This is a genomic window from Variovorax sp. P1_G12, from assembly GCF_056405555.1.
In genome coordinates, this window is sequence record NZ_JBFUBW010000001.1 from 1 (window position 1) to 53824 (window position 53824).

Consider the following 53824-nt stretch of genomic DNA (forward strand, 5'->3'; position numbering starts at 1 on the left):
GTAGGCCCCGGGCCGGCCGACGTCACCGGCCGCTTCGCGGCTGCCCTGCGCTGCTCACGGTACGCGGGGTCTCGCTCAAACTCGCTCCGCTGCGCTCCACTCAAACAGTCGCGAGCCCTGATCCGCGCACCGCTGCGCTGCTCGGCGGTGCCTCAACGGCCGGCCCGAGGCCTACCGCCCACCGCCGTGGACAGGTTGGGGTTGCACTGAACGTTGGAGACGTAGCTGGCCGTTGACCCCCCCGAAGCCCGGCATGCGGTGCGGGACGGGAGATCCCCTCTGCGCCGCTGAGGAGCGCAGCTTCAGGCGGCCAAGGGCCGCGCGTGTTTGAGCGCAGCGAGTTTGCGCGGACCCCGCCTGAAGCGAGCACCGCAAGGCAGCCCGAAGGGCCGGCGCAGTGGGGTCGTTCGGCCCGTACCGCGTGCCGGGCGGCCCCAACAGACGGACCTACCCGCACAGCAAATGTTAGTCTTGCCGCCCCATGAACCTGAGGACCAAGATCGTCGCCCTCGCGGTGGCGCCGTTGCTGGTCGCGCTGATGCTGGTGGCCTTCGCGGTGCGCCACCAGGAGCGCGACCTGGCGCAGCGCGAGCGGGCGCTGATCGAGAAGACCTACATGACGCAGCGCCGCAGCGAACTGCGCAGCTACGTCGACCTGGCCGTGAGCACCGTGCGGCCGCTGTACGACGCCGGCCTTGACGACGAGGCCACCCGCGCAGAGGCCCTGCGCCGCCTGGCCGCGCTCGACTACGGCAACGACGGCTATTTCTTCGTCTACGACCTGCAGGGCCGCTCGCTGATGCATTCGCGCCAGCCCGAGCTGGTCGGCCAGTCGCTGTGGGAGCTTCACGATTCCCAGGGCCGCCCCACCATCCAGGAGCTGATCGCGCAGGCGCGCGAAGGCGGCGGCTATGTCGAGTACCAGTGGCGCAAACCCTCCAGCGCCCAGCTGGCGCCCAAGCTCGGCTATGTGACCGCGTTGCCGCGCTGGAACTGGATGGTCGGCACCGGCCTCTACCTCGACGACATCGACGTCGCGATGCAGACGCTCGACCGGCAGATGAACACCAACGTCACGACCACCATGCTCTGGATCGCCGGCATCGCCGCGTTGTGCCTGGCCGTGGTCAGCGCCGCCGGGCTGCTGCTGAACCTCAGCGAGCACCGCATCGCCGAGGCCCGGTTGCGGCTCCTGGCGCGCCAGGTCGTGCAATCGCAGGAGGACGAACGCGCCCACCTGGCGCGCGAGCTCCACGACGGCACCAGCCAGACATTGGTGTCGGCCAAATTGATGATCGAATCCGCGGTCGATGCGCTCGAACGCGCGCGCCAGCAGGTGCCGCCGACGCTGGGCAAGGCCTTGCAGCGGCTCAATGAATCCCTGGTGGAAGTGCGGCGTATCTCGCACCGGCTGCGGCCGGCCTTGCTCGACACGCTGGGCCTGCCGGCTGCGCTCGAACGGCTGGGCGCCGAGTTCGGCGAGGAGGGCGGCGTCGCCGCCTCGGTCACGGTGCAGGGACGACCACGCGAATTGCCGCAGGAAGTGAAGACCGCGCTGTTCCGCGTCGCGCAGGAGGCGCTGACCAATGTGCGCAAGCACGCGCGGGCGCAGCAGGTGGGCATCGTGCTGGCCTTCGAGGGCAAGGCCGTGCAGCTCGAGGTCAGCGACGACGGCACAGGTTTCGACGAGGCCGCGCTCGAGCTCGATCCTCAGCGCGGCATCGGCCTGCGCAACATGCGCGAGCGCGTGGCCGCCATCGGCGGCTCGCTGGGCGTGCGCTCCGACCGTGACGGCACCTCGATCCTGGCCGAGGTGCCGGTGATCGCGGGGGAGGGCGCATGACGGCCTGCGCGGTGATCCGCCTGTTCCTGGTCGATGACCATCCGCTGGTGCGCGACGGCCTGCGGGCCCGGCTCGGTCCGCTGCCGGGACTCGAGATCGTCGGCGAGGCCGGCGGCGCCGCCGAAGCGCTGGCAGGCATCGCCGACGCCCGGCCGGACCTGGTGCTGGCCGACGTCGGCCTGAAGGGCATGAGCGGCATCGAGCTGGCATCGCTCTTGCACGATCGCCAGCCCGACGTGCGGGTGCTGATGCTCAGCATGTACGACAACCCCGAGTACGTGCAACAGGCGCTGCAGGCGGGTGCCCGGGGCTACGTGCTCAAGGACGCGCCGGCGGCGGAGATCGTCGCCGCGATCGAGGCGGTCGCGGCCGGCGGCACGTTCCTCAGTTCGGCGGTGTCGCAGCGGCTCTTCGCCAACCAGCAGCCGCGGCCGCTGCTGACGCCGCGCGAGAGCGAGATCCTGTCGGCGCTCGGCCGCGGCGACTCGAGCAAGCAGATCGCGCGCGACCTCGGCCTCAGCGTGCGCACGGTCGAGGCGCATCGGCAGAGCATCAAGCGGCGGCTCGGGCTCGAAGGCCAGTCGGCCCTGATCAAGTACGCCGTGGAACACGCCCGGGAATTCAAGAGCAGCTGATCGGTCGCCTAGGGTTATCCCTTAGGTGGTGCCACGCACCCGATTCGCGCGGTGCAACCGATGCAGGCGCGGCCCAGGCTCGCGAAACTCCCGGGGGTTCATTTTCCGGAGACATTCCCAATGCACAGCATCCGCCGCCACCTGGTGTGGCTCGTCGTGGCCGTGGTCGGCGCCTTCGCGCTCGGCACCGTGGCCTTGTCCCGCGGCGAAGCCATCAATGCGCTCTGGATCGTGGTCGCCGCGATCTGCACCTACCTGATCGCCTACCGCTACTACAGCCTGTTCATCGCCACCCGTGTGCTCGGCCTGGACGGCAGTCGAAAAACGCCGGCGCACCGCCACAACGACGGCCTGGACTACGTGCCGACCGACAAGAACGTGCTGTTCGGCCACCACTTCGCGGCCATCGCCGGCGCCGGTCCGCTGGTCGGCCCGGTGCTCGCGGCGCAGATGGGCTACCTGCCGGGGCTCTTGTGGATCCTGGCCGGCGTGGTGTTCGCGGGCGCGGTGCAGGACTTCATCGTGCTGTTCATCTCGACCCGCCGCGACGGCCGTTCGCTGGGCGACCTGATCAAGCAGGAGATGGGCACCGTGCCCGGCATGATCGCGCTGTTCGGCACCTTCATGATCATGATCATCATCCTCGCGGTGCTGGCGCTGATCGTGGTCAAGGCGCTCGCCGAATCGCCGTGGGGCACCTTCACCGTGGCGGCAACGATTCCGGTCGCGGTCTTCATGGGCCTCTACCTGCGCTACATCCGGCCGGGCCGCATCGGCGAGGTCTCGGTGATCGGTTTCGTGCTGCTGATGGCGGCGATCTTCGGCGGCCAGGCCGTGAGCATGAGCCCGACCTGGGGCCCGATGTTCACCTTCGACGGCAAGGCCCTGACCTGGATGCTGATCGGCTACGGCTTCGTCGCCGCCAGCCTGCCGGTGTGGCTGCTGCTGGCGCCGCGCGACTATCTGTCGACCTTCCTCAAGATCGGCACCATCATCGCGCTGGCGATCGGCATCGTGTTCGTCGCGCCGACCCTGCAGATGCCGGCCGTGACTCAGTTCGCGCAGGGCAACGGCCCGGTCTGGTCGGGCAACCTGTTCCCGTTCCTGTTCATCACCATCGCCTGCGGCGCGGTGTCGGGCTTCCATGCGCTGATCTCCTCGGGCACGACGCCGAAGATGCTCGACAACGAGCTGCACGCGCGCTTCATCGGCTACGGCGGCATGCTGGCCGAATCCTTCGTCGCCGTGATGGCGCTGGTGGCGGCCGCCTGCATCGACCCGGGCGTCTACTTCGCGATGAACAGCCCGGCCGCGCTGGTCGGCAGCACGCCCGAAGCAGTGGCGCAGACCATTTCGGGTTGGGGCTTCGCCGTCACGCCCGAGATGCTCGTGCAGACCGCCAAGGACGTCGGCGAGAGCACCATCCTCGGCCGCGCCGGCGGCGCCCCGACCCTGGCGGTCGGCATGGCGCACATCCTGCACCAGGTGATCGGCGGCCAGGCGATGATGGCCTTCTGGTACCACTTCGCGATCCTGTTCGAGGCGCTCTTCATCCTGACCGCAGTGGACGCAGGCACCCGCGCCGGCCGCTTCATGCTGCAGGACCTGATGGGCAGTTTCGTGCCGGCGCTCAAGCGCACCGACTCGCTGCCGGCCAACCTGATCGCGACCTTCCTGTGCGTCGCGGCCTGGGGCTACTTCCTGTACCAGGGCGTGGTCGATCCGCTCGGCGGCATCAACACGCTGTGGCCGCTGTTCGGCATCTCCAACCAGATGCTGGCCGCGGTGGCGCTGATGCTCGGCACCGTGGTGCTGTTCCGCATGAAGCGCGAGCGCTATGCCTGGGTGGCGGCGGCACCGGCCGCCTGGCTGCTGATCTGCACGCTGACCGCGGGCTGGCAGAAGATCTTCTCGGCCGACCCGAAGGTGGGCTTCCTGGCCCATGCCTCGAAGTACGCCGACGGCCTGGCGCAGGGCGTGCTGATCGCTCCCGCGAAGACGCCCGAGGCGATGGCCCGGATCGTCTTCAACGACCGGCTCGACGCCGGGCTGTGCGCGCTCTTCATCTTCGTGGTGCTGAGCGTGCTGGTGTACAGCGTGCGCAGTGCGCTGGCCGCGCGCCGGGCCAACCACCCGACCACCCGCGAGACGCCGTTCGAACCGATGGTGCCGTCGGCCGCCGCATGAGGGCCGCCGGCGCCAGCCTGGCCGAGACCGGGCGCTACCTGACGCGCTCGCTGGCGCAGTCGCTGCGCCTGATGGTGGGCCTGCCGGACTACGACACCTACCTGAGCCACATGGAGCGCACGCATCCGGACCAGGCCCCGATGAGCTACGAGGCCTTCTTCCGCGAGCGGCTGGAGGCGCGGTACGGCGGCGGCAAGGGACGGTGCTGCTGATGAACACCGCGCGGCTTCGCGCGGCTCAGGGTTCCCGGCCGGTCTTCAGCGGATAGCCGGCTTCGCGCCAGGCCTTCATGCCGCCATCGAGCGCGACCGTGTGCAGGAAGCCCATCTGGCGCAGGGTCGATGCGGCGAGCGTCGAGATGTAGCCCAGCTCGCAACAGCTCAGGATGCGCCGCGTCGGGTCCGGCAGGTCCTGGTTGACGCGCAGTTCGAGCTGTCCGCGCGGCAGCAGCCGGGCGCCCGGGATGTGGCCGCCCTCATAGGCATCGCGTTCGCGCACGTCGAGCACGATGAGGTCGTCTTCGGCGGCCTCCACGCGCCCCTTGAGTTCGGCCAGCGACATGAAGGGCACGGCCGCCGTGGCCTCGGCCAGCAGCCGCGCCACCGTCTTGCCGCCGCTCATGTTGGTGCGCAATGCTTCGGTGATGTGCGTGGGCATCGTGAGATTGAGGCTGCGCATCATCTCGACGAAGTCGCCGCGCTCGCGCTTCTGCAGCCGCGGGTTGGAGGCGAGCTCCTCCGCGATCGTCGAATGGCTGCGGCCCTTGTAGTCGTGCGCCGGGCACACCTTGAGCGCCGGGTCCAGCCGCAGCACGCGGTTGAACAGGCTGTCGTAGAGCGCTTCCGGGTCGCCGCTCGGGAGGTCGGTGCGGCCGGTCGCACCGATGAGCAGCGTGTCGCCGGTGAAGAGGCGATCGCCCACCAGCAGGCACATCGAGTCCGCCGTGTGCCCCGGCGTGTGAAGTACCTGCAGCCGCAGCTTGCCGAGCACGACCATTTCGCCGTCGCCGAGCCGCATGTCCACGAAAGGCGCCGGGCTCGCCCGGTGCATGACGACCGGCACGCCCAGTTGGCGCGCGAGTTCACGGGTGGCCGAGAAGTGGTCGGCGTGCGTGTGGGTATCGATCAGGTAGCGGATGCGCACGCCGTCACGGGCGGCGAGGGCGATGTAGTGATCGATCTGGCTCAGCTCGGGATCGATCAGCGCGGCGGCGCAGGTTTCGTCGCAGCCGACCAGGTAGGACTGGCAGCCGCCGGTCGCAATCTGCGCGAAGACCATGGGGCGTGTCCTGCGACGGTTGGTTCGGCGGCTTGCGGTGCGCTCGGATCAGCCCGGCTGCTTGACGACGCGCAGATAGGGCTTCGGCGACTTCCAGCCGTCGGGAAACAGCTTCTTGGCGTCATCGTCCGACACCGAGCCGGCGATGATCACGTCCTCGCCGTTCTTCCAGTTGACCGGCGTGGCGACCTTGTGCGCGGCCGTCAGCTGCATCGAATCGAGCACGCGCAGGATCTCGTCGAAGTTGCGGCCCGTGGTCATCGGGTAGGTCAGCATCAGCTTGATGCGCTTGTCGGGGCCGATCACGAACACCGAGCGCACCGTGGCGTTGGTCGCCGCCGTCCGGCCGTCGGAGGTGCCCGGCTCGTCGGCCGGGAGCATGTTGTAGAGCTTGGCCACGGCGAGGTCGGTGTCGCCGATCATCGGGTACGTGGGCAGGTAGCCCTGGGTCTCCTCAATGTCCTTGGCCCAGCGGTCGTGGGCGTCGACCGGATCGACACTCAAGCCGATCAGCTTGGTGTTGCGCTTGGTGAACTCGGGCTCGATCTTCGCCATGTAGCCGAGTTCGGTGGTGCACACCGGCGTGAAGTCCTTGGGATGCGAAAACAGGATCGCCCAGCTGTCGCCGATCCAGTCGTGGAACTTGATCGGCCCCTTGGTGGTGTTGGCCGTGAAGTCGGGTGAAAGATCGTTGATACGCAGTGACATGTCCGCTCCTTGAGAGAGGTCATCGACAGAAGCCTGCGGCCGGCGAAGATGCGACCAACGTTCTGCTGCCGCGGGACCAACGGAAAGTACACCACGTTCGGGCGCAGGAGACAAGCGCGCCGGCCCCAAGAGCGGCGGGCGCCGCCAGCAGGAACGGCTGCCGCCTGCGTGTGCTTCGTGCCGGCCCTAGATATCCTCCAGCAGCGCGTAGGGCAGGGGCTCCACCGTGAGCGCCGGCCCATCGGCAGACCGCGCATGCAGCCCGCCGGCGTCGACCGCGGCGATCTGGATCGAGATCAGCGCGGCCCATCCGCCGCCCGGTGCCGGGGCGGCCTGGGCCACGGTGCCGACCGGCTGCGCCGCATCGTTGGCCGCGAAGACTTCGTCACCGGCCGCCACCTCGTCGCTGGCCTGCACGATGTAGGTGCGCCGCTTCAAGGTGCCGCGGAACTGGCTGCGCGCCACGATTTCCTGGCCCGGATAGCAGCCCTTCTTGAAATTCACGCCACCCACCGATTCGTAGTTGAGCATCTGCGGCACGAAGGCTTCGACCACCGGCGTGCTCAGCGTCACGATGCCGCTGCGCACCTCGCTCCAGGACCAGAGCGCCGGGTCCAGCGCGGCGCCCTGGGGCGCGGCACTGCCGGCCGGTGCGATCCACAGCGCGCGCGGAACGCCGTCGGACGGGTAGAGAGTCACCGCGTGGGCGGCGCCGACCGCGCTGGAGCGCCCCGGCGGCGCGCCGGCATCGACGCCGTTGGCGATCAGCGCGGTTCCGGCCATGCCGTAGAGGACGAATTCATCGCTGACGTCGCTGAGCTTGGCCTTGGCGCGCAGCACGTACATCGACAGCCGCTTCAAGGTCGCGGCGAGGATGTCGCGGCTGCACACCAGCAGGACCAGATCGGGCTCGGGCCGGATGCCGACGAAGCTGGCGATCATCCGGCCCTTGGCGGTGCACAGCGCCGCCAGGCGGGCCTCGAAAGCGTCGAGCAAGGCGAAATCCTGGGTCAACTGGCCATGCAGGAAATTCGCGGCATCGGGGCCAGCGGCTCGAATCACACCGAGGTGGGAGAGGGCGGTCACGCCATTCAGAACGACAGAGGTCATCGCTGAATTATCATGGCCTGCTTCGTTCCGTTTGGCCCGCAGGGCTACCTCGTTTCTCTGTTCGCCTCCTTTCCCGGAATCCGTGCGCCGCTTCTTTCTCACTCTTTTTCTGCTGGCCTCCCTCGTTGCCCTGGCCGCGGGCGCAGCAGGCCTCTGGTGGGTCAACCAGCCGCTCAAGCTGCCCGCGCCCAGCGTGGATCTGTCGGTCGAGCCGGGCACCACGCCGCGCGGCATCGCGCAGGCAGTCGCCGACGCGGGCGTCGACGTGCCGCCCCAACTGCTCTACCTGTGGTTCCGCTTTTCGGGCCAGGACCGGCAGATGCGCGCCGGCAGCTACGAACTGGAGCGGGGTGTCACGCCGCGACTGCTGCTCAACATCCTGGTGCGCGGCGAGGAGGCGACACGCAGCCTGGCGCTGGTCGAGGGCTGGAACTTCCGCCAGGTGCGCGCGGCCTTGGCCAAGGCCGAACAGCTCAAGCCCGAGACCGTCGGCCGCAGCGATGAGGAATTGATGGCTGCACTGGGCCGGCCGGGCCAGCACCCGGAGGGCCGCTTCTTCCCCGACACCTACACCTACTCGAAGGGCTCGACCGACATCGCCCTGCTGCAGCGCGCCATGCGCGCCATGGACAGGAAACTCGAGGCCGCCTGGGCCGCCCGGGCCTCCGACTTGCCGCTCAAGACGCCCGACGAGGCGCTGATCCTGGCCAGCATTGTCGAAAAGGAGACAGGCAAGGCCCAGGACCGCGCCGAGATCGCGGCCGTCTTCGTCAACCGGCTGCGCGTCGGAATGCCGTTGCAGACCGATCCCACCGTCATTTACGGCCTGGGCACGCGTTACGACGGCAACCTTCGCAAGAAGGACCTGCAGGCCGACACGCCCTGGAACACCTACACGCGCAACGGCCTGCCGCCGACGCCGATCGCGATGCCGGGCAAGGCCGCGCTGCTGGCGGCCGTGCAACCGGCGCAGAGCCAGTCGCTCTATTTCGTTTCCCGAGGCGATGGCACGAGCCAGTTCAGCCGTTCGCTCGATGAGCACAACCGGGCCGTGAACCGCTACCAGCGCGGCGGCGATCCCAACCAGCGGAGTGGGCAATGAAGGGGCTTTTCCTGACCCTCGAAGGCATCGACGGGGCCGGCAAGTCGAGCCACCTCGACGCGCTCGAGGCGCTGTTCAAGGCGCAGGGCCGCCAGGTGACGCGCACGCGCGAACCCGGGGGCACGCCGCTCGCCGAAACCCTGCGCGAACTGATCCTTGTGCAGCCGATGGACGCGTTGACCGAGTCGCTGCTGGTGTTCGCGGCGCGGCGCGACCATATCGTTCGCGTGATCGAGCCGGCGCTGGCGCGCGGCGACGTCGTGCTGTGCGACCGCTTCACCGACGCCACCTTCGCCTACCAGGGCGCGGGCCGCGGCTTCGATGCGGCCGTGCTGTCGGCGCTCGAGCACTGGGTGCAGGGCACGCCGGGTGAGGCTTCCAGCCCGCTGCTGCAACCCGACGTCACGCTGTGGTTCGACCTCCCGCCCGAGACCGCGGCCGAGCGCCTGGCCGGCGCCCGACTGCCGGACAAGTTCGAGTCGCAGCCGGTCGAGTTCTTCCGCCGCGTCGCCGCCGGCTATGCCGAGCGCGCAGCCGGTGCGCCCCGCTTCGTGCGTATCGATGCCGGCCAGTCGCGCGACCAGGTCTGGCAGCAGGTCGAAGCGGCGCTGGCGGGGCGCGCCCGATGACGGTGGATACGCTCCAGCCCTGGCTGCGCCAGCCGCTGGCCGAACTGCTGCGCCAGCGCGGCCATGCCTGGCTGCTGCAGGGCCCCTCGGGGCTCGGGCAGTACGAACTGGGCCTGTCGCTGGCGGCGACCTGGCTCTGCGAGCAGCCCGACGAGGCCAAGACGCACGGCGCCTGCGGCCATTGCCCGAGCTGCCACGCGATCCAGGTCCGCACCCACGCCGACCTGCTGGTGCTGATGCCCGAGGTCGCGATGCAGGCCCTGGGCTGGCCGCTGGACGAGAAGTCGCAGGCCGACATCGACGACAAGAAGCGCAAGCCCAGCCGCGAGATCCGCGTCGAGGCGATGCGCGACGCCATCGGCTTCGCCCAGCGCACCAGTGCGCGCGGACTCGGCAAGGCGGTGCTGGTCTATCCGGCCGAGCGCATGAACCTGATCACGGCCAATGCGCTGCTGAAGACGCTGGAGGAGCCGGTCGGCGACGTGCGCTTCGTGCTGGCCAGCGAGGCCGCGTGGCAGTTGCTGCCCACCATCCGCAGCCGCTGTCTCGGCTTCACGCTGCCTTGGCCCGAGGGTGACGCGGCCCTGGAGTGGCTGGTCGGGCAGGGCGTTCCCGCGGGCGATGCGCCCGGCCTGCTGCGCGCGGCCGGCGGCCGGCCCAGCGACGCGCTGCGCCTGGCCGGCCAGGGCCAGTCGCCCAAGGCCTGGGCCCTGCTGCCCAAGGCGATGTCGCGCGGCGATGTCGGCGCACTGGCCGACCATGCCCCGGCCCAGGCCATCGGCGCGCTGCAGAAACTCTGCCACGATCTGATGGCCACGGACTGCGGTGCCGAACCGCGCTTCTTCGAGCCCGCCGACCTGCCCGCGGCACCGCCCCGGGCCGCGCTGGCGCGCTGGTCCCGCTCGCTCGCGAATGCGGCAAAAACCGCAGAACATCCGTTCAATGCGGGCCTGATGCTGGAAGCGCTTGTGAGCGAGGCGAGAACCACCCTAAACTCGGCACGCCGCCGCCCATGAACACACCTGCCGCTCCTTCCCCCTCCGCCCCCGTCCGGCCCAGCGTCATCCAGTTGGCGATCAAGGAAAAGGGCGCGCTGTATGCGGCGTACATCCCGCTGTTCGCCGAAGGCGGGATCTTCATTCCGACCTCGCGCGAGTACCGGCTGGGCGACGACGTCTATGTGCTGCTGACGCTGCCCGAAGATCCGCAGCGCTATCCGGTGGCCGGCAAGGTCGCGTGGATCACGCCGGCGCGTGCCGCGGGCAACCGCGCACCGGGCGTCGGCATCCGTTTTCCCTCCGACGAGAAGTCGCGCCAGCTCAAGGCGCGCATCGAAGAGGCGCTGGGCGCCACCCTGGCCTCCGACCGCCCGACCCAGACCATCTGAGTCCGGCCCCCATGACGCGAAGCCGCGGTCGCTGCGGCGGCCGCGCCATTCCGGGGCTGCCGACGCCCAAGCCGATCCTGCGATGTTCACCGATTCCCACTGCCACCTGACCTTTCCCGAGTTCGCGGACCAGATGCCGCAGATCCGCGCCGCGATGGCGGCCGCGCAGGTCGACCGGGCGCTGTGCATCTGCACCACGCTGGAGGAATTCCCCGAGGTCCAGGCCCTGGCCGAGCGCCACGACAACTTCTGGGCCAGCGTCGGCGTGCATCCGGACAACGAGGACATCGCCGAGCCTACGGTCGAGGACCTGGTGCGGCGCGCCGCGCTGCCCAAGGTGATCGCCATCGGCGAGACCGGGCTCGACTACTACCAGATGGAAGAGCGCAAGGGCGGCCGCAGCATTGCCGACCTCGAATGGCAGCGTGACCGCTTCCGGGTCCACATCCGGGCCGCGCAACAAACGCGCAAGCCGCTGGTGATCCACACCCGCGAAGCCTCGGCCGACACACTGGCGATCCTGAAGGAGGAGGGCGAGGAGGGCGGGAGCCGGGCGGCCGGCGGCGTGTTCCATTGCTTCACCGAGACTGCCGAGGTGGCGCGCGCCGCGCTCGACCTCGGCTTCTACATTTCGTTCTCGGGCATCCTGACCTTCAAGAAGGCGCAGGATCTGCGCGACGTCGCCGCCTTCGTGCCGCTCGACCGGATGCTGATCGAGACCGACAGCCCGTACCTGGCCCCGGTGCCGTACCGCGGGAAGACCAACAATCCGTCTTACGTGCCCTTCGTGGCGCAGCAGATCGCACAGTTGCGCCAGCTGCCCGTCGAGGTGATCGCGAAGGCCACGAGCGACAATTTCGAGACCCTGTTCAGCGGGGCCAAGACATGAGAAATCACTTTAAAAAACTTCTATATCTTGCTGTTTTTGCAGCATCTTTTTCGGCACAGGCAACAGATTCCGACGACTTCTTTCGGGCCGCCCGGGCGGACAACGTCAGCGGCATCAAGAGCCTGCTGACCAAGGGGTTCGATCCCAACACGCGCGATGACAAGGGGCAGACGGCGCTGCTGATCGCGATACGGGAACCCTCGCCGAAGGTGATCGATGTGCTGATCGATTTCCCCAAGACCAACATCGAGGCCCGCAATGCCAAGGACGAGAGCCCGCTGATGCTGGCCGCGATCAAGGGCCAGCAGGAACTCGTGACCAAGCTGATCGCGCGCGACGCCGACATCAACAAGCCTGGCTGGACGCCGCTGCATTACGCGTCCACGAGCGGCCAGGTCGCGATCATGAAGCAGTTGCTGGACAAGGACGCCTTCATCAACGCGCAGTCGCCCAACGGCACCACGCCATTGATGATGGCCGCGATGTACGGATCCGCTGCAGCGGTCCAGTTGCTGCTCGACGAAGGCGCCGACGTCTCGATGAAGAACGAGCAAGGCATGACGGCCGCCGATTTCGCCGAGCGCGGCAAGCGGCCCGACGCGGTCCAGCTGCTGGGCGCAGCTGCGAAGCCGAAGCGGCCGGCTGACGGGAAGTGGTGAGCCGGCGGGTCCGGATGATGTCCCCGGCATCGCGCGGCTGACGCCCAGGTTCACATTCAACGCGTCACGGCTTGCAACCAGCGGCCGTTGATTTCGTAGGCCTGCAGTCCACCCGTTTTTGTCAACGCTGCTTTCAAATGTCGCAGCGCCAGCGAAGTTGAAATGTCGCATTTCTTCTTTCTTGAAGGACTCCAGCGAACGCAGTGACCGCCTTGCCTCTGCACCACACGTCCTTGTCAGCCGAAGGCCGGAGCGATCGGTCGGGTTTAACGAGTTGAATGAACTGCTTTCGGAGGACGTTGACGCGCCTTTGAGTTCGAAGCGCTGGGCGAGGGGGTCGTTGATTTACAAGCCTTGCGCAATGCCTGCTCGAATTCTTCGACGTTGAACTGCCGGGAATGCGCGACTCCCGGTGCTGCCTTCCTGGGTCGCGGAAGCTGGCCCTGATTCGTTCGAGATGGCGCGCAGCGGCGGTCGTCTCGCCGCTCCTGAACAGCTTGTGCCGCACGCAAGGCATGGCTCAAACGCTTGTTCTCCACGACGGCCGCAATGTCGATCTGTGGCAGCTTGTCGTAGCGCACATAGGGTAGGGCGCGACCGCCCGCACGCACCTGGATGCGCCCGTCGGGATACTCGTACACATCGATGTATCGCTGGATCAGCCTCCGGTTGCCTGTCGTGTCCGCCAGCATGTAGATCTCGCGCGCATAGTTCAACGTCAGCGACAGCGACACCTTGCGCTGCTCGCGCCACGTGAAGGTGAGGTCCAGGTCCTCGTCCGCGCGCAGCGGGCGGTGCGCATCGAAGTCGCGCCGCGGTGGCTTGGCGAACCGGCCGTTGAAGTCGGCGATGAAGTGCGGCGCAAATGCGTTGCCTGCCTCGAGCGTGCTGATGCCGCGCAGCCGCAGCTCCTTGACCAGCCTGTCCTGCAAGGTCTGGTTGGCGCGTTCAACCCTGCCCTTGGCCTGGCTGGTGTTGGCGCACATGATGTCGATGTTCAACTCGTACAAGGCACGCCCGAACTGGGTGACGCCACGCTCGCTGAACTCCGGCTTGGTCACCGGCCGAAAGATGCTCGCCTTGTCGCTGTAGAACGCCACAGGCTTGCCGTGGGCCTCCAGGTAGCCGCGGGTTGCCTCGAAGTAGGCAAAGCTCGATTCCGTGGGCACGAAGCGCAGCTGCATCAACCGGCTGGTGGCGTCGTCGATGAACACCAGCAGTGTGCAGGCCGGCGCTCGCTCCTCGAACCAGGCGTGGTCGCTGCCATCAATCTGGATCAACTCGCCGAGGCAAGCGCGGCGATTGCGCGGCTGGTGCACCTTTGCGGCCCGCTGCTTGCGCGGCGTCCACAGGCCAGCAGCGGTCATGAGCAGACGAACCGTGTCTTTGCCAACGGCCAGCCCATGACACTCGAGAAGCTTCTCGCTCGGCAAGGTGGGGCCGAAGTCCGCGTAGCGCTCCCGGATCAATGTGATCGCGCGCTCTGCAGCTCCGGGCGCCAACTGGTGGTTGCTGGGGCGACCGCGCTTGCGTGACACCAGGCCGGCAGCGCCTTCGGCGACGTACCGCTGAACGATGCGCTCAACCTGTCGTCGGCTGATGCCCAGCCGCTGCGCGGCCTGGCCGACGCGCAGCACCCGGTCCATCACGGCCTGGATCGTCTTGAGGCGGTCTGCTTCGCGCATCGTCATCGTGATCGTCGCCGCAGGTTTCGCCATGGCCGTACCCCAAGCCCAGAACCTGGGTCGGGCGACTTTGCGACATTTGAAATCGGCTAGAACGCGACATTACTAAATCGCTCCTACAGTTTTCATTTATACAATGTATATTATGTTAAATGATGGGCGCAGCACCTGAGCGACGTGCGCCCGGGCTCTCCAGATTTGTCACAACTCCTTCGTAGCATGGACATCGGTCATATGCACCGGGGCCGGCACAACCCCTGCCTCTGCCCCTCCCGATTTTCATGAATGGAGTTTCAATGCGCGTCCTGCGACCCCTGGCCTTCGGCTTTCTCGCCGCTTCCTTGCTTTCCGCCTGCGGAACACCCGGCTCCTCGACGCCAGCGATCGACAACAGCGCGCTCGGCCAGGCCGAGTTTCGGGCGCACAAGGCGACTTACGGCGTCGTCTACCGGCTGCCCAAGGACGTGACGGACGTGCTCGAGGCAAAGATCAACGCGCCTCTGAAACAGGACCTGCTGAGGCTGGGCCTGCAGGCCGAGGCCCAGAACCCGAACCTCCCGCACGTCACCGTGGTGCACATCCACAGCGCCGACCCGACCACGCCGCAGAAGATGCTCAAGGCGCTGCCGAAGCCGCCAGCGCCCATCCAGCTGACACTCAAGACCTTCTACACGACCGAGGCGGCCAAGGATGCGGGCCGTCCATGGTGGCTCGATCTCGGCATCGTGAAAAACGGGCAAGGATTCGAGGACATGATGGCGTTCAACACCCGCGTCACCGCGGCCGTGGCGCCGCTGCGCGATGGCCCGCTGCCGCGCGTGACGGGCCCGGTCTTCGCAAAGATGGCGGAGCCTGGTCGGGAACTCGTCAGAACCGTGGGCGTGAGCGGCGTCAACGTCGTGAAGGACGGCAAGGAACTGCGGGCCCACAACCCCCACAACACGCTCGTCTACAGCATGACGCCGTTCACGCCCGCGCTGCAGTCGTCGATGAAGCAGGTCGCCGAGCAGATGAACGGGCTCCTGCCCAACGGCATCGACACGACCTTGCGCGACGTGTCGATCGTGGAACTGGCCTTCGCCGGCAACGTGACGCGGGAGATCTATCGGATCAGCCTGGTCGACGGCTCGGTCACCGACGTGGCCACCGGCGCGCGCGTGAACCGCTAGCCAGGCGACCGGGTCCGCAGGAGCTGCCCTGCGGACACGCCGGCGAAGCGCAAGCCGCGGGCCATGCCCGGAGCTTCGCCGTGGTCTTCTGCGATCGACTTGCGCCAGATCAAGGTCCGGCGCACCCTCACTTGGATACTGGTCTCCCCTACCCGTACGCCGAAGGAGCCTGTCATGTATGAGCGAATTCTTGTTCCCGTCGACGGCAGTCCGACCTCCGGTCGCGGGCTGGACGAGGCCATCCAGCTCGCCAGGCTCACACACGCGCGGTTGCGGCTGTGCCATGTCATCGACGAGCTCTCGTTCGCCCTCTCGATGGACGCCTATGCCGGCCATGCCGGCGACTGGCTCGGCGTACTGCGAGACAACGGCCACCGCATTCTCGAACAGGCCAAGGCCACCGCGCAGGCGGCCGGCATCGAGGCCGACACCGTGCTGTGCGACAGGTTCTCCGCGCCGGTGGACGAGACCGTCATTGCCGAAGCCGTCAAGTGGGCGGCCGACCTGATCGTCCTCGGCACCCACGGGCGGCGTGGCGTCGGCCGCCTGGTGCTGGGAAGCAGCGCCGAGCACATCCTGCGCCATGCGACCGTGCCCGTGTTGCTGGTGCGCGCGCCTGCAGTCGAAGCCGGGGTCGAAGCCAAAGAGGCCGCCGCGAGCCTCAGCCCGCCATCGGCCGCCCTGGCGCCCGAGTGAGCGGGGGGTGAGAGCCATGACTCGGCGCCCTCGCCTCGTCCTGGCCCTCGCATTCGCCTGCCTGCTGAATGCCTGCGCCGGCGGTGCCGCGCGGCTGCCCGCCTTCGATGCTTCGGGCTCGCCCGCGCCTGCGTTTTCCTCGCTGGTGGCGAGTCGCACCGCGATGGTGGTCGACATCAACACGCTGCGTGTCGGCCGCGACGAGAGCCGCGAAGGACTCGAACTCGAGATCGCGTCGGAGCTCGACTTCGCGGACCGCCTGCCCTGGTCGCTGCCCGCGAGCGTGCAGGTCAGCCAGATCAGGGACGTCGCCTCGGGCGTCATCCTCACGAGCGACGGCTTGATCCTCACCAGCGCACACGTGGTCGCGGACATCGACGAGGCCACCATCCGGCTGCACGATGGGCGCCGCTTCCAGGCCCGGGTGGTCGGAGCCGATCGACGCACGGACGTCGCGCTGGTGAAGATCGAGGCCACCGGCCTGCCCGTCGCTGTCATCGGCGATTCGTCGCAGCTGGCACCGGGCGATTGGGTGGCCGCGATCGGCGCACCGTTCGGTTTTCATGGCAGCGTCACGACCGGTGTCGTCAGCGCGGTGGACCGCCTCATCGGCGGCGCCGGTGAGATTCCCTTCATCCAGAGCGACGTTGCGATCAATCCCGGCAGTTCCGGCAGCCCGCTGTTCAACAGCCGCGGCGAAGTGGTCGCGATCAATTCGTTGATCTACAGCGGCAGCGGCGGCTACATGGGGCTGTCCTTTTCCGTGCCGATCAACCTGGCGATGAAGATTGCCGGGCAGCTGAGGGCCACCGGCCGCGTCCGCCGGGCCCGGCTCGGCGCCGAACTCCAGGAGGTGACGCCCGCACTGGCCCGTTCCTTCGGCTTGCCGGAGGCAAAGGGTGCCCTTGTGGTCCGGGTCGATGCCGACGGTCCGGCCCAGGCCGCGGGTCTGGTGCGCGGAGACATCGTCACGGCGTTCGACGGCGTCGCGGTCTCGCGCTTCACCGAATTGGTGCAACGCGTTGCCGATCTCCCGCCCGGAACCCGCCGGCAGCTGGACGTATGGCGAGCAGGAACCCGGCAGTCGCTCAGGGTGACGCTCTCCGAGCAGCCTGCGCCGCGGCGGACCCTGGGCATCCCGCTTGCAGCGGCCTGGGGCGACGGCCTCGGCCTGCGCCTGGGCGAGCTGTCGCCGCTACAGCGGGTGCAACTGCAACTGGGCAGCGACGGCGGCCTGATGGTCCGCGAGTCCGCCGGGCTGGCACGCAGCGAGGGCATTCGCCCGGGCGATCTCATCGTCGCCATCAACAACACGCGGCTCGAACGTGTCGAGGACTTCAGGCGGGCGCTCGAGCATCTGCCCCCGGGTCGGACCGTCGCGCTGCTGGTGGTACGCGATCGCCGCTGGGCCTATGTTCCGGTCGCGCTTCCGGATTGAGGCGCGCGGCCTGCCCTTCACGATTGCCGGTCGAAAAGCGCATGATCGCGCAGGCGGCCGCCGCATGCGGCTGCAGGGGGCTGCTCGCCGCGTCGATCTCTTTGGACCCACCAGTCGTCGAACCACAAGGACATCAGCATGCAACTCGGAATGATCGGTCTCGGCCGCATGGGCTCGAACATGGTTCGCCGTCTGCTCGGGAATGGCCATCGGTGCACGGTGTTCGACCGTTCGGACCACGCGGTCCGTGCGCTCGCGGAGGAAGGCGCCACCGGCGCCTCGTCGCTGGCCGACCTGGCCGCCAGGCTCGAGAGGCCGCGTGCCATCTGGCTCATGGTGCCGGCGGCGGTGGTCGACCAGGCCATTGCCGACCTGTTGCCGCACCTCGACGCCGGCGACACGCTGATCGACGGCGGCAACTCCTACTACGTGGACGACATTCGCCGGGCCAGCGAGCTGGCAGCAAGGAAGATCGACTACGTCGACGTCGGCACCAGCGGCGGCGTCTGGGGACTCGAGCGCGGCTACTGCATGATGATCGGAGGTCCGCGGGCGACCGTCGAGCGGCTCGATCCGATCTTCAAGACCCTGGCGCCCGGCATCGGCACCATCGAGCGCACCCCCGGCCGGGACAAGGCGGCCGGCACTGCCGAGAACGGCTACCTGCGATGCGGCGAGAGCGGTGCCGGCCATTTCGTGAAGATGGTCCACAACGGCATCGAGTACGGCATCATGGCCGCCTACGCCGAAGGCATGGGCATCTTGAAGGCCGCCAACATCGGCAGCCAGCAGCACGACGTCGATGCCGAGACCACGCCGCTGCGCCACCCCGAGCGCTACCGGTACGATCTCGCGCTGCCCGACATCGCCGAGGTCTGGCGCCGCGGCAGCGTCATTGCCTCCTGGCTGCTCGACCTGACGGCCACCGCGCTGGTCGAGGATCCGGCGCTCGCGAAGTTCGCCGGCCGGGTTTCCGATTCGGGCGAAGGCCGCTGGACCCTCAAGGCAGCGATCGACGAAGCCGTTCCGTCACCGGTGCTCACCGCGGCGCTGTACGAGCGCTTCTCCTCGCGCGGCGAGGCCGACTTCCAGAACAAGCTGCTGTCGGCGATGCGATTCCAGTTCGGCGGCCATCTGGAAAAGCCCGGCGGGCCGTGAATCCACGGAGCGAACCATGACCGATGCCGAGCTCGACCTGTTGGCCATCAACACCATCCGCACGCTGTCGATCGATGCGGTGCAGGCCGCCAACTCCGGCCATCCGGGCACCCCGATGGCGCTGGCTCCGTTGGTCTACACGTTGTGGAACAAGGTCATGCGCTTCGACCCGCAGGACCCGATCTGGCCCGGCCGGGACCGCTTCGTGCTCTCCAACGGCCACGCGTCGATGCTCCTGTGGTCGGTGCTGCACCTGAGCGGCACGATGGCGGTCAATGCCGAGTACGAACTGCTTGGCGCCCCCTCCGTCACGCTGGACGACATCCAGCGCTTTCGCCAGTTCGGCAGCAAGGCGCCGGGCCATCCCGAGTACCACTGGGTGTCCGGCGTCGAGACCACCACCGGACCGCTCGGCCAGGGCGTCGCCACCAGCGTCGGCATGGCCATGGCGCAGCGCTGGCTCGCCGACCGCTATCACCAGGACGGCATCGCGCTGTTCGACTACAGGATCTATGCGGTCTGCGGCGACGGCTGCCTGATGGAGGGCGTCGCGTCCGAGGCCGCGTCGCTGGCCGGCCACCTCGGGCTCGAGAACCTGTGCTGGATCTACGACAACAACCACATCACGATCGAAGGCAGCACGCGGATCACCTTCACTGAAGACGTGGCGATGCGATTCGCCGCCTACCACTGGAACGTGCTGAGGGTCGGCGACGCCAACGACACCGGGATGATCGAGGAGGCGATCTCGACCTTCCGCAAGACCCGGGGTCGGCCGACGTTGATCATTCTCGACAGCCACATCGGCTGGGGTTCGCCGCACCGCCATGACACGGCCGCCGCGCACGGCGAGCCGCTGGGCGAAGAGGAAGTCCGCCTCGCCAAACGCAGCTACGGCTGGCCCGAAGACGCCAGCTTCCTGGTGCCCGACGGCGTGCGCGAGCATTTCCAGGCCGGCATCGGCGCGCGCGGCGCCGCCGCGCGCAGCGCCTGGAACCAGGCCTTCGCCCGTTACCGGACACGCTTCCCTGCCCTCGCACTCGAGATCGAACAGGCGCAGCGGCGCGAGCTGCCCGCCGGCTGGGACCGGAACCTCCCGGTGTTCCCGGCCGATGCCAAGGGCCTGGCCGGCCGTGACGCATCGGGCCAGGTTCTCAACGTGCTGGCGCAGAACGTGCCGTGGTTCATCGGCGGCTCGGCCGATCTCGGGTCCTCGAACAAGACCACGCTGAAGTACGCCGGCGCGGGCGATTTCGAGGCCGCGAGCCCGGGCGGAAAGAACATTCACTTCGGCATCCGGGAGCATGCGATGGCGGCAGCGGTCAACGGCATGGCGCTGTCCAAGCTGCGGCCCTTCGGTGCCACCTTCTTCATCTTCAGCGACTACGCACGGCCGGCGATCCGGCTGTCGGCCCTGATGGAGTTGCCGACACTGTTCATCTTCACGCACGATGCGATGGGCGATGGCGAGGATGGGCCGACCCATCAGCCGATCGAGCAGCTGGCGTCGCTGCGCGCGATGCCCGGCCTCACGGTGCTGCGTCCGGGCGATGCCAACGAAGTGGTCGAAGCCTTTCGCGTGGCGCTGCAGTCGCAGCACCGGCCGACCGCGCTGGTGCTCTCGCGCCAGCCCTTGCCGACGCTCGACCGCAGCCGGCTCGCCCCGGCCTCCGGCGTGGCGCAAGGCGCCTACGTGCTGGCCGAGCCGCCGGGTGACGGCGCCCCCGACCTGATCCTGATCGCCAGCGGCAGCGAGGTCAGCCTGGCCTTGCAGGCGCACGAGCAATTGCTGGCCCAGGGCCTGCGATCGCGCGTGGTGTCGATGCCGTCGTGGGACCTGTTCGAGCAGCAGACGCCGGCCTACCGCGCCGCCGTGCTGCCGCCTGCCGTGACCGCGCGCGTGGCCATCGAACAGGCCTCGGCCTTCGGCTGGGAGCGCTACGTCGGCTCGATCGGCAAGGTGGTCGGCATGCAGACCTTCGGTGCCTCGGCACCGCTCGCCGAACTGCAGAAGGCGTTCGGCTTCACTGTCGACCACGTGGTCGCGGTCGCGCGCTCGGTCCACCAGGCCGCCGCCTGACGGCAGCGGCAAGGCTACGGGCGGGTTCGCCCCTCGCCGTGGTTCCCCGCGCCCGGCAGCAGGTTGCCGAGGCGTATCGAGCAACGCGTGCCACGGCCCGCGATCGAATCGAGCCGCACTTCCGACTTGAGTGCCTTGGCCAGGCGTGCGACCAGCGACAGCCCGAGCCCGACGCCGTCGACCGCGGGTGTTGCAGCATCGTTCACGCGGTAGAACTCTTCGAACACCTTCTCGATCTTGTCGGCGGCGATGCCGACCCCCTGGTCGAACACCTCGACCACGACGTCGCCCTTGTGCAGCCGGGCGGCCAGCAGGATCTTCTTGCCGGCCTGGCTGTACTTGATGGAGTTCGACAGCACGTTGCCCACCATCCGGCGCAGGCGCACGCGATCCGAATGGATCACCGCGTGGCCCGCGCGCACGCGCAGACGGATGTTCTTCGCCTGCGCCAGCGGCTCGTACTGCAGCTGCAGGTCGCGCACGATATCGGCGATCTGGACCGGCTCGATCGTCAGGTGCACCTGTCCGCTTTCAAGGATGGAGAGGTCGAAGAGGGAGTCGAACAGGTGGCTGACCGCCGCCGTGGCCTTGGCGATCTTGGGCGCCAGTTCGGCGTGCGTCTCCGGGTTGTCCTTGAGGAAGTCGGCGTACAGCGCCAGCGCCGAGACCGGCTGGCGCATGTCGTGGGTCGCGGCCGCGAGGAAGCGATTCTTGGTCTTTACCGCCTCGGTGGCCTGCCGCTCCTTCAGGGCCAGGTCGTATTGAAGGCCGAAGTGCTCCTCCTGGTTGGCATGGACCGCCCTGCCCAGCCCGACGATCACCGCCCAGTGCAGCAGCGTGAGCGCCACGAACCAGTCGTTCACCGAGCCCAGCATCGGCCCGCGGACGACCCCGTACAGGACGCAGGCCAACATGACGATGAAGAGCGAATTGACCGACCAATGGAACACGAACGGCACCAGCGCCAGGCGGGTGAGGGGCCCGTAGACGACCAAGGTCAGCACCAGCCAGCAGCCGAACTGGTTCACCTCCGGAAGGCGGCCGAAGAACAGGAGCACCGACGCACCCCAGAACGGCGCCTCCAGGATGAAGACGGGCGCCGCCCTGGCGAGCAGCAGGGCCAGGGCGTCGAGGCCGGCGCCCTGGTGGTCGCGCAGGTAGACCTGCCCGACCCGCCAGCGCATCGCCGCGATCAGCAACCCCGCGACCAGCCAGGCCGACACCGCCAGGTGGTTCCCCTGGCCCCAGCAGATCGCCGCCATCGTCAGGATCAGCAGCACGGCCAGCGGCTGGCGCGCGCGCGACTGGCGCAGGAAGCTCCGGGTCAGCTGGCCCAGGATCCAGCGGTTGCGCAAGGCGGGCGCGTCCTCCTCGACTTCACCTGGCGCCGGGTCGCGGCCGGGTTCTGCGCGCAACGACACCCGCGCGCGTGCGAGGACCGGCCTTGCATCGAACGACGCCTCGGGTGTCATTCCGGGTTTTCAGAGTTCTGATGATCGAAGCCTCTGCGCTAGTCGGGCACATCGCAACCCGGGATCACCCCCGGTCGCGTGAGGGCGTCGACGAAAACATCGAATCTGACGCCCGAGATCGGATTTCCGTGCTGCCGCTGTCGCGCCCATCCGACGCCGACGGGTGCGGAGCGCTCCTCGATGATGACCAGCAAACCAGTCGTTTGCCCTCTCGCGCCAGCGGCGGTTCGAAGGAATAATGCGGTCCGCATGAGACAAGTGCCTTCCGACCCCAAAGCCGTTGCCGGCGACGAACGCCCCACCCCCCGCAGCTCGACGGAGGATTCGCGGACCCTCCCCGCTCGTCTCGAGAGTTACCGGGCGAACCGCGCGCCGCGTTTCTCGAAGAGCTGGCTGGTGCTGGGCGGCCTGGCCGCCGCGGCCGCGGTCTTTGCGCTGCTGCACTGACCGGCACCCGGCCAGTCGCAGCCCCGGCTTCGATGCCGGCGAGGGGGCGAGGCGCGCATCGCGTGTCATCCATCCGCCCGGGCTGAAGTCGCGTCTCTCCTACGCGTTCTCGGGCCCTCGGGAGACGCAAAGCGCCTGCTCCAGCCCGCAAGCTCTCCACCTCCAACAACTCGAGGAGACAGCGGTGATCAAGATCGGAATCGTGGATGACCATGCCATCGTTCGTTCGGGCCTGCGCGACTTCTTCTCGCAGCACGTGGACCTGCGCGTGGTCGGCGAGGCTGCCAACGGGCGCGAAGCGATCGACCTGGTGCGCAATCACGAGATCGACGTCCTGGTCATGGACCTTTCGATGCCAGGCCAGAGCGGCATCGACGCCATCGCGATGGTTCGTGCCAAGGCCCCCGACACCGGCATCTTGATCCTGAGCGGCTATCCGGAGGAGCACTACGCGATGAGCCTGATCCGCCAGGGCGCGAGCGGCTATCTCAACAAGGAGTGCGATCCGCAGGAAATCGTCGAGGCGATCCGCACGATTTCGCTCGGAAGGCGCTACATCACGCCGGGCGTGGCCGAGCTTCTGGCGCGCCAGCTCGACCGCAACACCGACGCGGCGCCGCACGAGCAGCTCTCCGAACGCGAGTTCCAGGTCTTCCTCAAGCTGGCGACCGGGGAGACCGCCGGCGCCATCGCGGAGCACCTGTCGCTGTCGGTCAAGACCGTGAGCACGTACCGCAGCCGGCTGATGGAGAAGATGCACCTCGCTTCCAACAGCGACCTCACCTACTACGCGCTGAAGAATCAGTTGATCAACTGAGCGCCGCGGCCGGCGCATCGGCCGAAAGGCGTTCTGGCAAGACGCAGCGTGGCGGCGCCGCAGGCACCTCGCCGACTTGTGCCGCCATTCTGTGGATAACACTGTGTGAAGTGCCGGGACACCGATGCCCGAAGCGTGGCCCCGCGCGGGGTTCCGCTTCATTGCCTCCGAAACAGGCAGTGGGGGCGGACGCCCTCCTTCCGGCCGGACCGTTAAGCTAGGGCCTGTTCAGGCCCCAAGCCGCCCCCCGACAGCCGAAATTCCCATGACAACCATCCAGTCCAGACGCAAGCTCATCGTGATCATCCTGCTTTGCGTGGCGGTGGGCGGCGCGGTCATGCGGCATCGGGCTGCGCCCGGCTCGACGGCACGCGATGTCGGAACCCTGTTGATGCTGCTGTGGGTGCCGATCATCGGCAACGTCATCACGTGGCTGATCGGGCGTCTGCGGCGCCCTGCGGCGCCCGCGCCCTCTCCCTTCGACGCCCGGACGGTGTTCGAGCCTCAACTCCAGGTCGAACTCACGCTGCGTGCGCCGAAGCTGCCCTCCGAGGACGTGGCCGTCGCCGCCGGCGAACACCGTTGCGCGCTGGTGGTCGGCAACGAGGCCTTCTCGGCCCGCTGGTGGGTGTCTCCCGACGAGCGGTTTCGACGCGGCGCGGCGCAGGCGCTGGACGTCGAGTTCCTGGCGCCGCACCTCGCGCTACCCAAGTTCGAGCCCGGCGCCAGCTTCAGGATGCTGGTCGGCGATTCGTTCGTCGGCGATGGCCGCGTGCTCGCGATGATCGAGCCGGCCCAAGTCGATCGCTAGCGCAGGTCCCGGCGGGCCAGCAGCACGTTGCCGCCGGTGGTGTTGAATGAGATGGTCGGCGCACTGAAATCGCTGAGCGGCGCACCCAGGCCGATCTCCCCGCTGCCGTGCAGCACGCACTCGTCGCGCCTGAGCGCGATCTCGCCGCTGGCACCGGCCGTACCGTGGAAGCGCACCCAGGTGCCATAGGTGCTGACATCGACCAGCACGCAGCTGCCCTGGCGGGCCTCGATCCTGGCGTGCAGCCGCGACACCCTCGGATCGTTCACCACGAACTGGGCCTCGTCGACCCGTCCCAGATGAATGGGCAGTTCCGCGGCGCGGAACATCGAGCGCACGTCGAGCCAGGCCAGTTCGATCTGGCCGAAGGACGAATCGGCGCCGCGCGGCTGCTGCACCAGCGACGCCGGCATCGTCAGGAATTCGGAGACCTCGTCCTGCCAGTCGATGCGGTGCACCACCGGCATCTCGTTCTTGCCGCGGATGTTGATCGGCCCCAGGCTGCGGTGGCGGACCTCGCCGCCGTGTAGCTGTTCGATGACCGATTCGGTGGCCCAGATCTGCCCCGGGCCGGCCAGGTCGCTGAGGCGCGACGCGAGGTTGACCGCATCGCCATAGCAATCGCCGTCGACCTCCACGACCTCGCCGCTGGCCACGCCGATCTGGAGTTCCATGCGCAAGGGCGCCGGCCAGGTCTGCAGCCGCTTCTGGTGGTTGCGCTGCATCTCCAATACGGCGCGGGTGGCGCTCACGCCCTCCGCGAAGATCGCAAAGACGCCATCGCCCAGCGATTTCACGACGCGGCCGCCGTGCGATTCGCAGACGCCGCCGATCCACTGCGTCAAGCGGGTCACGGTTTCGGTGGCGCGCGCATTCCCCATAGCCTCGAAGACTCTGGTACTTCCCGTCAGATCGGCAAATACGACAGTGGAATTGGCGCCCATGTTGTGCAGTTTTTGGTAGCTCTCGCCATTCGATTATGGCAAAGCAGCGCCCAAACACGGTCTCAAACGCTCAAATCGGGCCCGCTGAACCTCAAGCTGTTGCTTTTTCATTTCGACACAAGCGGCTGTGCTACTTTTCGATCGTAAATTAGAACTTAGGTATCAATTGTTCGACTACTGCTCGAACAGTTTCGTGAAGTATGTTGTTTTTGAACATGAAATGATGTTTCCACGCTTGTGTGGCTCGGGGGCCGGGCTTAACGTAGCGTCCATCAAGGCTTTCGGCAACACGCCTGCATCCCATGCTGTCACCCAGCAGACTCCTCCGCTTTCTGTCCATTCCGGGCCTCGGCTTTCGCCGCTCCCCGGATCGCCAGATGGGCCAGGTCCGTACTGCCATGCTGTCACTGCTGCAGGTCCACGGCGGCCACACGATGCAGCGCGTTGCGCAGCGGGTGCGTTTCGCCGGCGACCTCGAAGCGCTCTGGTATCTGCGCCAGGACGTGCTGACCGCCCTCAGCGCCGTCGATGGCGAAGTCGCCGCACGGCGCCAGATGCACCAGATCAATCGCCTGTTCAAGGGCGGCCTCCCCGGTGCCATGGGTCCCCGGACGCATCTTCATAGCTGACCCCCAGGTTGCCCGCACTTCGTGTCGGGCGCCCACCCCCTTTCAGGGGGCAACACCGGCGGCCCGGCAAAGCCGGTTCCGCGGTGTTTCACCAACGGGCCTGGCTTCGCCGGCCAAAAAAACCAGATGGATTCGTCTTGGCTTTCGCGGCTGCGCGCAGCGCGCCTGTTCGTGGGCAGTCGCGGAACCGGCTTCGCCGGGCCGCTGGCTGCGCCCCCGGTAGGGGGTGGGCGGGCTACACGAAGTGAGCCCAACCTGGGGGGGAGCTCAGTGCCTGTGTCCCCAGACCATGAAGACGTCGCGGCCGTCGGCGGCAAGCTCTACCTTGGCGCCGACCGGCAGCAGCACCTTGGTCGGCACATGGCCGAACGGCAGCCCGGTCAGCACCGGCGTCTTGATCAGCTCGCGCAGGCGGGCGATCACGGTCTGCATGCCGAAGCCGCGGTCGTGCGACGCCTTGCGGATGCCCGTGAACTGCCCGAACACGATCGCCTTCTGCCGTCCCAGCACGCCCGCCTGGCGCAGCTGGTCGAGCATGCGCTCGACCCGGTACGGATGCTCGTTGACATCCTCGAAAAACAGCACGCCCTTGTCGATGGCCGGGAACCAGGGCGTGCCCAGCAGGCTGGTCAGTACACACAGATTGCCACCCCACAGCACCGCACCGTGGATGCTGCGCAGCGTCGGCAGGTCGACGCTGTCGCGTGCCGGCATGCGCCAGCCGGTGCCTTCGCCCTGCCCGCTCAGCAGGTCGTCGAAGCAGGCTTCCATGATGTCGTCGGCACCCGCTTCGGCGCCGAAGTCTTCGCCGACCGCGGGGCCGGCCCAGGTCACGGCGCCGGTCTTGGCCAGCAGCGCGCACTGGAAAGCCGTGAAATCGCTGAGCCCGACGAACTCGGTGCCGCGATGGATCGCCTTGGCCACCGCCTTGTAGGGGATCGCGTCGAGGATGCGGGTGAGGCCATAGCCGCCGCGCGAGATCAGCGCCACGTCGGCGCCGCTGGCCGCGGCGCGCGAGATCGCGGCCAGGCGCGTCGCATCGTCGCCGGCGAAGCGTTGATGGGTGGCGAGCGCAGCCTCGTCGAGCTCGACGTCGTGGCCAAGGGCCTGGAGCCGCTTGACGCCGCGCTTGAATGCGGCCTTGTCGCGCACGGCGCTGGAGGGCGAATAGATGTAGATGTGCTTTTTCACGGGGCGAAGTATCCCATTGCCTCCCGGGCCAGTTGCACCGCCTGATCCGGCGTCGGACCGGAGACACGCTTCGGGATCGGGCCCAGGGCCCGCAAGGCGGCCTCGTAGCCGCGATCCGGGAACGGCGCGCGCCAGGCTGCGGCCACCGCCCCGGCGCCGTCCGGTGCCGACATCACGACCTGGAAACGTCCGGGCGCGGCGTCGGCCAGCAGCGAGGCCCAGGCCGTGGCACCGGCGCTGTGCAGCAGCGCCAGCGGCCCGGACCTCAGTCGCCCCTGTTGCTCGAGCCGCTCCAGCCACTCGAGCAGCAGGTCGCGGTGCCAGCCGAGCTGGTGCACCGCTTGCCGCTTGGGTTTGTCGCTCTGGCCGAAGCCGATCAGGTCGGGCGCCAGCACCCGCAGCCCCGGCGCACCCACGACATGCCGAAAGAAGTAGCTCCACTCGCCCGGACCGTGCAGGCACAGGCAGGTGCATGCCGCGTCGAGCGGGCCATCGTCCAGGTAATGCATGCGCCAGCCGTGCTGGCTCGGCAGATCGCTCACGTGGTGCGGCGCGAACGGATAGTCAACCAGTTCGGCGAAACGATCGGCCGGCGTGCGCAGGGCATCGTCGCGCAAGGGCTCGGCCGTTTCGCGGGCGGCGCTGCGGCGGTCCCGGAAGAAGGCCTGCAACAGCGCCTGGGAGTCGTCAGCGAGCACACCGCCCTGCACTTGCGTGCGATGGTTGAGCCGCGTTTCGCGGAACAGATCGACCACCGATCCCGCGGCACCGGTCTTCGGATCCGCAGCGCCGAAGACCACCCGGGCCAGCCGCGCATGGAGCATGGCGCCAGCGCACATCGCGCACGGCTCGAGCGTCACGAACAGTTCGCAGCCGTCGAGCCGGTAGTTGCCGAGCGCGGCACCGGCCGCCCGCAGCGCATTGATCTCGGCATGGGCGCTCGGGTCGTGCAGCGCGATCGCCGCGTTGCGGCCGCTGGCCACGCGTCGGCCGTCCTTGACCAGCACGGCGCCGATGGGCACTTCGCCGGCCTCGGCCGCCTGCCGCGCCTCGGCCAGTGCGAGCGCCATCCAGTCGGCGTCAGTTGCCATCGGGCATCGGCCGCGGCTGCATGGCGGCATCGAGCGACTGCTTGATCTGCTGCTGCATCTGCTGGCTCTGTGCGCGTGCATCGCCGGCCGGCGCGCTGCCGGTCGCGGTCGGCCCCGCCGGCAGCACCGGCGCCGCGACGCCATTCAGCTGCTTCTTGACCAGGAGCCCGACGATGAGCAGCGCGAGCAGGAGCCCGACCAGACCGAGCGCGCGCATCTCAAGCCTTCCCCGCCATGCCAAGCCGCTCCATCCACTCCGCCAGCGCCCGCTCGTCCGGCGTGCCTTCGCGGTAGACGGCGAACATCGCGGCGTGTGATTCCTTCCGATGCTGGTTGAGCTTGACCTTGCATTGCAGCGCCGTCACCTTCAGCTCGAAGCCGACGATGCCGTTGAGCATCTTGTGCTGGAAGTCCTCGCCCAGGTCGCGCCATTGCTGCGCATAGGCCGGCTCATGCTGGCCGATCAGGCGCTTGAGCAGCGCGTCCTTTTCAGGCGCTTCTTCGATCAGCCGCGCCTCGACGGTGCAATGAACGGCCAGGTAGTTCCAGGTCGGCACCCGCGCCAGGTCCGGATAGACCGAGGGCGACAGGTAGGCGTGCGGCCCGAGGAAACTCACGAGCGCCCGCGGCCGTGCCTGCAGGTGGCGCCAGTGCGGATTGGGCTTGGCGCAATGGCCGAAGAGCACGAAGTCCTCCGGCCCGCGTTCGTCGAGCACCAGCGGCAGGTGGGTGACGGTGGGCAGGCCCTCGTCGTCGTTCGAGATCAGGCTGGCGAACGGATGGTCGCGCATGAGCTGCGCGGCGACGGCGCGGTCGGTGACGTTGAACTGCGGCGGCATGTACATGGGGCGTGATCCTGCGATCCCGAAACGGGTTCGCCCGATTGTCCCCGAGCCGCCCTACCTTGCGCCCGCGGCGCGCAGCTTTTCGACCATCGCGCCGTAGCCGCGCGCGGTCGCGAGCTGCAGCGGCGTGTGGCCCTGGCGATCCGCCAACTGCAGGCTGGCGCCGGCGTCGACCAGCGCCGCCAGCGCGCGCTGATGGCGCGGGCCGCCGTCGCCCAGAACGATCACCTCGATCAGCGCGGTCCAGTGCAGGTTGTTGACATGGTCCAGCGGGGCTCCGGCGGCAATCAGCCGGCGCACCACCTCGTCATGGCCGAGGTGGGCCGCGGCGATCAGCGCCGTGCCGTCGTAGCGGCTGGTGGTCTGGCCCGCGCTGGCGCCCAGCGAGAGCAGCAACGCCAGCGTGGGCACGTCGTCGGCGACCGCGGCGATGGTCACGGCGTCGTAGCGGTCGTTCTCGAGCGGATCGAGCTTCGCACCGGCCTGGGCCAGGGTGGCGATGGCTTCGCGCTGCCGGGCGTGGGTCGCCACGTGCAGCGGCGTGCGCCCGAGGCCGTCGCGTGCCTCGAGGTCGGCGCCGCCAGCGATCAGCGCCTTGAGCTGCGGCAGGTCGCCGCGCCAGGCCGCTCGATGCAGGCCCTGGTAGGCCTGCAGATCGGCGGCGCTCGGCGCCACCTGGGCCGCCACCGGCGCGGCCAGGCCGGCACCGAGCAGCGCGAGGGCAACGAGGACGGCCTTCATGCGGCTCGGTTTTCCACCACGCTATTGCGTGACCCGCGACCCATGAAACGGGCACGGGCCCATGCCAGGGATAGCGCGGAACCGGCTTCGCCGGGCCGCTGGTATCGCCCCCTTGAGGGGGAGGCGCCGCAGGCGCTTCGGGGGTGTTTCATTTCAGCCGAGCTGGCCCTTGATCTTGTCGAGCGCTGCGTTGGCGCATTGCTCGTCGAGGTGGCCGCCCGGCGCGCCGCCGACGCCGACCGCGCCGATGACTTCATTGCCCGACTTGACCGGCACGCCGCCGCCCAGCAGGAGGAAGCCGGGAATGTTCACGAGATTCGCGGCCGCGGGGTTCTTCTGCGCGTTCTCCATCATGACCAGGGTCGGCGCCTTGGCCGAGGCCGAGGTCCAGGCCTTGCGCTCGCTTGCGGCCAGCGTGTGGGAGCCGGCGTTGTTGGCGCGCTGCACGGCGCGCACGGTGCCGGCGCGATCGACCACGGTCGCGGCGACCGCGTAGCCGTTGGCGGCGCAGGCGGCGACCGCCGCACCGGCGATCTCGTTCGCCAGTTCGAGCGACATGTTCTTCTCGGCACGGACGGACGGGGTCGGTGCCGGTGCCTGGGTTTGGGCCTGCACGCTCAATGCGGAAGCGGTGAGCAGGACGGCGAGGCTGGCGAGACGAAAGGACGGGTGCATGAAGAAGTTCTCCGAAAGGGATTGAGCGGGTTGCGCCGGCACACCGCCGACGGCATCGCCACTGTAGGAATTGCCGCGCCCGGCGGCCATTCGTACGGCTACCGCCGACCCTCCGTAGAACTACGGAGCGTCGACCAGTCCCGCGTAGCGACGGATCATCTGCGCCAGCGAGTCGCAGTCGAGCTTGGCGAACAGGTTGGCCCGGTGCGACTCCACCGTGCGCGGCGAGAGAGCGAGCGCGCGGGCGATCTCCTTGTTGGTGAGGCCGGCAACGATGAAGCCCAGCACCTCGCGCTCGCGCTCGGACAGCTGCTGATGGCGCTCGCGCGCCGCCTGGTCGGCCTGGGTCCGCTCGCGCGAGTTGACATGCTGGCGCACCGCCTGCTGCAGCGCCTCGAGCAGTTGCTCGTCGTCCACCGGCTTCTCGAGGAACTCCGCCGCGCCCGCCTTGAAGGCGCGTCGGCACATCTCCACCGTGCCGTGGCCGGTGAGCATGATCACGGGCTGGTCGACGCCCTGCGCGATCAGGGTGTCGAGCAGCGCCAGCCCGCCGATGCCGGGCATGCGCACGTCGAGCACGATGGCGCCGATGCCGCCGCGGTCGAAGCCGTCGAGGAACGCCTGTGGATCGGCCCAGGTCTGCGTCCGCAGGCCGACGGTGCCGATCAGCAGGGCCAGGCTCTCGCGCACCGCGAGGTCGTCGTCGATCAGGTGGATCAGCGGGGACAGCGTTCCGTTCATGCCGGCCGCTCCGAGTCGGCTGGGCCGGCGAGCGGCAGGCGCAGCGTGAAGCGCGCACCGCGCGGCGCGGCGTGCTCGGCGCCAAGTGAGCCGCCCATGCCGCTGGCCAGCGTCTCGCAGAGGCTCAGCCCGAGCCCGAGGCCGCCCTCGCGGGTGCTGTAGAAGGGCTCGAACAGCCGTCGCAGGGCATCGGCCGGGAAACCGGGCCCGTTGTCGGTCACGCTGAGGAAGCCCCGGCCGTTGTCGAGGCCGATCGCCAGCTGCAGCCTGCGCTCGCTGCGCGGCACCTCGTCGAGCGCCTGCAGCGCATTCATCAGCAGGTTGTGGACGATCTGCTCCAGCGCCACCGGCTCGGCCTGCACGACCACCGGCGGGTGGGCCGCATCGTCGATCGCCGGCACCACGGTCCTGCGGCCCAGTTCGGGCGCGAGCAGGTGCAAGGCGCTGCGCAGCGTGTCCCGCAGCGCCACGGGCCGCATCTCGGCCTGGCGGTCGGGCCGCTCGATCACGCGGCGCAGCCGGCCCACCACCTCGGCGGCGCGGCGCGCCTGTTCGGCGGCCTGCTTCATGGCGGAGCGCGCGGTCGCCAGTTCCGGCGGCTCCTCGTCGAGCAGCCGCCCCGCCGCCTGCGTGTTCGCAAGCACGGCCGTCAGCGGCTGGTTCAGTTCGTGCGCCATGCCGGCCGCCAGTTCGCCGAGGGCGTTGAGACGCGCCACCTGTCCCAGCCGCAACAGTTCCTCGGCGCGGCGCCGCGCGACGCGCTGGCGCCGCAAGGCGCGCGCGCCCCCCAGCACCGCCGCCATGGCGAGCGACCAGGCCGTCATCGCGGCCCAGGGCAACTCGCGCCAGGACACCCGCCGCTCGGCCACCAGCTCGAAGGCCTGGCTCTCCGAGGCCAGCACCTTGCGAAAGTCGAAGCGCCAGCCACCGTCGTCGGCGACCCGGTCGCCCGGCTGGACGACGAACTGCTGCCCGCCCTGCTCCAGCGTCACGCGCACCGGGCTGATCTTCGGGTCCATCGGCCAGTCGCGCCAGGGCACGGCGGTGGCGAGATCGATGGCGAGGGCGTAGCTGACGGGCAGTGCGCCGATCACCAGCCGGTAGCGGCCATGCGCAAAATCGTCGGCGACGAGTTCGGCACGGTGCAATTCGCGCGAGCGGGCCTCGGCGCGGGCCAGCGACGCCTGCGGCCATGCCGCGCCGGCGTCGCGCCGCTGGACATCGAGGATGGACGGATAGACCGACGACAGGCGCCGCTCGGGCCGCGCCGAGGCCGCCGCCGGCTCGAGCAAGGCCAGCGTTGCCAGCACGGCGTCGTACTGCACCACCTGCTGGCTCATGAGCCGGTGCGCGATGCGCCCGTTGACCTCGAAATCCTCGTGCAACTGCCGGATCTCGGCCCGCGCCAGCCACACCGCACCGGCGCCGGCGGCCAGCAGCCATGCGAGCCACCAGCCCCCTTGCGTTCGCAACCATTGCCTCATGGCGCGGATTGTGCCCGCGGCGCGGACCCTCCCCTGTCCGGCGCTTGCATTGCCTGCCTGCCTGCGCTCACAATCTGAGCGCCCGAGCGGCCCAACATCCCCGGGCTTCCGTATGTCAACACCCCTTCCCACTGAAGCGGCGGCGGAGTCCGCGCAGGCCTCGGCAACCCGGGTGGCGAAGCACGCCGCCAAGACGCAGCGCCAGGACATGACGCGACTCGTGCTCGGTCTCCTGAAGCCCTACCACGCCTGGCTGGTGATCGTGTTCGCCGCCATGATGGTGGAGATCGTCATGAGCCTGGCGGCCCCCTGGCCCCTCAAACTGGTGCTCGACGATGCGCTCGGCACCCACCACCTGCCGCACTGGCTCGAATGGGCGCACCAGTGGGGCATCGGCCGCCACACGCTGGGCGTGGCGCTGTTCGCCGGGATCGCCACCGTGATGATCGCGGTCATCGGCGGCATCGCGACCTACATCGACAACTACTACACCACCAGCATCGGRCAGTGGGTCGCCAACGACCTGCGGCTGCGCATCTACGAGCACCTGCACCGGCTGTCGCTGGCGTTCTACGACAGCGCCAAGACCGGCACCCTGATGTCGACCATCACGAGCGATGTCTCGACGGTGCAGAGCTTCGCCTCCTCSTCGACGCTCTCGATCATCGTCGACATCGTCACGATCGTCTTCATGCTGGGCCTGATGATCTGGCTCGACTGGGACTTCACGCTGATCGCGGTCGCSGTCATGCCCTTCCTGCTGCTGTTCGTGTTYCGCTTCAAGAAGGCGGTSAARGAGGTCACGCGCGAAGTGCGGGTGCGGCAAAGCGAGATCGTGGCCGTGGTCCAGGAAGGCCTGGGCTCGGTGCGCGCGATCAAGGCCTTCGGCCGCCAGGATCTCGAGGTCACGCACATGGAGGCCGCCAGCCACGCGAGCACCGAGGCCGCGCTGCGGGCGCGCAAGATCAAGTCGCTGCTGTCGCCGGTGGTCGCGGTSGTGGTSGCCCTGTGCACCGGCATCGTGCTGTGGAAGGGCACGGCGCTGATCATCGCCGGCACCATGACGGCCGGCGCCCTGACCGTGTATCTCGCCTATCTCTCCAAGTTCTTCAAGCCGGTGAAGGACCTCGCCGGCATGGCCAGCACCATCGCCCAGACCACGGTGGCGCTCGAGCGGATCCAGAAGATCCTGGGCGCCGACGACATCATCCGCGAGCACCCGCAGGCCATCGATCCCGGCCGCGCCAAGGGCGAGATCASCTTCGAGCATGTGGCCTTCGGCTACGGCGACGAGCCCCCGGTGCTGCGCGAYGTCTCGTTCACGATCAAGCCCGGCCAGGTGGTCGGCATCGTGGGKCCGACCGGYAGCGGMAAATCGACCGTCGTGAGCCTGATGCCGCGTTTCTACGACCCGACCGGCGGCCGGGTGCTGATCGACGGCCTCGACATCAGCCGCCAGAAGCTGGCGGCGCTGCGCGCGCAGATCGGYTTCGTGCTGCAGGAAACGGTGCTGTTTCGCGGCACCATCGGCGAGAACATCGCCTACGGCAAGCCSGGCGCCAGCCGGGAGGAGATCGTGGCCGCGGCCAAGCTGGCCAATGCCGACGAGTTCATCAGCCGCATGCCGCACGGCTACGACTCGCTGGTCGGCGAACGCGGCGACACGCTGTCGGGCGGCCAGCGCCAGCGCATCGGCATCGCGCGCGCCGTGATCCGCAACAGCCCGATCATGATCCTCGACGAACCGACGGCGGCACTCGACACCGAGTCCGAGCGGCTGGTCATCGAAGGCCTGGAGCGGCTGATGCAGGGCCGCACCGTGATCATGATCGCGCACCGCCTGAGCACGCTTCGCAACGCCGACAAGATCATCGTGCTGAAGGACGGCATCGTGGTCGAGGAAGGCACCAACGACGAACTGGTGGCGCTCGGCGGCGTCTACGCCGAGCTGCACCGCATCCAGTACGAAAACCCCACGGCCGCAGCGGCCGCGTCCGCCTGAGGAAATCATGTCCCACCGATTGATCGTTCTGCCCGACGACACCGCCAAGCCGATTCTCGATGCGATCAACGCGGCCAAGACCGCGTTGAACATCCGCATGTTCCTGTTCACCGACGARACCCTGCTCTCGGCGGTCATTGCCGCCAAGCAGCGCGGCGTCAAGGTCCGCGTCATGTTGAACCCGGCGCGGCGCACCGGCGAGGCCGAGAACGAGGCGTCGCGCCAGGCRCTGACCGACGCCGGCATCGAGGTGCGCGACAGCAATCCGAAGTTCGACCTGACACACCAGAAGTCGATGGTCGTGGACGACCAGGCCGGTTTCGTCGAATCGCTGAACTGGGAGCCCAAGGACCTGACCGTGACGCGCGACTACGCGGTCGTCACCACGCACGACCTCGAGACGCGCGAGATGGTGGCCTGYTTCGATGCCGACTGGGCGCACGAGGACTTCACGCCGCAYCCCGAGTCGCGGCTGATCTGGTGCCCCGACAACGGCCGCGAGCGCGTGGCCGCCTTCATCGACGGCGCGCAGCATTCGCTGTGGGTGCAGAACGAGCGCTACCAGGACACSGTGATCATCGAGCGCCTGGTGCGGGCAGCGATCCGCGGCGTCAAGGTCCACATCCTGACCAAGCCGCCGCATTCGCTCAAGGCCGAGAAGCTGATCGAAGGGGTGGGCGGGCTGCGCATCCTGCAGGACGTCGGCGCCAAGGTGCACACCATGAAGCACCTGAAACTGCACGCCAAGATGATGCTGGCCGATGGTGAGCGCGCGATTGTCGGCTCGATCAACCTCGCGCCGGGCAGCTTCGACGGGCGGCGCGAACTGGCGATCGAGACCGACCATTCCGGCACCGTGCAGCGGCTGGCGGAAACCGCGCAGCGCGACTGGGCGTCCTCGCACAGGATCGACCTCAGCGATGCGGGCCTGATCCACGACCTGGAGAAGCGGCAGCTCGATCCGCACCAGCTCGTGCTCGATGGCAGCCACGAGTCGCAGAAGGACAAGGACAAGCCGAAGACGCACAAGGCGAAGGGCTGAGCCGTGATGGCGCGCATCGGGTTGGCGGCGGCAGCGCTGCTCCTGGCCAACGCGGCGCTGGCGGCGGGCGATGCGGAATTCGCGATCCGCTGGGATCCGGCCGAGGGCGGCCCCGGGACGCTCGAAGCGATCGCCGAGGCCCTGCGGCTTCCCGATGGGAAGCGCAAGACCTTCGAGGTCCGGTACTTCGCCGTGAAGCAGCCGTCCGGCTCGCCCGAGGGCGCCAGCGCGATCGCCCGCGAGCGGCTCTCGGAAGGCCGGATGGAGTCGATGTACAAGCTGCGCAGCCCCCGTCGCCTTCCCGGTCCGCGGGCCGCAGGCCGACTGGCGCTGCCCGTTCAAGGTCGAAGCGAAGCGCCAGAACGAGGTCGACGTCGGCTGGAGCGTCGAGGGCGCGCCGAAGAAGAATTATTCGCGCAGCTGCGAGGCCGGCGGCCATATCGCCGACCTGCTGCCGGCCCGGTTCATGGCCCAGCCGCTGGACTGCGCCAGCAGCATGCTGCGCCTGACCTCCGAGCGCATCAAGATCGAGCGCTGGAGCCTGCCCGGCGGCAGGCAGGCCTTCGAAGTGTCCACCAACGGCCGCGACACGGATGCCGACCTCGAAGCCTTCGCCGCTCGGGTGGTTCGCCCGCTGCTGGCGCTTGGCGTCAGGCCGCTCGCGCAAAGCAAGACCCAGCTCGGCAGCAGTTGTTGAGCGCGCAGGACTCAGCTCGCCGGCGCTCGCGCCGCCTCGCCCATCGTGCGGGCCATGTCGCTCACGATCCGGCGCAGCAACTCGGTCGCGGCGGGTGCCAGCATGCGCCCGTGGCGCGAGATCACGTGCGTGCGGCCCTGGTATAGCAGCGGATTCTTCATCGGCAGTTCCACGACCTCCGGCCTGTCGAGGTGAGGCGGCAGTGACATCCGGGTGCTCAGCGCATAGCCCAGGCCGGCGACGACAAAGTAGCCCAGCGCGCTGAACGAGGTGGTCGTGAGCAGGGTTGGCAGGCGCACGCCCTCGCCGATCTCGGCCGCTTCGATGTGCTGGCGCACCCCGAAGCTGCGCTTCAGCGTGGCGCCCGGATACGGCAGCAGGTCGGCCAGCTTGAGCGGCCGGCCCAGGCGCGCCAGCGGATGCGTCTCGAGCACCAGCGCCTCGATCGGCTGCGGGTGCGAGTGGTGCGAGCGCAGCCGCTCGTCCTTCGGCGGCTGGAACAGGAGGCCGATGTGGGCCCGCTCGTCGATCACCCGGCGCACGATCTCGTCGCTGCTGCCGACCTCCAGCGAGATCGTGATCGCCGGGTGCGCGCGCATGAAGGCCTGCAGGCTGTGGCGCATCAGCCAGTCGACATAGCCCTCGCCGGCGACGATGTCGATATGGCCCCGCTCGACCTTGCGGATCGCATCCATCTGCGCCAGCAGGTGCTGCTTCTGGCTCTGCTGGCGGCGCAGATAGACCGCCAGCAATTCGCCGGCGTCGGTCGGCGCCACGCCGCGTCCGCGCCGCTCGAGCAGCAGCGTGCCGCATTCCTTCTCGAGCAGGCCGACCGCCCGGCTGACCGCCGACGGGTCCATGTCGAGCACCTCGGCGGCACCCCGGACGGATCCGCTTTCCAGCACCTGCATGAAATAGCGCAAGCGCCGCGTTTCCAGCTTGTCGTCCATGCCGCCTCCCGGTGAGCGTTGCATTCAATGCAACAAAGATCCTGAATTTTAGTCATTGATGCAATGACTTCTTTCTTTGAGACTCGGTCTGCCCCCCACTTTCGGAAGACCTCAGCCTCATGACCTCCGCCACCGCCGCGCTCGCGCCCGAATCGCTGGATTCCTATCCCACGGGCAAATTCAAGCTTGTCGTCGTGTCCTTGATCGTGGTCGCCATCGCCGAGCTGATCGGCGCCACCCAGTTCAAGCTCGGCCCCGGCAAGGTGGTGCTGCTGCCGATGCTGTGGGCGCTGCTGCTGGCCGCGGTCTGGGGCATCGCCGCGCGCCGCACCCCGGCGCTGGCGCGCATCCCCGCGGGCCTGCAGTCCTACGCAGGCGGCCTGCTCAACGCCGGGCTGCTGCTGTTCATCGTCAAGCTGGGCCTGACGGTCGGCGCCGCGCTGCCGCAGGTCCGCCAGGCCGGCTGGGCGCTGGTCTTCCAGGAGTTCGGCCACGCCTTCGGCACCCTGGCGCTGGGGCTGCCGCTGGCCCTGCTGCTGGGCATCAAGCGAGAGGCCGTGGGCGCCACCTTCTCGGTCGGGCGCGAGGGCAACCTGGTCATCATCGGCGAGAAGTACGGCATGGCCTCGCCCGAGGGCCGCGGCGTGCTGGCCGAGTACATCACCGGAACCGTGCTCGGGGCGCTGTTCATCGCGGTGCTCGCGGGCTTCATCACCAGCCTCGGCATCTTCGACCCGCGCTCGCTCGCCATGGGCGCCGGCGTCGGCTCGGGCAGCCTGATGGCGGCCGCGATCGGCGCGATCGGCGCCCAGCAGCCGGCCGAGATGCTGCCGCAGCTGACGGCCATCGCCGCCGCCTCGAACCTGCTGACCACGGTGGTCGGCTTCTACTTCACGCTGTTCCTTTCCTTGCCGGTGTGCTCGTGGCTCTATGACCGGCTGGAGCCGGTGCTCGGCCGCTTCTCGAAACGCCAGCCGGCCGACACCGCGGCGCTCGACGGTGGTGTCGCTGCCGGCTCCTCGGAGCTGCCCTTTGCCGACCAGGTGGTCGCCTGGGCGGTGGTCGGTGGCGGCGTGATGATCGGCAACCTGCTGTCGTACAAGGTCCCTTTGCTGCAGTCGCTGGCCGGCATGCTCGCAGTCATGGCCGTGGTGCTGCTGGTCGGCCTGGTGAAGCGCCTGCTGCCGAAGATGCCGATGGTGCTGGTGCTCTCGCTGGTGGCCACGGTGGCCGGCATTCCCGGCCTGTTCCCGTTTTCCGACAGCCTGATCGCGCTCACCGCCAAGCTCAACTTCCTGGCCTTCACCACGCCGGTGCTGGCGCTCGCCGGCTTCTCCGTCGCCAAGGACCTGCCGGTGTTCCGCCAGCTCGGCTGGCGCATCGTGGTGGTCTCGCTCACCGCCACCGCCGGCACCTTCCTCGGCGCCACGCTGATCGCCGAAATCTTCCACTGACCCCTCCAGACGAACTGCCCCATGTACCGCGAACCCGAGATTGCCGAAGAAACGCGCGCACGAATGCTGGCCTGGCGCCATGACATCCACGCCAACCCCGAGACCGCCTTCGAGGAGCACCGCACCGCCAACGTGGTTGCCAACGCCCTGATGCTGATGGGCATTCCGGCGCACCGGGGCCTGGCCGGCACCGGCGTGGTCGGCACCCTGACGAACGGCGAGGGTCCGAGCATCGCGCTGCGCGCCGACCTCGATGCGCTCCACATGACGGAGCTCGGCGAGCACGCCCACAAGTCCACCTGCGCCGGCAAGATGCACGGCTGCGGCCACGACGGCCACACCGCGATGCTGCTCGGCGCGGCCGATCACCTGGCCCGGCACAAGCCTTTCCGCGGCACGGTCCACTTCGTTTTCCAGCCCGCCGAGGAGAACGAAGGCGGCGGCCGCAAGATGGTCGAGGAAGGCCTGTTCGACCGGTTCCCGGCAGACGCGGTCTACGGCATGCACAACTTCCCCGGCATGCCGCGTGGCCAGTTCGGGATTCGCACCGGCACCATGACCGCCTACCTCGACACCTTCGAGATCGTCATCACCGGCCGCGGCTGCCACGGCGCGATGCCCGAAACCGGCGTCGACCCGGTGATGATCTCGGCCCAGCTCATCAACGCGCTGCAGACCATCGTGAGCCGGCGGGTCGGCGCCACCGAATCGGCGGTGGTCAGCGTGACGCAGATCCACGGCGGCGACACCTGGAACGTGGTGCCCGAGACGGTGGTGCTGCGCGGCACGGCGCGCACCCTGGATGCGGCCATCCAGGACAAGGTCGAGGCCGCGATGCACCAGATCTGCGCCGGCATGGCGCAGACCCACGGCGCCGGCGTGGCGCTGAAGTACATGCGCGGCTACCCGGGCGTGGTGAACACGGTCGACGAGACAGCGGCCGCGGTGGCGGCAGCCGCAAGCCTGGTCGGCGAGGCGCAGGTCCACACCGACATCAAGCCCGCGATGGGCTCGGAAGACTTCGCCTTCATGCTGCAGAAGCGGCCCGGCGCCTACATCGGCATCGGCGCCGGCGAAGGCCCCAACGACCCGCCGGTCCACAATCCCTACTACGACTTCAACGACAAGATCCTGCCGCTGGGCGCTGCCTACTGGGTGGCGCTGGTCAAGCAGCAGCTGGCTGCGGCATAGTCCGACCATGCTCTCCGTCTTCGACATCTTCAAGGTCGGCATCGGTCCGTCGAGCTCGCACACGGTCGGGCCGATGCGGGCGGCGCGGATGTTCGCGGGCGGGCTCGAGCGCGACGGCCTGCTGGCGCGCACGGCGCGGGTGCAGGTCGATTTGCACGGCTCGCTCGGCGCCACCGGGCGCGGCCACGCGACCGACGTGGGCGTGATCCTCGGGCTCTTCGGCGAGGCGCCGGACAGCGTCGACCCGGCCGCGGTGCAGCCTCGGATCGAGGCCTTGCGGCGTTCCGGTACGCTGCTGCTGATGGGGCGCCAACCGATCGGCTTCGATCCGTTGCGCGACATTCGATTCATCGGCGACGAGTCCCTGGCCGAGCATCCCAACGGCATGCGCATGGTCGCGCTGGACGCGACCGGAACCCTGCTGGCCGACCGCTGCTATTTCTCGGTCGGCGGCGGCTTCGTGGTCGAGGGCGGCGCCGGGCCGGCGCCCGCCGAGACCGGCGCCGCCCAGGTCTGGCCGCACCCCTTCCGCACCGGCGACGAGTTGATCTCCCAAGCGGTGAAAGGCGGCCTCTCGGTGGCTCAGTTGATGCTGGCCAATGAGAGCGTCTGGCGCCCGCCCGTCGAGGTGCGCGCGGGCGTTCTGCGCATCTGGGCCGCGATGCGGCAGTGCGTGCAACGCGGCCTGGGCATCGACAACCCGAGCGCCGCCGCACGCCTGCCCGGCACACTGAACATCCGCCGCCGGGCCCCGCAGCTTCACCGCGAACTGCTGGCACGCGACGCCGGCGCCGCAGCCGCCGACCCGCTCGCCGCCATGGATTGGGTCAACGCGTTCGCGATGGCGGTCAACGAGGAGAACGCGGCCGGCGGCCGCGTGGTGACCGCGCCGACCAACGGCGCGGCAGGCGTGGTCCCCGCGGTGCTGCACTACTACGAGAAGTTCTGCCCCGGCGCCTCGGACGACGGCATCGTCGATTTCCTGCTCACCGCGGCCGCGATCGGCCTGCTGTACAAGGCCAACGCCTCGATCTCGGGTGCAGAGGTCGGTTGCCAGGGCGAGGTCGGCGTCGCCTGCTCGATGGCGGCCGGGGCGCTGGCCGCCGTCCTGGGCGGCACGCCGGCGCAGGTCGAGAACGCGGCCGAGATCGGCATGGAGCACAACCTCGGCCTCACCTGCGATCCGGTCGGCGGGCTGGTGCAGATCCCCTGCATCGAGCGCAACGCGATGGGCGCCGTCAAGGCCATCAACGCCGCGCGGCTGGCGCTGCGCGGCGATGGCCACCACTATGTGTCGCTCGACGCCGTCATCAAGACCATGATGCAGACCGGCGAGGACATGAAGTCGAAGTACAAGGAGACTTCGCTCGGCGGGCTGGCGGTGAACGTGGTGGAGTGCTGAGCAAGTTCCATCGCCGTCGCGGCCCGCCGGCCGTCTACGACGACTCGAACGCGAGGTAGACCCGGCCGCCCTCGATCTTCACCGGGTAGGTGCGCAGGTCTTCGGTGAGCGGCGCGCACATCGCCTTGCCGCTGCGGATGTCGAAACGGCCCTGGTGCAGCGGGCATTCGATTTCGTGGCCCTCCAGAAAACCGTCGCACAGCCTCGCGTGGCCGTGGGTGCAGATGTTGTCGGTGGCGTGGATGCCGTCGTCGGTGCCGTACAAGGCAATGTCCCTGCCCTGCACGTCGATGCCCACCACATCGTCGGTGGGCACGTCCTCGACCGCGGCAGCGTCTATCCAAGTCATGGTGTGCATGTCGTTGAGTCTCTGTGTGGAAGATGTCAGTTGTCGGGCTTGAGGCCGGCGCGTTCGATCACGGGCTTCCAGCGGCGCAGTTCTTCGTCCATGAACCTGGACAGCGCCTCGGGCGTGCTGCCGACGGGGTCGAAGTACGCGGTCTGCAAGCGCTTTTGCGTCTCGGGGTTCTTCAGCACGGCCGCAATCTCGCGGCTCATGCGCTGCACGACCTCGGGCGGCGTACCCTTGGGTGCCATGTAGGCGAACCATGGCACGGCCTGGATGTCGGGAAGGCCCGATTCGCGCAGCGTGGGCAGGTCGGGCAGCAGCGCCGAACGCTCGGCCGACGTCACGGCCAGCGCCTTGAGCCTTCCGGCCTTGACCTGCGGCATGACCGTCACCGGCGGCAGGCAGGCGTATTGCACGTCGCCCTGGACAAGCGCGGTGACGGCCTGGCCCGAAGACGCATAGGGAATGTGCACGGCGAACGAGTGGGTCTTGAGCTTGATCAGCTCCACGCCCAGGTGCGAGATCGAGCCGTTGCCGGTCGATGCAAAGTTGAACTTGCCGGGATTCTGCTTCATGGCCGCGAGCCAGCCCTTGACCGAGTCCACGTTCATCGAATTCGACGCCGCGCACACGTTGGGCGTGGTGGCGGCCAGCGACACCGGCACCAGGTCCTTGAAGGGGTCGTACGGCAGATTCTTGAAGAGCACCGTGTTGTAGACCAGCGGTGCGTTCACCGACAGCAGGAAGGTGTGGCCGTCGGGCGCCGCCTTCGAGGCCAGGTCGGTGCCGGTGTTGCCGCCGGCGCCCGGCTTGTTGTCGACGATCAGCGGCTGGCCGATGCGCGCGGCGAGCTTGTCGTTGACGATGCGCGCCAGGATGTCGGGCGACGAGCCGGCGGCGAACGGCACCACGATGCGAATCGGGCGCTGCGGCCACGCCTGCGCATGCACGGCGTGGCCGGCGAGCACGGTACAAGCCACGGCAGCGAAGGTCCTGAGGCGGACGTGCTTCATGTGCGCACCTCCACGTCGACCATCCCGAGATGGTCCTGCTGCTCGCGGGCAATGAACCCCGCAATCAGCGCGCGGTAGCAGGCCTCGACCACTTCGGGATAGGCCCCCTCCTTCTCGGCCAGCGCCTTCACCTTGTCGATCACCTCCTGCTGGCGCTGCGGCGCCGACACCTGGAAGGCGTCGCGCTTGAAGCGCGCCGCATCCTTCACGTAGCGGCCGCGCTCGGCCAGCAGCGCGACGATCTTGCGGTCGAGCGCATCGATGTTCTCGCGCACCTCGGCCAGGTTGGCGCACAGGGGCTGGTAGGCGGGGTCCGCAAAGCGCCGCAGCGGCGCACCGTGTGTCTCGGGTTCTTTTGGCATGTCAGATCGGATAGATGATGGAGTTGGGGATCATTTCGCTGTCGAAAACGCACAAGCGCGAGGCGAACTTCAGCCCGTCCGGCGTCGGCACCACGGCATCGATGTAGCGCCCGACATTGAACACGGTCGACGGCTGGTCGAGCTTGGTGCGGAACACCGCGTAGTTGGCCTCGCTGTGGATCGTGCCGTCGTCGTCGACCGCGTGCACCGTCGGCAGGCCGACCACGTGGCGCTGATAGTAGGGGTCGTGGAACAGCGTCTCGCGAATCCCGTAGACGCGGTCTTCGAGCATGCCCCGGCTTTCGAACGAGAGCGTCGCCAGCGGCAGGCCGCGCTCGTGGTTCTCGCGCGGCTGCAGCCGGTAGCTGCACTGCTCGATGAAGAACCCGGGCCACAGGTCCCATTGGCCTGAATCGACAGCATGCGCATAGGCGGCGTAGAGGCGCGCCAGTTCGAGATAGGTTTCGGTGCCGAGTTTCATGCGTCCATCACCTCGCGCCAGTAGCGGTACATGCCGCGGATCAGCGTCTCGGTCACCATGTGGTCGGTGTTTTCGACCTCGCGGCCGCCCAGTTCAGCGAGCGTGCGATGGCAGGGCCTCTGCTCGAAGCCCTGCTGCGAGAACTCGATCACCTCGCCGTCGTCGGCCGAGACGAAGCCCGCCGGGCCGAACAGGTTGGCCTGGCGCAGCCGGCGCTGCTGCATGTCCTCGCTGTCGTCCTCGAAGCCGAAATGGGTCCAGACGAAATCGAACGCATCGTGGCCCACGGGCTGGATGTGGCGGGTGGAGACACTGTTGACCTGCTGCTGCAGGATCAGGCTCGGGAACAAGGTCATCATGACCGCGGTCGGCCCGCCCCACCAGGGCTCGGGCACGATGTCGAGAAAGCGCGGGTCCTTGAGCTGCATGCTCTCCTTGAAGCTCGACACCTGCGTCACCTGTGCGGCCTTGCCCGCGTTGCCGCGGGTGGAAATCATCGCGGCGTGGCGGCCGTGCGCGTCCATCTTGAGCTCCGACTTGTTGTCGGCGCGCCAGAGCCCGAAGGTGACGAACCAGGTGTGCAGCAGGCCCGGATGGTACGGGTCCTTGATGTTCTCCTGCATCAGCTTCCAGTTGCCGGGAATGCGCTGGCGGCTGTAGCCGAGGATCGTGAGCTTGCGGCCGTCGAACAGGCGGTCGAAGTAATGCAGGATGTCGGGGCCCAGGAAGTCCTCGAACGACTCGATGCCATGGTCGAACGACGCGAAGACCACGCCGCCGCGCGACGCCACCTTGAGCTTGTTGAGGCCGTGGTCCTCGACCTTGAAGTCAGCGGGCATGCCGCCATGCACCTTGCCGTCCTGCTTGACGCCACGGCGAAAGGGCACGCCCTGCAGGTCGCCCTTGAGCGTGTAGTTCCATTGGTGGTAGGGGCAGACGAACTCCTTGCGGTTGCCATGGCGCTCGCGGCAGAACTGCATGCCGCGGTGGGCGCAGACGTTCTCGAAGACGTGGATCACGCCCTCCTCGTCGCGCGACATGACGACCGAACGCTCGCCGATCGCCGTGCGCTTGAAATCGCCCGGGTTCGGGATCTCGGCTTCGAGCCCGACATAGCACCAGTGCTTCTCGTAGAAGAAGCGCTGCAGTTCTTTCCTGTGCAGCGCCTCGTCGGTGTAGGCCATGAAGGGAATGCGGCTGGTCTTGTCGCTTTCCCAGCGCAGCGCGATGGGGAACACGGCCTCGGCAGTCATGGGAGGTTTCCTTTCTTGTGGGGTCTTCACTTCAGGTGCCTTGCAGGTAGAAGGCATCGGCATGGGTCTTCTCGGGCACGAGGCCGCGACCGCGCACCCACTGGGTCACGGCCTCGACCATCGGCGGCGATCCGCAAAGGTAGGCGCGCCAGCCCTCGAGGCTGCCGGGCCAGTCGGCACGGATCGCATCGGTGATCAGCCCCAGGCGCTGGCCATCGCGCGCGGGGCCGCTGACGACCACCACGTGCACCTCGAGGCCGGCATGAAGCGCTTGCAGTTCGCGCAGCTCGTCCAGGCCGTAGACATCGGCGTCGGAGCGCACGCCCAGGTAGAGATGGATGGGCTGGGTGAGGCTGGCCGCGATCGCGCCCCGCACGATGGACAGGATGGGCGCCAGTCCGGTGCCGCCCGCCGCGCAGAGCATGGGGCCGCCGTGCCTGGTGCGCAGGTAGGCCGTGCCCAAGGGTCCGCTCACCCGCACCGCGTCGCCGACGCGAAGCTGTTCGAAGATGTGCGCGGTGACCCGCCCGCCGGGCACCCGGCGCACATGGAATTCGAGCTCCGCGTCACGGCTCAGGCCGGCCATCGAATACGGCCGTGCCAGGCCCGCCGCGAATTGCAGCTGCGCGTACTGGCCCGGCGAGAACTCCAGCGGCCGGTTCGGCTTCAGCCGCAGCCGGCGGATGTCGTGCGTGAGCGCATCGATGCCGGTCACCGTGGCCTTGAGGATGCGCGCCGGATGCACCACCACCTCGTCGGTTTCGGGAATCTCGATGGTGCAGCTTTCGGTCAGCGTGCTCTGGCAAGCCAGCACGTAGCGCTCGCCCTGCGCATCCGGACGGATGGCGTCCTGCCCCGCATCGAGCACCTGGCCCGACACCACCTTGCAGCGGCAGGTGCCGCAGCGCCCCGCCATGCAGCTGTACGACACCGGCACATGGTGCTCGCGCAGCACCTCCAGCAGGTTGGCGCCGGGGCGGACCTCGAGGGTCTGTCCAAGGGGTTGAATGCGCAGATCCATCGTCGGGTGTCTTGTGGCGGTCTCTCGGGGCTGGTGCGTCTCTCAGGGGAGGGATGATGCGGGGCCGATGCAGATTGACCAATAGAATCTGGTGAATCATCTTCATCACCGATATGAATAAAGGTAGGCATGCAGCTCAAGGACATCGACCTCAACCTGCTGCTGGTGTTCGATCGCATGCTGGCCGAGAAGCGCGTGTCGGCGGTGGCCGCATCGCTCGGGCTTTCGCAGCCCGCCATCAGCAACGCGCTGGCGCGGCTGCGCAAGCTGCTCGGCGACGAGCTCTTCCTGCGCACGGCGCGCGGCATGGAGCCCACCCCGTTCGCCCTGCAGCTGGCCGAGCCCGTGGCCTACGCCATGGGCGCGCTGCACACGGCCCTCAACCAGCAGGTGGTGTTCGACCCCGCCACGAGCACGCGCAGCTTCACCATCGCCATGACCGACATCGGCGAGATCTACTTCACGCCGCGGCTGATGGAAGCGCTGTCGGTCGCGGCGCCGGGGGTGAGGATCAGCACGCTGCGCAACAACACCACGACCAGCCTGCGCGATGAACTGGAGACCGGCCACGTGGACATCGCCATCGGCCTGCTGCCGCAGCTCAAGGCCGGCGTGTTCCAGCGCCGCCTGTTCCGCCAGAACTATGTGTGCCTCTTCTCGGGCACGCATCCGCTGGCGCGCAAGCGCAGCGTGTCATTGAAGGACTTCGGTTCGGCCGACCATGTGCTGGTGCAGGCCGCCGGCACCGGCCACGGCAAGGCCGACGACGTGATGGCGGGGCAAGGCATCCAGCGGAGGATCCGCCTGCGCGTGCCGCACTTCGTGGCCATCGGCCACATCCTGCGCTCGAGCGAAATGATCGCCACCGTGCCCGAGCGCCTGGCGCAGAGCATCGCCGAGCCCTTCGGGCTGGTGTGGCGCCCTCACCCGGTGGCGCTGCCGCAGATTGCCATCAACCTGTTCTGGCACGCCAAGGTGCATCGCGATCCGGGCAACCAGTGGCTGCGCGGCCTGCTATTCGACAACTTTGCGGATGGCGATTGACCGGCGCGGAAATCAGGTCTGCAAGGGCCAGCGCCCCAGCACGAGGTGCTGCCCTTTGCCGACGAGACTCCGGACCAGGACGAACTCGCGCGCCGTCCATGCGATGGGGGCCACCGATTGCTCCGGCACCACACGCGTGTCGCGCAGCAGTGTCAGGTGCGGCGTGAAGCTTCCCGTTTCGGCCGCGACGCCGTGGCTGCGCAACGCAACGCCCAGATTGAAGCGAAAATCCTGCAGCGCCTGCATCGCCTGGCTCCCCAACAGCACCAGCGGACGCTTCCTGGCACGGGCCGGAAAGCTCGTGACCCGATCGAAGCGCAGCCCGAATGCAGGACTGTCCAGGGTCTGCGCCGCCTGCCGAGCCCCGGCCACCAGGTCTTCCGGCAACACGCCGGCACGGCCCAGGTAATGCAAGGTGACATGCAGCCGCTGCGCCCCGGTCGGGGGCGTCTTCAGGCCATGATCGGCGCGCAAGCGAGTGGCGAGCGCGACCGCCCGGGCGGCGGCGGCGGCGTCCGGCTGGAGGGCGAAGAACAGGCTGTCCACCGCCCTCCGCTCATTCCCACTCGATCGTGGCCGGCGGCTTGCTGCTCACGTCGTAGGTCACGCGGTTGATGCCGCGCACCTCGTTGATGATCCGCCCCGAGACCTTCTTGAGCAGCGCATAGGGCAGCTCGGCCCAGTCCGCGGTCATGAAGTCGCTGGTCTGCACCGCGCGCAGCGCCACCACGTAGTCGTAGGTGCGGCCATCGCCCATCACGCCCACGCTCTTGACCGGCAGGAACACCGTGAAGGCCTGGCTCGTGAGGTCGTACCAGCTCTTGCCGCTCGAGGGGTCGACGAAGTTGCGCAATTCCTCGATGAAGATCGCGTCGGCGCGGCGCAGCAGCTCGGCGTACTCCTTCTTGACCTCGCCGAGAATGCGCACGCCCAGGCCCGGGCCCGGGAACGGATGGCGATACACCATCTCGGGCGGCAGGCCGAGCGCGACGCCGAGTTCGCGCACCTCGTCCTTGAACAGGTCGCGCAGCGGCTCGAGCAGCTTCAGGCCCAGTTGCTCGGGCAGGCCGCCGACGTTGTGGTGGCTCTTGATCGTGACCGCCTTCTTGCTCTTGGCGCCGCCCGACTCGATCACGTCGGGATAGATCGTGCCCTGGGCCAGCCACTTGGCGCCCTTCGCGCCCGCACTCGTGAGCTTGGCCGCTTCCTGCTTGAACACCGTAACGAACTCGCCGCCGATGATCTTGCGCTTGGCCTCGGGATCGCTCACGCCGGCCAGCTTGCCCAGGAAGAGCTCGCTGGCGTCGACGCGGATCACCTTGGCGTGCAGCTGGCCGACGAACATGTCCATCACCATGTCGCCCTCGTTGAGCCGCAGCAGGCCGTGGTCGACGAAGACGCAGGTCAGCTGGTCGCCGATGGCGCGATGGATCAGCGCCGCGGCCACCGAGGAATCCACGCCGCCCGACAGGCCGAGGATCACTTCCTCGTCGCCGACCTGCTGGCGGATCGCTTCCACCGCTTCCGCGATGTGGTCGCGCATCACCCAGTCGCGCCGGGCACCGCAGATGCCGAGCACGAAGCGGTCGAGGATCGCCTTGCCCTGCTGCGTGTGCGTGACTTCGGGGTGGAACTGCAGCGCGTAGAAATGCCGCTGTTCATCGGCCATGCCGGCGATCGGGCAGCTCTCGGTCGAGGCCATCAGCTTGAAGCCGGGCGGCAGCTCGGTGACCTTGTCGCCGTGGCTCATCCAGACGTTGAGCATGCCGTGCCCCTCGTCGGTCGTGAAGTCGGCGATGTCGCGCAGCAACTCGGTGTGGCCGCGCGCGCGCACGGCCGCGAAGCCGAACTCGCGCTTGTGGCCGCCCTCGACCTTGCCGCCGAGCTGGTGCGCCATGGTCTGCATGCCGTAGCAGATGCCCAGCACCGGCACGCCGAGCTCGAACACCGCCTGCGGCGCCTTGTCGGTGGTTTCCTCGTAGACGCTCGCGTGGCTGCCGGACAGGATCACACCCTTGAGCGTGCCGTCCTTGGCGAACTCGCGCACCCATTCGTCGCTGACGTCGCAGGGATGGACCTCCGAGAACACGTTCGCTTCGCGCACGCGGCGCGCGATCAGCTGGGTGACTTGGGAGCCGAAATCGAGGATGAGGATCTTGTCGTGTTGCATGGAGAAGACTCAGAGCGTTGAAATGTCGAAGAGGCGGACGCCCGCTTGCGGCGCCGCCTGGATGAGTTGCTCGTCGAAGGTGGCGAGCGGAAGATCGAGCGAGCGTGCGAGCCACAGATAGCCCGCGTCGTAGAGCGAGACACCGGCGTCGATGGCCACGGCGAGCACGGCCTTGTGCTGGGCCGGCGCCAGTTCGTGCAGTTCGACGCGGTGGCGAATGGCGTCGAGCACGCTCCACAGCCCTTCGACCGCGGACGGCGGAATGCGGCCGCTGCGCACGCCGTTGGCGAGGATGTTGGCGCACTCCCATTGCCACGCATTGGGCGCCTGCGGCTCGACCTCGTCGCGGCGGATGGCAGCGTAGAGCCTGCGCGTGTGTTCGCTGGCCTGATCCGGCAGCAGCCAGGCCGAAGTGACCGAGGCATCCATGACGAAGGCCGTCACGCTTGGCGCCCTTCGTCACGCAGGGTACGCACGGCGGGGCCCGGCTTGATGGTCGCGTGCAACGCGTCGATCTGGCCCAGTTCGCGCGCGATCTGTTCGTCGGTGATGACCGGCTTGCGCCGCACCGGAAGCATGCGCACGACTTCCTTGCCGTGGCGTGTGATGCGCACTTCCTCGCCCTTCTCGACCAGGTCGATCAGGGCCGAGAAGTTGTTCTTGGCTTCAGCGATGCCGAGGGATTGCATTTGGGCCAGAAAAAAATGATCTGGCCCAAATTCTAATGCCAATCTGGCCCAACTTCAATTATCTGGCCAGATTGAGCTCAGGCCGGCGCCGGGCCGCCCCAAGGCGGCCTGCGGCCCCCTCGGGGGGCAGCGACCACACGAAGTGAGGGAGCGTGGGGGCCATCCAGGCCGGCGCCGGGCCGCCCCAAGGCGGCCTGCGGCCCCCTCGGGGGGCAGCGACCCACACGCAGTGGAGGAGCGTGGGGGCCTTTCACTCAGCCCGGTAGTTTGGGGCTTCCTTGGTGATCTGCACGTCGTGCACATGGCTCTCGCGAATGCCCGCCGTGGTGATCTCGACGAACTCGGCCTTGTTCTTCATGTCCTCGATCGTGGCGCAGCCGCAGTAGCCCATGCTGGCGCGCAGCCCGCCGGACATCTGGTAGACGATCGACACCATCGAGCCCTTGTACGGCACGCGGCCCTCGATGCCTTCCGGAACCAGCTTGTCGGCGTTCGGATTGCCGGTGCTCGATTCCTGGAAGTAGCGGTCGGCGCTGCCCTGCTGCATCGCTCCGATCGAGCCCATGCCGCGGTAGCTCTTGTAGCTGCGGCCCTGGAACAGCACGATCTCGCCGGGCGCCTCTTCGGTGCCGGCGAACATGCCGCCCATCATCACGGTGCTGGCGCCGGCCGCGATGGCCTTGGCGATATCGCCCGAATAGCGCACCCCGCCGTCGGCGATCAGCGGCACGCCCGTGCCCTGCAGCGCGGTGGCGACGTTGTCGATCGCCATGATCTGCGGCACGCCCACGCCGGCCACGATGCGGGTGGTGCAGATGGAGCCCGGGCCGATGCCGACCTTGACCGCGTCGGCGCCGGCATCGGCCAGCGCGCGCGCGGCATCGCCGGTGGCGATGTTGCCGCCGATGACGTCGACCTGCGGGTAGTTGTTCTTGACCCAGCGCACGCGCTCGATCACGCCGGCATGGTGGCCGTGCGCGGTGTCGACCACGATGGCGTCGACGCCGGCCTTGACCAGCGCCTCCACGCGCTCCTCGGTGCCCGCGCCCGCGCCCACCGCGGCGCCGACGCGCAGCCGCCCGCTGGCATCGCGCGCCGCGTTCGGGAAGCTGGTCTGCTTGGTGATGTCCTTGACGGTGATCAGGCCCTTGAGCTCCCAGGCCTCGTTGATCACCAGCAGGCGTTCGAGCTTGTGCTTGTTGAGCAGCGCCTTGGCGTCCGCCAGCGTGGTGCCGTCGGGCACGGTGATGAGCCGGTCGCGCTGGGTCATGATCTCGCTGACCGGCACGTCGTAGCGGCTCTCGAAGCGCAGGTCACGCCCGGTGACGATGCCGACCACCTTGCCGGCGTCGCAGACCGGGAAGCCCGAAATGCCGAGCTGGTCCGACAGCGCCATCACCTGGCGTACGGTGTGGGTCGGGGTGATGACCACCGGGTCGCGCAGCACGCCGGATTCGTAGCGCTTCACCTTGGCCACCTGCGCCGCCTGCTCGGCGGCCGTGAGGTTCTTGTGAACGATGCCGATGCCGCCTTCCTGCGCGATGGCGATCGCGAGACGGGCTTCGGTCACGGTGTCCATCGCCGCGGAAACCAGCGGCAGATTGAGCGTGATGTTGCGGGAGAGCCGGGTGGCGAGGGAGGTGTCCTTGGGCAGGACTTGGGAGAACGCTGGCACCAGCAACACGTCGTCGAAGGTGAGCGCTTTGCCGAGAAGGCGCATGGGTGAGGCTCCAAAAGGTGGATTGTAACGATGGCCCGGGGTCCGGGCAGCCGAAGGGGCTCCCGCTTTCCGGCTGGCATGGGGCCCCAGGCACGACCCAATGCCACCCATGCGTTGCAAAAACGCCAGTAGGCTGGTTGCAAAACGTAAGGCAGCGCTAAACTTCCGCCCATGAAATTCGCGCAGCTGCTCCTCGTCGGGTCCGTGTTCCTGCTGCCCCTGGGTGCGCAAGCCCAATGGCAGTGGCTCGACAAGGACAACAAGAAGGTCTTCAGCGACCAGGCGCCGCCGCCCGAGGTGCCGGAAAAGAACATCCTGCGCCGGCCCGGCCCGCCGGCCAAGCGACTGAGCTTCAGCGCACCGCCGGCGGCAACCGAAGTCGCGGCCGCCCCTGCGGCCGACGCGCAGCCGCCTGCGCCCGCGCCCGCCAGCAGCGCCAAGGGTGCCGGCGTCGACAAGGAACTCGAAGAGAAGGCGCGCAAGGCCGAAGAGGCCGAAAAGGCCAAGCAGGCGGCCGAGGCCCAGAAGTTCGCGCAGGCCAAGGCCGAGAACTGCAACCGGGCGCGCCAGGGCAAGGCGACCATGGACAGCGGCATCCGCGTGGCGCGCGTCAACGCCCAGGGCGAACGCGAGATCATGGACGACGCCGCGCGCGCGAGCGAGCAGCAGCGCCTTCAATCCATCATTGCGTCCGACTGCAAATAGCGGCGGCTAGGGGCCCTAGCTAGGGGCCCCTAATATCCGGCTTTACCGCCTTTTCGGCGGCGCGCAAAGAGGCCCGTGCCGCGTGCGCCCTGCTGGCGGAATCGCTCGCGCCGCGCCACCTTCGGGTCCACCGTGAGCGGGCGGCACAGTTCGACGCGGTCGAGGTCATTCACGCAGTGGGTCCATTCGACCGCCCTGCCCCAGATCCCCGGTGTCATCGAGGCCCAGTCGAGGTGCGGGAACGCCTGCGACAGGCCGCTCGCGAGCACCGCGTCGCGCACCGTCGCGCCGTCGGCCAGTTCGAGAACCTGCTCGAAGGTCTCGCGCGGCGCCGGCGAGCAGGCCACCGTGATCCTGGGCATCAGGCAGCGCCGTAGGCCTGCTCGGCGCGCTTCACGAAGGCCTCCACCAGGTTCGAGGCGACCTTGTCGAACACCGGACCGACCAGCGCCTGCAACGCGAAGTTGCTGAAGCCGTAGCTCAGGTTGAGCTCGACCCGGCAGGCGCGCTCGCCGTCTTCGCCGACCGGCGTGAAGGTCCAGATGCCGTCGAGGTTCGAGAAAGGCCCGTCGACCAGCTTCAGATGCACCTCGCGGCCCGCCACATGGGTGTTGCGGGTGGTGAAGCTGTGATGGAATCCGCTGAATGCGAGGCCGACCTCGGCCGTCATGCCGAGCTCGTTCTGCTCGATGACCTTGGAGCGATCGCACCACGGCAGGAACTCGGGATATTTCGCCACATCGGTGACGAGCGCGTACATCTCTTCGGCGCTGTACCAGATAAGAACGGACTTGTGGACTGTTTTCATAGAATCGGCACCGCGTGCGCGACGGATTGTATTGAAGCCATGCAGCCCTCACCTGGAACACCATGGCCACGAAAAAGAAACAAGACCCCTCCTCCCGCATCGCCGACAACAAGAAGGCGGCCTACAACTATTTCTTCGAGGAACGCTTCGAGGCCGGCATGGTGCTCGAAGGCTGGGAGGTCAAGTCGCTGCGCGAAGGCAAGGTGCAGCTGACCGACGGCTACGTCGTCATTCGCGACGGCGAGCTCTACGTCATCGGCTGCCAGATCAACCCGCTGCACTCGGCCTCGACGCACGTCAATCCGGATTCGGTGCGTACCAAGAAGCTGCTGCTGCACAAGGAGCAGATCCGCCGCTTGATCGGCAAGGTCGAGCAGAAGGGCTACACGCTGGTGCCGCTGAACCTTCACTGGAAGGCCGGCAAGGTCAAGTGCGAGATCGCGCTGGCCAAGGGCAAGGCGGAGCACGACAAGCGCGACACCATCAAGGATCGCGAAGGCAAGCGCGAGGTCGAGCGCGCCATGAAGAGCCGCAGCCGTTGAAGATTATTTCGAGGCGCATGGAATAAACGCCGTGCCGGCGGCGTTCGTGTAGCAGGTACACCCATGGATCAACGCGCCCTCGTCTCCCACATCCCGAGCCTGCGGCGCTACGCCCGTGCGCTGACCGGTGATGCCTGGGCGGCCGACGACCTGGTGCAGGACACGCTGGAGCGCGCCTGCGGCAAATGGCGGCTCTGGATCCTGGGCACCGACCTGCGGGCCTGGCTCTTCACGATCATGCACAACCTGTTCGCGAGTCAGCTCCGGCGTGCGCCGGCGCTCGCTCCGGTCGACCTCGACGACGTGGCGCACGAGCTGCGCGCCGTCGACTCGCAGCGCGACCAGGCGATCGATCTGCAGCGCTGCCTGCTGCTGCTGCCGGAGGATC

Annotated in this window: 57 protein-coding genes (1 of these 57 cut by a window edge); 29 read left to right on the forward strand and 28 right to left on the reverse strand. The window is 68.3% G+C overall.

All coding sequences use genetic code 11. The features are described 5' to 3' along the window. Positions 1–481: 481 nt before the first annotated feature. The 4 genes from AC1D2O_RS00005 (at position 482) to AC1D2O_RS00020 (ending at position 4877) form a co-directional block, all read left to right on the forward strand. Positions 482–1843 carry a cache domain-containing protein gene (locus AC1D2O_RS00005; protein ID WP_478093191.1) on the forward strand — a complete coding sequence of 454 codons (1362 nt, stop codon included), beginning with the start codon at positions 482–484 and terminating at the stop codon, positions 1841–1843. Further along, a complete protein-coding gene (locus AC1D2O_RS00010) occupies positions 1840–2478 on the forward strand; it encodes a response regulator (RefSeq protein WP_478155874.1) in 639 nt (212 codons plus the stop codon). The genes AC1D2O_RS00005 and AC1D2O_RS00010 overlap by 4 nt, the downstream gene beginning before the upstream one ends. 120 nt (positions 2479–2598) lie before the next feature. Next, entirely contained in the window at positions 2599–4665 is a 2067-nt protein-coding gene (locus tag AC1D2O_RS00015) for a carbon starvation CstA family protein (RefSeq protein WP_478155876.1), read from the forward strand. Continuing rightward, complete coding sequence (locus AC1D2O_RS00020) at positions 4662–4877, forward strand: YbdD/YjiX family protein (RefSeq protein ID WP_478090626.1); 216 nt, start codon at positions 4662–4664, stop codon at positions 4875–4877. The genes AC1D2O_RS00015 and AC1D2O_RS00020 overlap by 4 nt, the downstream gene beginning before the upstream one ends. Positions 4878–4902: 25 nt before the next feature. Here the strand turns inward: AC1D2O_RS00020 and AC1D2O_RS00025 are convergent, their stop codons facing one another. The 3 genes from AC1D2O_RS00025 to ygfZ all read right to left on the reverse strand — a co-directional run bounded on the left by AC1D2O_RS00025 (position 4903) and on the right by ygfZ (position 7761). Further along, a complete protein-coding gene (locus tag AC1D2O_RS00025; RefSeq protein WP_478090627.1) occupies positions 4903–5943 on the reverse strand; it encodes an MBL fold metallo-hydrolase in 1041 nt (346 codons plus the stop codon). Positions 5944–5991: 48 nt separating this feature from the next. After that, positions 5992–6651 (reverse strand): peroxiredoxin, encoded by a 660-nt coding sequence (locus tag AC1D2O_RS00030; RefSeq protein ID WP_478090628.1) that lies wholly within the window; start codon positions 6649–6651, stop codon positions 5992–5994. Between the two features lie 186 nt (positions 6652–6837). Beyond that, positions 6838–7761 carry a CAF17-like 4Fe-4S cluster assembly/insertion protein YgfZ gene (gene ygfZ, locus AC1D2O_RS00035; protein WP_478090629.1) on the reverse strand — a complete coding sequence of 308 codons (924 nt, stop codon included), beginning with the start codon at positions 7759–7761 and terminating at the stop codon, positions 6838–6840. An 82-nt stretch (positions 7762–7843) separates the two neighbouring features. On the opposite strand from ygfZ, the gene mltG reads away from it, so the two are divergent. The 6 genes from mltG to AC1D2O_RS00065 all read left to right on the forward strand — a co-directional run bounded on the left by mltG (position 7844) and on the right by AC1D2O_RS00065 (position 12427). After that, on the forward strand, positions 7844–8863 hold the full coding sequence (gene mltG, locus AC1D2O_RS00040; RefSeq protein WP_478090630.1) for an endolytic transglycosylase MltG: 1020 nt from the start codon (positions 7844–7846) through the stop codon (positions 8861–8863). Then, positions 8860–9492, forward strand: a complete 633-nt coding sequence (gene tmk, locus AC1D2O_RS00045; RefSeq protein ID WP_478090631.1) for a dTMP kinase — start codon at positions 8860–8862, stop codon at positions 9490–9492. The genes mltG and tmk overlap by 4 nt, the downstream gene beginning before the upstream one ends. Then, entirely contained in the window at positions 9489–10508 is a 1020-nt protein-coding gene (locus tag AC1D2O_RS00050) for a DNA polymerase III subunit delta' (RefSeq protein ID WP_478090632.1), read from the forward strand. Before tmk ends, AC1D2O_RS00050 begins: the two co-directional genes overlap by 4 nt. Next, positions 10505–10879, forward strand: a complete 375-nt coding sequence (locus AC1D2O_RS00055) for a PilZ domain-containing protein (protein ID WP_478090633.1) — start codon at positions 10505–10507, stop codon at positions 10877–10879. The genes AC1D2O_RS00050 and AC1D2O_RS00055 overlap by 4 nt, the downstream gene beginning before the upstream one ends. 82 nt (positions 10880–10961) lie before the next feature. After that, positions 10962–11768: a TatD family hydrolase gene (locus AC1D2O_RS00060; protein WP_478090634.1), complete on the forward strand. Its 807-nt coding sequence runs from the start codon at positions 10962–10964 to the stop codon at positions 11766–11768. After that, positions 11765–12427: an ankyrin repeat domain-containing protein gene (locus tag AC1D2O_RS00065; protein ID WP_478090635.1), complete on the forward strand. Its 663-nt coding sequence runs from the start codon at positions 11765–11767 to the stop codon at positions 12425–12427. Before AC1D2O_RS00060 ends, AC1D2O_RS00065 begins: the two co-directional genes overlap by 4 nt. Before the next feature lie 266 nt (positions 12428–12693). On the opposite strand, the gene AC1D2O_RS00070 is transcribed toward AC1D2O_RS00065, so the two are convergent. Further along, the gene (locus tag AC1D2O_RS00070) at positions 12694–14118 is read right to left on the reverse strand and encodes an ISNCY family transposase (protein ID WP_478155878.1); all 1425 of its coding nucleotides are present in this window, start codon (positions 14116–14118) and stop codon (positions 12694–12696) included. A gap of 290 nt (positions 14119–14408) precedes the next feature. On the opposite strand from AC1D2O_RS00070, the gene AC1D2O_RS00075 reads away from it, so the two are divergent. The 5 genes from AC1D2O_RS00075 (at position 14409) to tkt (ending at position 20653) form a co-directional block, all read left to right on the forward strand. Continuing rightward, complete coding sequence (locus tag AC1D2O_RS00075) at positions 14409–15281, forward strand: hypothetical protein (RefSeq protein ID WP_478094301.1); 873 nt, start codon at positions 14409–14411, stop codon at positions 15279–15281. A 174-nt stretch (positions 15282–15455) separates the two neighbouring features. Then, positions 15456–15977 (forward strand): universal stress protein, encoded by a 522-nt coding sequence (locus AC1D2O_RS00080; RefSeq protein WP_478094303.1) that lies wholly within the window; start codon positions 15456–15458, stop codon positions 15975–15977. A 16-nt stretch (positions 15978–15993) separates the two neighbouring features. Beyond that, positions 15994–17415: a trypsin-like peptidase domain-containing protein gene (locus tag AC1D2O_RS00085; RefSeq protein WP_478155879.1), complete on the forward strand. Its 1422-nt coding sequence runs from the start codon at positions 15994–15996 to the stop codon at positions 17413–17415. A gap of 138 nt (positions 17416–17553) precedes the next feature. Then, positions 17554–18573 (forward strand): phosphogluconate dehydrogenase (NAD(+)-dependent, decarboxylating), encoded by a 1020-nt coding sequence (gene gnd, locus AC1D2O_RS00090; RefSeq protein ID WP_478090891.1) that lies wholly within the window; start codon positions 17554–17556, stop codon positions 18571–18573. A 16-nt stretch (positions 18574–18589) separates the two neighbouring features. Continuing rightward, positions 18590–20653, forward strand: coding sequence for a transketolase (tkt, locus tag AC1D2O_RS00095; protein WP_478090892.1), 2064 nt, complete (start codon positions 18590–18592; stop codon positions 20651–20653). Between the two features lie 14 nt (positions 20654–20667). On the opposite strand, the gene AC1D2O_RS00100 is transcribed toward tkt, so the two are convergent. Next, on the reverse strand, positions 20668–22125 hold the full coding sequence (locus AC1D2O_RS00100) for a sensor histidine kinase (protein ID WP_478090893.1): 1458 nt from the start codon (positions 22123–22125) through the stop codon (positions 20668–20670). A 249-nt stretch (positions 22126–22374) separates the two neighbouring features. On the opposite strand from AC1D2O_RS00100, the gene AC1D2O_RS00105 reads away from it, so the two are divergent. From AC1D2O_RS00105 to AC1D2O_RS00115, 3 genes are all read left to right on the forward strand, one after another. Continuing rightward, entirely contained in the window at positions 22375–22572 is a 198-nt protein-coding gene (locus tag AC1D2O_RS00105; RefSeq protein WP_478090894.1) for a hypothetical protein, read from the forward strand. Positions 22573–22756: 184 nt separating this feature from the next. Further along, entirely contained in the window at positions 22757–23389 is a 633-nt protein-coding gene (locus tag AC1D2O_RS00110) for a response regulator (RefSeq protein ID WP_478090895.1), read from the forward strand. A 265-nt stretch (positions 23390–23654) separates the two neighbouring features. Next, positions 23655–24200, forward strand: coding sequence for a hypothetical protein (locus AC1D2O_RS00115; protein WP_478090896.1), 546 nt, complete (start codon positions 23655–23657; stop codon positions 24198–24200). Here the strand turns inward: AC1D2O_RS00115 and AC1D2O_RS00120 are convergent. Next, the gene (locus AC1D2O_RS00120; RefSeq protein ID WP_478090897.1) at positions 24197–25144 is read right to left on the reverse strand and encodes an adenylate/guanylate cyclase domain-containing protein; all 948 of its coding nucleotides are present in this window, start codon (positions 25142–25144) and stop codon (positions 24197–24199) included. The two genes, AC1D2O_RS00115 and AC1D2O_RS00120, sit on opposite strands and share 4 nt — an antisense overlap. 302 nt (positions 25145–25446) lie before the next feature. On the opposite strand from AC1D2O_RS00120, the gene AC1D2O_RS00125 reads away from it, so the two are divergent. Next, positions 25447–25773, forward strand: a complete 327-nt coding sequence (locus AC1D2O_RS00125; RefSeq protein ID WP_478090898.1) for a hypothetical protein — start codon at positions 25447–25449, stop codon at positions 25771–25773. A gap of 267 nt (positions 25774–26040) precedes the next feature. On the opposite strand, the gene AC1D2O_RS00130 is transcribed toward AC1D2O_RS00125, so the two are convergent. The 8 genes from AC1D2O_RS00130 to AC1D2O_RS00165 all read right to left on the reverse strand — a co-directional run bounded on the left by AC1D2O_RS00130 (position 26041) and on the right by AC1D2O_RS00165 (position 32541). After that, positions 26041–26964, reverse strand: a complete 924-nt coding sequence (locus AC1D2O_RS00130; protein WP_478155881.1) for an LD-carboxypeptidase — start codon at positions 26962–26964, stop codon at positions 26041–26043. Next, on the reverse strand, positions 26961–28055 hold the full coding sequence (gene tadA / locus AC1D2O_RS00135) for a tRNA adenosine(34) deaminase TadA (protein WP_478093609.1): 1095 nt from the start codon (positions 28053–28055) through the stop codon (positions 26961–26963). Before tadA ends, AC1D2O_RS00130 begins: the two co-directional genes overlap by 4 nt. Further along, on the reverse strand, positions 28045–28272 hold the full coding sequence (locus AC1D2O_RS00140) for a hypothetical protein (RefSeq protein WP_478093610.1): 228 nt from the start codon (positions 28270–28272) through the stop codon (positions 28045–28047). The genes tadA and AC1D2O_RS00140 overlap by 11 nt, the downstream gene beginning before the upstream one ends. 1 nt (position 28273) lies before the next feature. Next, positions 28274–28900, reverse strand: coding sequence for an FMN-binding negative transcriptional regulator (locus AC1D2O_RS00145; RefSeq protein ID WP_478155883.1), 627 nt, complete (start codon positions 28898–28900; stop codon positions 28274–28276). A 54-nt stretch (positions 28901–28954) separates the two neighbouring features. Continuing rightward, a complete protein-coding gene (locus AC1D2O_RS00150; RefSeq protein ID WP_478093614.1) occupies positions 28955–29641 on the reverse strand; it encodes an ankyrin repeat domain-containing protein in 687 nt (228 codons plus the stop codon). 153 nt (positions 29642–29794) lie between these two features. Next, positions 29795–30316 carry a GlcG/HbpS family heme-binding protein gene (locus AC1D2O_RS00155; RefSeq protein ID WP_478093615.1) on the reverse strand — a complete coding sequence of 174 codons (522 nt, stop codon included), beginning with the start codon at positions 30314–30316 and terminating at the stop codon, positions 29795–29797. 120 nt (positions 30317–30436) lie between these two features. After that, entirely contained in the window at positions 30437–31057 is a 621-nt protein-coding gene (locus AC1D2O_RS00160) for a response regulator transcription factor (RefSeq protein WP_478155885.1), read from the reverse strand. Beyond that, positions 31054–32541 (reverse strand): sensor histidine kinase, encoded by a 1488-nt coding sequence (locus AC1D2O_RS00165; protein WP_478089199.1) that lies wholly within the window; start codon positions 32539–32541, stop codon positions 31054–31056. The genes AC1D2O_RS00160 and AC1D2O_RS00165 overlap by 4 nt, the downstream gene beginning before the upstream one ends. Before the next feature lie 112 nt (positions 32542–32653). Here AC1D2O_RS00165 and AC1D2O_RS00170 point away from each other — a divergent pair, with 112 nt between their 5' ends. From AC1D2O_RS00170 to AC1D2O_RS00180, 3 genes are all read left to right on the forward strand, one after another. Then, on the forward strand, positions 32654–34543 hold the full coding sequence (locus AC1D2O_RS00170; protein ID WP_478155887.1) for an ABC transporter ATP-binding protein: 1890 nt from the start codon (positions 32654–32656) through the stop codon (positions 34541–34543). 7 nt (positions 34544–34550) lie between these two features. Continuing rightward, positions 34551–35585, forward strand: a complete 1035-nt coding sequence (locus AC1D2O_RS00175) for a phospholipase D-like domain-containing protein (RefSeq protein WP_478155889.1) — start codon at positions 34551–34553, stop codon at positions 35583–35585. A gap of 466 nt (positions 35586–36051) precedes the next feature. Next, positions 36052–36282: a hypothetical protein gene (locus AC1D2O_RS00180; protein ID WP_478089196.1), complete on the forward strand. Its 231-nt coding sequence runs from the start codon at positions 36052–36054 to the stop codon at positions 36280–36282. A gap of 11 nt (positions 36283–36293) precedes the next feature. Here AC1D2O_RS00180 and AC1D2O_RS00185 read toward each other — a convergent pair whose 3' ends face one another. Beyond that, entirely contained in the window at positions 36294–37232 is a 939-nt protein-coding gene (locus AC1D2O_RS00185) for a LysR family transcriptional regulator (RefSeq protein ID WP_478155891.1), read from the reverse strand. Between the two features lie 119 nt (positions 37233–37351). Here AC1D2O_RS00185 and AC1D2O_RS00190 point away from each other — a divergent pair, with 119 nt between their 5' ends. Genes AC1D2O_RS00190 through AC1D2O_RS00200 form a run of 3 tightly spaced genes read left to right on the forward strand, consistent with a single transcriptional unit; the run spans position 37352 to position 41279 of the window. Beyond that, positions 37352–38686 carry a DUF3100 domain-containing protein gene (locus AC1D2O_RS00190; RefSeq protein WP_478155893.1) on the forward strand — a complete coding sequence of 445 codons (1335 nt, stop codon included), beginning with the start codon at positions 37352–37354 and terminating at the stop codon, positions 38684–38686. Positions 38687–38707: 21 nt separating this feature from the next. After that, complete coding sequence (locus AC1D2O_RS00195) at positions 38708–39877, forward strand: M20 aminoacylase family protein (protein ID WP_478089193.1); 1170 nt, start codon at positions 38708–38710, stop codon at positions 39875–39877. A gap of 7 nt (positions 39878–39884) precedes the next feature. After that, positions 39885–41279, forward strand: coding sequence for an L-serine ammonia-lyase (locus AC1D2O_RS00200; RefSeq protein WP_478089192.1), 1395 nt, complete (start codon positions 39885–39887; stop codon positions 41277–41279). Between the two features lie 34 nt (positions 41280–41313). Here the strand turns inward: AC1D2O_RS00200 and AC1D2O_RS00205 are convergent, their stop codons facing one another. The 6 genes from AC1D2O_RS00205 to AC1D2O_RS00230 are packed head-to-tail and all read right to left on the reverse strand — an operon-like array spanning position 41314 to position 45758. After that, a complete protein-coding gene (locus AC1D2O_RS00205; RefSeq protein ID WP_478089191.1) occupies positions 41314–41637 on the reverse strand; it encodes a non-heme iron oxygenase ferredoxin subunit in 324 nt (107 codons plus the stop codon). A gap of 26 nt (positions 41638–41663) precedes the next feature. Further along, positions 41664–42641 (reverse strand): Bug family tripartite tricarboxylate transporter substrate binding protein, encoded by a 978-nt coding sequence (locus AC1D2O_RS00210; protein ID WP_478089190.1) that lies wholly within the window; start codon positions 42639–42641, stop codon positions 41664–41666. Further along, the gene (locus tag AC1D2O_RS00215; RefSeq protein ID WP_478089189.1) at positions 42638–43003 is read right to left on the reverse strand and encodes a chorismate mutase; all 366 of its coding nucleotides are present in this window, start codon (positions 43001–43003) and stop codon (positions 42638–42640) included. Before AC1D2O_RS00215 ends, AC1D2O_RS00210 begins: the two co-directional genes overlap by 4 nt. Position 43004: 1 nt before the next feature. Further along, a complete protein-coding gene (locus tag AC1D2O_RS00220; protein WP_478089188.1) occupies positions 43005–43484 on the reverse strand; it encodes an aromatic-ring-hydroxylating dioxygenase subunit beta in 480 nt (159 codons plus the stop codon). After that, complete coding sequence (locus tag AC1D2O_RS00225) at positions 43481–44737, reverse strand: aromatic ring-hydroxylating dioxygenase subunit alpha (RefSeq protein WP_478155895.1); 1257 nt, start codon at positions 44735–44737, stop codon at positions 43481–43483. Before AC1D2O_RS00225 ends, AC1D2O_RS00220 begins: the two co-directional genes overlap by 4 nt. A 31-nt stretch (positions 44738–44768) precedes the next feature. Beyond that, positions 44769–45758, reverse strand: a complete 990-nt coding sequence (locus AC1D2O_RS00230; protein ID WP_478089186.1) for a 2Fe-2S iron-sulfur cluster-binding protein — start codon at positions 45756–45758, stop codon at positions 44769–44771. A 129-nt stretch (positions 45759–45887) separates the two neighbouring features. On the opposite strand from AC1D2O_RS00230, the gene AC1D2O_RS00235 reads away from it, so the two are divergent. Beyond that, on the forward strand, positions 45888–46802 hold the full coding sequence (locus AC1D2O_RS00235) for a LysR family transcriptional regulator (protein ID WP_478155897.1): 915 nt from the start codon (positions 45888–45890) through the stop codon (positions 46800–46802). Positions 46803–46814: 12 nt separating this feature from the next. Here AC1D2O_RS00235 and AC1D2O_RS00240 read toward each other — a convergent pair whose 3' ends face one another. From AC1D2O_RS00240 to guaB, 5 genes are all read right to left on the reverse strand, one after another. Then, positions 46815–47348: a 2'-5' RNA ligase family protein gene (locus AC1D2O_RS00240; RefSeq protein ID WP_478089184.1), complete on the reverse strand. Its 534-nt coding sequence runs from the start codon at positions 47346–47348 to the stop codon at positions 46815–46817. Positions 47349–47358: 10 nt separating this feature from the next. Continuing rightward, positions 47359–48972 (reverse strand): glutamine-hydrolyzing GMP synthase, encoded by a 1614-nt coding sequence (gene guaA / locus AC1D2O_RS00245; RefSeq protein ID WP_478155898.1) that lies wholly within the window; start codon positions 48970–48972, stop codon positions 47359–47361. A gap of 9 nt (positions 48973–48981) precedes the next feature. Beyond that, positions 48982–49401 (reverse strand): type II toxin-antitoxin system VapC family toxin, encoded by a 420-nt coding sequence (locus AC1D2O_RS00250; protein ID WP_478093292.1) that lies wholly within the window; start codon positions 49399–49401, stop codon positions 48982–48984. Between the two features lie 11 nt (positions 49402–49412). Continuing rightward, positions 49413–49661 carry a type II toxin-antitoxin system Phd/YefM family antitoxin gene (locus AC1D2O_RS00255; protein ID WP_478093282.1) on the reverse strand — a complete coding sequence of 83 codons (249 nt, stop codon included), beginning with the start codon at positions 49659–49661 and terminating at the stop codon, positions 49413–49415. A gap of 250 nt (positions 49662–49911) precedes the next feature. Continuing rightward, the gene (gene guaB / locus AC1D2O_RS00260) at positions 49912–51381 is read right to left on the reverse strand and encodes an IMP dehydrogenase (protein WP_478093284.1); all 1470 of its coding nucleotides are present in this window, start codon (positions 51379–51381) and stop codon (positions 49912–49914) included. Positions 51382–51552: 171 nt separating this feature from the next. Here guaB and AC1D2O_RS00265 point away from each other — a divergent pair, with 171 nt between their 5' ends. Beyond that, positions 51553–52086 (forward strand): DUF4124 domain-containing protein, encoded by a 534-nt coding sequence (locus tag AC1D2O_RS00265; protein WP_478093286.1) that lies wholly within the window; start codon positions 51553–51555, stop codon positions 52084–52086. A 29-nt stretch (positions 52087–52115) separates the two neighbouring features. Here AC1D2O_RS00265 and AC1D2O_RS00270 read toward each other — a convergent pair whose 3' ends face one another. Further along, the gene (locus AC1D2O_RS00270) at positions 52116–52448 is read right to left on the reverse strand and encodes an RnfH family protein (RefSeq protein ID WP_478093288.1); all 333 of its coding nucleotides are present in this window, start codon (positions 52446–52448) and stop codon (positions 52116–52118) included. After that, the gene (locus tag AC1D2O_RS00275) at positions 52448–52894 is read right to left on the reverse strand and encodes a type II toxin-antitoxin system RatA family toxin (RefSeq protein WP_478093289.1); all 447 of its coding nucleotides are present in this window, start codon (positions 52892–52894) and stop codon (positions 52448–52450) included. Before AC1D2O_RS00275 ends, AC1D2O_RS00270 begins: the two co-directional genes overlap by 1 nt. A gap of 62 nt (positions 52895–52956) precedes the next feature. Here AC1D2O_RS00275 and smpB point away from each other — a divergent pair, with 62 nt between their 5' ends. Beyond that, positions 52957–53436, forward strand: coding sequence for an SsrA-binding protein SmpB (smpB, locus tag AC1D2O_RS00280; protein ID WP_478093290.1), 480 nt, complete (start codon positions 52957–52959; stop codon positions 53434–53436). A 63-nt stretch (positions 53437–53499) separates the two neighbouring features. Then, on the forward strand, positions 53500–53824 hold the 5' portion of the coding sequence (locus AC1D2O_RS00285; RefSeq protein WP_478155900.1) for an RNA polymerase sigma factor. Its footprint extends 182 nt past the window's final position; only the first 325 of its 507 coding nucleotides appear in the window; its start codon is at positions 53500–53502; its stop codon lies beyond the right edge, outside the window.

Coding starts and splice junctions, on each gene's coding strand:
- AC1D2O_RS00190 (WP_478155893.1), top strand. CDS start 37,352: ATGACCTCCGCCACCGCCGCGCTCGCGCCCGAATCGCTGGATTCCTAT.
- guaB (WP_478093284.1), bottom strand. CDS start 51,381: ATGCGCCTTCTCGGCAAAGCGCTCACCTTCGACGACGTGTTGCTGGTG.
- smpB (WP_478093290.1), top strand. CDS start 52,957: ATGGCCACGAAAAAGAAACAAGACCCCTCCTCCCGCATCGCCGACAAC.
- AC1D2O_RS00215 (WP_478089189.1), bottom strand. CDS start 43,003: ATGCCAAAAGAACCCGAGACACACGGTGCGCCGCTGCGGCGCTTTGCG.
- AC1D2O_RS00185 (WP_478155891.1), bottom strand. CDS start 37,232: ATGGACGACAAGCTGGAAACGCGGCGCTTGCGCTATTTCATGCAGGTG.
- AC1D2O_RS00205 (WP_478089191.1), bottom strand. CDS start 41,637: ATGCACACCATGACTTGGATAGACGCTGCCGCGGTCGAGGACGTGCCC.
- AC1D2O_RS00125 (WP_478090898.1), top strand. CDS start 25,447: ATGCTGTCACCCAGCAGACTCCTCCGCTTTCTGTCCATTCCGGGCCTC.
- AC1D2O_RS00160 (WP_478155885.1), bottom strand. CDS start 31,057: ATGAACGGAACGCTGTCCCCGCTGATCCACCTGATCGACGACGACCTC.
- AC1D2O_RS00250 (WP_478093292.1), bottom strand. CDS start 49,401: ATGGATGCCTCGGTCACTTCGGCCTGGCTGCTGCCGGATCAGGCCAGC.
- AC1D2O_RS00140 (WP_478093610.1), bottom strand. CDS start 28,272: ATGCGCGCGCTCGGTCTGGTCGGGCTCCTGCTCGCGCTGCTCATCGTC.
- AC1D2O_RS00210 (WP_478089190.1), bottom strand. CDS start 42,641: ATGAAGCACGTCCGCCTCAGGACCTTCGCTGCCGTGGCTTGTACCGTG.
- guaA (WP_478155898.1), bottom strand. CDS start 48,972: ATGCAACACGACAAGATCCTCATCCTCGATTTCGGCTCCCAAGTCACC.
- AC1D2O_RS00020 (WP_478090626.1), top strand. CDS start 4,662: ATGAGGGCCGCCGGCGCCAGCCTGGCCGAGACCGGGCGCTACCTGACG.
- AC1D2O_RS00085 (WP_478155879.1), top strand. CDS start 15,994: ATGACTCGGCGCCCTCGCCTCGTCCTGGCCCTCGCATTCGCCTGCCTG.
- AC1D2O_RS00200 (WP_478089192.1), top strand. CDS start 39,885: ATGCTCTCCGTCTTCGACATCTTCAAGGTCGGCATCGGTCCGTCGAGC.
- AC1D2O_RS00025 (WP_478090627.1), bottom strand. CDS start 5,943: ATGGTCTTCGCGCAGATTGCGACCGGCGGCTGCCAGTCCTACCTGGTC.
- AC1D2O_RS00145 (WP_478155883.1), bottom strand. CDS start 28,900: ATGTACATGCCGCCGCAGTTCAACGTCACCGACCGCGCCGTCGCCGCG.
- AC1D2O_RS00120 (WP_478090897.1), bottom strand. CDS start 25,144: ATGGGCGCCAATTCCACTGTCGTATTTGCCGATCTGACGGGAAGTACC.
- tkt (WP_478090892.1), top strand. CDS start 18,590: ATGACCGATGCCGAGCTCGACCTGTTGGCCATCAACACCATCCGCACG.
- AC1D2O_RS00270 (WP_478093288.1), bottom strand. CDS start 52,448: ATGCCCAGGATCACGGTGGCCTGCTCGCCGGCGCCGCGCGAGACCTTC.
- AC1D2O_RS00150 (WP_478093614.1), bottom strand. CDS start 29,641: ATGAAGGCCGTCCTCGTTGCCCTCGCGCTGCTCGGTGCCGGCCTGGCC.
- AC1D2O_RS00155 (WP_478093615.1), bottom strand. CDS start 30,316: ATGCACCCGTCCTTTCGTCTCGCCAGCCTCGCCGTCCTGCTCACCGCT.
- tadA (WP_478093609.1), bottom strand. CDS start 28,055: ATGGCAACTGACGCCGACTGGATGGCGCTCGCACTGGCCGAGGCGCGG.
- tmk (WP_478090631.1), top strand. CDS start 8,860: ATGAAGGGGCTTTTCCTGACCCTCGAAGGCATCGACGGGGCCGGCAAG.
- AC1D2O_RS00180 (WP_478089196.1), top strand. CDS start 36,052: ATGGCCCAGCCGCTGGACTGCGCCAGCAGCATGCTGCGCCTGACCTCC.
- AC1D2O_RS00080 (WP_478094303.1), top strand. CDS start 15,456: ATGTATGAGCGAATTCTTGTTCCCGTCGACGGCAGTCCGACCTCCGGT.
- AC1D2O_RS00100 (WP_478090893.1), bottom strand. CDS start 22,125: ATGACACCCGAGGCGTCGTTCGATGCAAGGCCGGTCCTCGCACGCGCG.
- AC1D2O_RS00230 (WP_478089186.1), bottom strand. CDS start 45,758: ATGGATCTGCGCATTCAACCCCTTGGACAGACCCTCGAGGTCCGCCCC.
- AC1D2O_RS00195 (WP_478089193.1), top strand. CDS start 38,708: ATGTACCGCGAACCCGAGATTGCCGAAGAAACGCGCGCACGAATGCTG.
- AC1D2O_RS00005 (WP_478093191.1), top strand. CDS start 482: ATGAACCTGAGGACCAAGATCGTCGCCCTCGCGGTGGCGCCGTTGCTG.
- AC1D2O_RS00060 (WP_478090634.1), top strand. CDS start 10,962: ATGTTCACCGATTCCCACTGCCACCTGACCTTTCCCGAGTTCGCGGAC.
- AC1D2O_RS00225 (WP_478155895.1), bottom strand. CDS start 44,737: ATGACTGCCGAGGCCGTGTTCCCCATCGCGCTGCGCTGGGAAAGCGAC.
- AC1D2O_RS00105 (WP_478090894.1), top strand. CDS start 22,375: ATGAGACAAGTGCCTTCCGACCCCAAAGCCGTTGCCGGCGACGAACGC.
- AC1D2O_RS00065 (WP_478090635.1), top strand. CDS start 11,765: ATGAGAAATCACTTTAAAAAACTTCTATATCTTGCTGTTTTTGCAGCA.
- gnd (WP_478090891.1), top strand. CDS start 17,554: ATGCAACTCGGAATGATCGGTCTCGGCCGCATGGGCTCGAACATGGTT.
- ygfZ (WP_478090629.1), bottom strand. CDS start 7,761: ATGACCTCTGTCGTTCTGAATGGCGTGACCGCCCTCTCCCACCTCGGT.
- AC1D2O_RS00010 (WP_478155874.1), top strand. CDS start 1,840: ATGACGGCCTGCGCGGTGATCCGCCTGTTCCTGGTCGATGACCATCCG.
- AC1D2O_RS00115 (WP_478090896.1), top strand. CDS start 23,655: ATGACAACCATCCAGTCCAGACGCAAGCTCATCGTGATCATCCTGCTT.
- AC1D2O_RS00070 (WP_478155878.1), bottom strand. CDS start 14,118: ATGACGATGCGCGAAGCAGACCGCCTCAAGACGATCCAGGCCGTGATG.
- AC1D2O_RS00165 (WP_478089199.1), bottom strand. CDS start 32,541: ATGAGGCAATGGTTGCGAACGCAAGGGGGCTGGTGGCTCGCATGGCTG.
- AC1D2O_RS00050 (WP_478090632.1), top strand. CDS start 9,489: ATGACGGTGGATACGCTCCAGCCCTGGCTGCGCCAGCCGCTGGCCGAA.
- AC1D2O_RS00220 (WP_478089188.1), bottom strand. CDS start 43,484: ATGAAACTCGGCACCGAAACCTATCTCGAACTGGCGCGCCTCTACGCC.
- AC1D2O_RS00235 (WP_478155897.1), top strand. CDS start 45,888: ATGCAGCTCAAGGACATCGACCTCAACCTGCTGCTGGTGTTCGATCGC.
- AC1D2O_RS00075 (WP_478094301.1), top strand. CDS start 14,409: ATGCGCGTCCTGCGACCCCTGGCCTTCGGCTTTCTCGCCGCTTCCTTG.
- AC1D2O_RS00275 (WP_478093289.1), bottom strand. CDS start 52,894: ATGAAAACAGTCCACAAGTCCGTTCTTATCTGGTACAGCGCCGAAGAG.
- AC1D2O_RS00055 (WP_478090633.1), top strand. CDS start 10,505: ATGAACACACCTGCCGCTCCTTCCCCCTCCGCCCCCGTCCGGCCCAGC.
- AC1D2O_RS00030 (WP_478090628.1), bottom strand. CDS start 6,651: ATGTCACTGCGTATCAACGATCTTTCACCCGACTTCACGGCCAACACC.
- AC1D2O_RS00255 (WP_478093282.1), bottom strand. CDS start 49,661: ATGCAATCCCTCGGCATCGCTGAAGCCAAGAACAACTTCTCGGCCCTG.
- AC1D2O_RS00265 (WP_478093286.1), top strand. CDS start 51,553: ATGAAATTCGCGCAGCTGCTCCTCGTCGGGTCCGTGTTCCTGCTGCCC.
- AC1D2O_RS00015 (WP_478155876.1), top strand. CDS start 2,599: ATGCACAGCATCCGCCGCCACCTGGTGTGGCTCGTCGTGGCCGTGGTC.